The sequence below is a fragment of the Enterobacter cloacae complex sp. 402C9 genome (assembly GCF_050030745.1).
GTDB classification, from domain to species: domain Bacteria; phylum Pseudomonadota; class Gammaproteobacteria; order Enterobacterales; family Enterobacteriaceae; genus Enterobacter; species Enterobacter intestinihominis.
This window is the reverse complement of the sequence record NZ_JBLGUW010000001.1, coordinates 1,382,810-1,440,480: the sequence shown is the minus strand read 5'-3', so window position 1 is coordinate 1,440,480 and position 57,671 is coordinate 1,382,810. Positions and strand designations below refer to the sequence as shown.

The 57,671-nt window shown below is 55.0% G+C and carries 52 protein-coding genes, 5 tRNA genes and 1 pseudogene (1 of these 58 cut by a window edge); 18 read left to right on the top strand and 40 right to left on the bottom strand.

Features of this window, described 5'->3' with window-relative positions; translation table 11 throughout:
- Positions 1–109: 109 nt before the first annotated feature.
- Positions 110–862: a 2,3-diphosphoglycerate-dependent phosphoglycerate mutase gene (gene gpmA, locus ACQG1K_RS06865; protein WP_003858562.1), complete on the top strand. Its 753-nt coding sequence runs from the start codon at positions 110–112 to the stop codon at positions 860–862.
- A 61-nt stretch (positions 863–923) separates the two neighbouring features.
- Here the strand turns inward: gpmA and aroG are convergent, their stop codons facing one another.
- Positions 924–1,976, bottom strand: a complete 1,053-nt coding sequence (gene aroG, locus ACQG1K_RS06860; RefSeq protein ID WP_367075642.1) for a 3-deoxy-7-phosphoheptulonate synthase AroG — start codon at positions 1,974–1,976, stop codon at positions 924–926.
- A gap of 304 nt (positions 1,977–2,280) precedes the next feature.
- Here aroG and ACQG1K_RS06855 point away from each other — a divergent pair, with 304 nt between their 5' ends.
- Positions 2,281–2,640, top strand: a complete 360-nt coding sequence (locus tag ACQG1K_RS06855) for a protein YbgS (protein ID WP_022647477.1) — start codon at positions 2,281–2,283, stop codon at positions 2,638–2,640.
- Positions 2,641–2,739: 99 nt separating this feature from the next.
- Entirely contained in the window at positions 2,740–3,678 is a 939-nt protein-coding gene (gene zitB / locus ACQG1K_RS06850; protein WP_022647476.1) for a CDF family zinc transporter ZitB, read from the top strand.
- Here the strand turns inward: zitB and pnuC are convergent.
- The 20 genes and pseudogenes from pnuC to mngA form a co-directional block, all read right to left on the bottom strand.
- Positions 3,675–4,394, bottom strand: a complete 720-nt coding sequence (gene pnuC, locus ACQG1K_RS06845) for a nicotinamide riboside transporter PnuC (RefSeq protein WP_022647475.1) — start codon at positions 4,392–4,394, stop codon at positions 3,675–3,677. The genes zitB and pnuC overlap by 4 nt on opposite strands.
- 22 nt (positions 4,395–4,416) lie before the next feature.
- Positions 4,417–5,460 carry a quinolinate synthase NadA gene (gene nadA, locus ACQG1K_RS06840; RefSeq protein WP_367075645.1) on the bottom strand — a complete coding sequence of 348 codons (1,044 nt, stop codon included), beginning with the start codon at positions 5,458–5,460 and terminating at the stop codon, positions 4,417–4,419.
- Between the two features lie 330 nt (positions 5,461–5,790).
- Positions 5,791–5,866: transfer RNA gene (locus tag ACQG1K_RS06835), tRNA-Lys, on the bottom strand.
- 31 nt (positions 5,867–5,897) lie between these two features.
- Positions 5,898–5,973 (bottom strand) — tRNA-Lys (locus ACQG1K_RS06830).
- A 41-nt stretch (positions 5,974–6,014) separates the two neighbouring features.
- Positions 6,015–6,090, bottom strand: a tRNA-Lys gene (locus ACQG1K_RS06825).
- A gap of 3 nt (positions 6,091–6,093) precedes the next feature.
- A tRNA-Val gene (locus tag ACQG1K_RS06820) sits at positions 6,094–6,169 on the bottom strand.
- 27 nt (positions 6,170–6,196) lie between these two features.
- Positions 6,197–6,272, bottom strand: a tRNA-Lys gene (locus tag ACQG1K_RS06815).
- A 161-nt stretch (positions 6,273–6,433) separates the two neighbouring features.
- Complete coding sequence (gene cpoB, locus ACQG1K_RS06810; protein WP_045308831.1) at positions 6,434–7,222, bottom strand: cell division protein CpoB; 789 nt, start codon at positions 7,220–7,222, stop codon at positions 6,434–6,436.
- Between the two features lie 9 nt (positions 7,223–7,231).
- Positions 7,232–7,753, bottom strand: coding sequence for a peptidoglycan-associated lipoprotein Pal (pal, locus tag ACQG1K_RS06805; protein ID WP_003858578.1), 522 nt, complete (start codon positions 7,751–7,753; stop codon positions 7,232–7,234).
- 34 nt (positions 7,754–7,787) lie between these two features.
- Positions 7,788–9,080: a Tol-Pal system beta propeller repeat protein TolB gene (tolB, locus tag ACQG1K_RS06800; protein WP_022647472.1), complete on the bottom strand. Its 1,293-nt coding sequence runs from the start codon at positions 9,078–9,080 to the stop codon at positions 7,788–7,790.
- Positions 9,081–9,209: 129 nt separating this feature from the next.
- Positions 9,210–10,463: a cell envelope integrity protein TolA gene (gene tolA, locus ACQG1K_RS06795; protein WP_023299616.1), complete on the bottom strand. Its 1,254-nt coding sequence runs from the start codon at positions 10,461–10,463 to the stop codon at positions 9,210–9,212.
- Between the two features lie 28 nt (positions 10,464–10,491).
- Positions 10,492–10,920 (bottom strand): colicin uptake protein TolR, encoded by a 429-nt coding sequence (gene tolR / locus ACQG1K_RS06790; RefSeq protein WP_003858589.1) that lies wholly within the window; start codon positions 10,918–10,920, stop codon positions 10,492–10,494.
- A 3-nt stretch (positions 10,921–10,923) separates the two neighbouring features.
- Entirely contained in the window at positions 10,924–11,616 is a 693-nt protein-coding gene (tolQ, locus tag ACQG1K_RS06785) for a Tol-Pal system protein TolQ (RefSeq protein ID WP_022647470.1), read from the bottom strand.
- On the bottom strand, positions 11,613–12,017 hold the full coding sequence (ybgC, locus tag ACQG1K_RS06780; protein ID WP_003858593.1) for a tol-pal system-associated acyl-CoA thioesterase: 405 nt from the start codon (positions 12,015–12,017) through the stop codon (positions 11,613–11,615). The genes tolQ and ybgC overlap by 4 nt, the downstream gene beginning before the upstream one ends.
- Before the next feature lie 148 nt (positions 12,018–12,165).
- Positions 12,166–12,456, bottom strand: coding sequence for a cyd operon protein YbgE (gene ybgE / locus ACQG1K_RS06775; protein WP_003858596.1), 291 nt, complete (start codon positions 12,454–12,456; stop codon positions 12,166–12,168).
- Positions 12,456–12,569, bottom strand: a complete 114-nt coding sequence (gene cydX / locus ACQG1K_RS06770; RefSeq protein ID WP_014169181.1) for a cytochrome bd-I oxidase subunit CydX — start codon at positions 12,567–12,569, stop codon at positions 12,456–12,458. Before cydX ends, ybgE begins: the two co-directional genes overlap by 1 nt.
- A 14-nt stretch (positions 12,570–12,583) precedes the next feature.
- Positions 12,584–13,723, bottom strand: a complete 1,140-nt coding sequence (gene cydB, locus ACQG1K_RS06765) for a cytochrome d ubiquinol oxidase subunit II (protein ID WP_022647469.1) — start codon at positions 13,721–13,723, stop codon at positions 12,584–12,586.
- Between the two features lie 15 nt (positions 13,724–13,738).
- Entirely contained in the window at positions 13,739–15,307 is a 1,569-nt protein-coding gene (gene cydA, locus ACQG1K_RS06760) for a cytochrome ubiquinol oxidase subunit I (protein ID WP_023299615.1), read from the bottom strand.
- Positions 15,308–15,987: 680 nt separating this feature from the next.
- Positions 15,988–18,624, bottom strand: coding sequence for a mannosylglycerate hydrolase (gene mngB, locus ACQG1K_RS06755; protein ID WP_367075650.1), 2,637 nt, complete (start codon positions 18,622–18,624; stop codon positions 15,988–15,990).
- 23 nt (positions 18,625–18,647) lie between these two features.
- A pseudogene (mngA, locus tag ACQG1K_RS06750) lies at positions 18,648–20,564 on the bottom strand (PTS 2-O-a-mannosyl-D-glycerate transporter subunit IIABC).
- A 171-nt stretch (positions 20,565–20,735) separates the two neighbouring features.
- Between mngA and ACQG1K_RS06745 the strand changes: the two are divergent.
- A complete protein-coding gene (locus ACQG1K_RS06745; RefSeq protein ID WP_367075652.1) occupies positions 20,736–21,452 on the top strand; it encodes a GntR family transcriptional regulator in 717 nt (238 codons plus the stop codon).
- Positions 21,453–21,538: 86 nt separating this feature from the next.
- On the opposite strand, the gene sucD is transcribed toward ACQG1K_RS06745, so the two are convergent.
- The 8 genes from sucD to sdhC form a co-directional block, all read right to left on the bottom strand.
- Entirely contained in the window at positions 21,539–22,408 is an 870-nt protein-coding gene (gene sucD / locus ACQG1K_RS06740) for a succinate--CoA ligase subunit alpha (RefSeq protein ID WP_006809578.1), read from the bottom strand.
- Entirely contained in the window at positions 22,408–23,574 is a 1,167-nt protein-coding gene (gene sucC / locus ACQG1K_RS06735) for an ADP-forming succinate--CoA ligase subunit beta (protein WP_022647464.1), read from the bottom strand. Before sucC ends, sucD begins: the two co-directional genes overlap by 1 nt.
- A 96-nt stretch (positions 23,575–23,670) precedes the next feature.
- A complete protein-coding gene (gene odhB, locus ACQG1K_RS06730; protein WP_023299612.1) occupies positions 23,671–24,897 on the bottom strand; it encodes a 2-oxoglutarate dehydrogenase complex dihydrolipoyllysine-residue succinyltransferase in 1,227 nt (408 codons plus the stop codon).
- Between the two features lie 14 nt (positions 24,898–24,911).
- Positions 24,912–27,719, bottom strand: a complete 2,808-nt coding sequence (gene sucA / locus ACQG1K_RS06725) for a 2-oxoglutarate dehydrogenase E1 component (RefSeq protein WP_022647462.1) — start codon at positions 27,717–27,719, stop codon at positions 24,912–24,914.
- 238 nt (positions 27,720–27,957) lie between these two features.
- Positions 27,958–28,674 (bottom strand): succinate dehydrogenase iron-sulfur subunit, encoded by a 717-nt coding sequence (locus ACQG1K_RS06720; RefSeq protein WP_022647461.1) that lies wholly within the window; start codon positions 28,672–28,674, stop codon positions 27,958–27,960.
- Between the two features lie 15 nt (positions 28,675–28,689).
- Positions 28,690–30,456 (bottom strand): succinate dehydrogenase flavoprotein subunit, encoded by a 1,767-nt coding sequence (sdhA, locus tag ACQG1K_RS06715; RefSeq protein ID WP_003858619.1) that lies wholly within the window; start codon positions 30,454–30,456, stop codon positions 28,690–28,692.
- Complete coding sequence (gene sdhD / locus ACQG1K_RS06710) at positions 30,456–30,803, bottom strand: succinate dehydrogenase membrane anchor subunit (protein ID WP_003858621.1); 348 nt, start codon at positions 30,801–30,803, stop codon at positions 30,456–30,458. Before sdhD ends, sdhA begins: the two co-directional genes overlap by 1 nt.
- Positions 30,797–31,201: a succinate dehydrogenase cytochrome b556 subunit gene (gene sdhC / locus ACQG1K_RS06705; protein ID WP_026080740.1), complete on the bottom strand. Its 405-nt coding sequence runs from the start codon at positions 31,199–31,201 to the stop codon at positions 30,797–30,799. Before sdhC ends, sdhD begins: the two co-directional genes overlap by 7 nt.
- A gap of 639 nt (positions 31,202–31,840) precedes the next feature.
- Here sdhC and ACQG1K_RS06700 point away from each other — a divergent pair.
- Positions 31,841–33,124, top strand: a complete 1,284-nt coding sequence (locus ACQG1K_RS06700; protein WP_006809584.1) for a citrate synthase — start codon at positions 31,841–31,843, stop codon at positions 33,122–33,124.
- A gap of 84 nt (positions 33,125–33,208) precedes the next feature.
- On the opposite strand, the gene nei is transcribed toward ACQG1K_RS06700, so the two are convergent.
- The 7 genes from nei to ACQG1K_RS06665 all read right to left on the bottom strand — a co-directional run bounded on the left by nei (position 33,209) and on the right by ACQG1K_RS06665 (position 39,313).
- On the bottom strand, positions 33,209–34,000 hold the full coding sequence (nei, locus tag ACQG1K_RS06695; RefSeq protein ID WP_333028785.1) for an endonuclease VIII: 792 nt from the start codon (positions 33,998–34,000) through the stop codon (positions 33,209–33,211).
- Between the two features lie 18 nt (positions 34,001–34,018).
- Positions 34,019–34,759, bottom strand: coding sequence for a 5-oxoprolinase subunit PxpA (pxpA, locus tag ACQG1K_RS06690; protein WP_058645943.1), 741 nt, complete (start codon positions 34,757–34,759; stop codon positions 34,019–34,021).
- The gene (gene pxpC, locus ACQG1K_RS06685) at positions 34,746–35,678 is read right to left on the bottom strand and encodes a 5-oxoprolinase subunit PxpC (RefSeq protein WP_022647458.1); all 933 of its coding nucleotides are present in this window, start codon (positions 35,676–35,678) and stop codon (positions 34,746–34,748) included. The genes pxpA and pxpC overlap by 14 nt, the downstream gene beginning before the upstream one ends.
- Positions 35,672–36,328, bottom strand: coding sequence for a 5-oxoprolinase subunit PxpB (gene pxpB / locus ACQG1K_RS06680; protein ID WP_022647457.1), 657 nt, complete (start codon positions 36,326–36,328; stop codon positions 35,672–35,674). Before pxpB ends, pxpC begins: the two co-directional genes overlap by 7 nt.
- 14 nt (positions 36,329–36,342) lie before the next feature.
- Positions 36,343–37,086, bottom strand: coding sequence for a type 2 GTP cyclohydrolase I (locus ACQG1K_RS06675; RefSeq protein ID WP_032621831.1), 744 nt, complete (start codon positions 37,084–37,086; stop codon positions 36,343–36,345).
- Positions 37,087–37,096: 10 nt separating this feature from the next.
- A complete protein-coding gene (gene phrB, locus ACQG1K_RS06670) occupies positions 37,097–38,509 on the bottom strand; it encodes a deoxyribodipyrimidine photo-lyase (RefSeq protein WP_367075658.1) in 1,413 nt (470 codons plus the stop codon).
- A gap of 597 nt (positions 38,510–39,106) precedes the next feature.
- Entirely contained in the window at positions 39,107–39,313 is a 207-nt protein-coding gene (locus tag ACQG1K_RS06665; RefSeq protein WP_014069366.1) for a YbfA family protein, read from the bottom strand.
- Positions 39,314–39,623: 310 nt separating this feature from the next.
- Between ACQG1K_RS06665 and kdpF the strand changes: the two genes are divergently transcribed.
- The 9 genes from kdpF to potE all read left to right on the top strand — a co-directional run bounded on the left by kdpF (position 39,624) and on the right by potE (position 51,556).
- Positions 39,624–39,713 (top strand): K(+)-transporting ATPase subunit F, encoded by a 90-nt coding sequence (gene kdpF / locus ACQG1K_RS06660; RefSeq protein WP_003858638.1) that lies wholly within the window; start codon positions 39,624–39,626, stop codon positions 39,711–39,713.
- Positions 39,713–41,392 (top strand): potassium-transporting ATPase subunit KdpA, encoded by a 1,680-nt coding sequence (gene kdpA, locus ACQG1K_RS06655; protein ID WP_333028789.1) that lies wholly within the window; start codon positions 39,713–39,715, stop codon positions 41,390–41,392. The genes kdpF and kdpA overlap by 1 nt, the downstream gene beginning before the upstream one ends.
- Before the next feature lie 18 nt (positions 41,393–41,410).
- Positions 41,411–43,459 (top strand): potassium-transporting ATPase subunit KdpB, encoded by a 2,049-nt coding sequence (gene kdpB / locus ACQG1K_RS06650; protein ID WP_023299606.1) that lies wholly within the window; start codon positions 41,411–41,413, stop codon positions 43,457–43,459.
- A 12-nt stretch (positions 43,460–43,471) separates the two neighbouring features.
- Positions 43,472–44,047 carry a potassium-transporting ATPase subunit KdpC gene (gene kdpC, locus ACQG1K_RS06645; RefSeq protein WP_022647452.1) on the top strand — a complete coding sequence of 192 codons (576 nt, stop codon included), beginning with the start codon at positions 43,472–43,474 and terminating at the stop codon, positions 44,045–44,047.
- Positions 44,048–46,735 (top strand): two-component system sensor histidine kinase KdpD, encoded by a 2,688-nt coding sequence (gene kdpD, locus ACQG1K_RS06640; protein WP_023299605.1) that lies wholly within the window; start codon positions 44,048–44,050, stop codon positions 46,733–46,735. It abuts the gene before it with no gap.
- A complete protein-coding gene (kdpE, locus tag ACQG1K_RS06635) occupies positions 46,732–47,409 on the top strand; it encodes a two-component system response regulator KdpE (RefSeq protein ID WP_022647450.1) in 678 nt (225 codons plus the stop codon). Before kdpD ends, kdpE begins: the two co-directional genes overlap by 4 nt.
- 278 nt (positions 47,410–47,687) lie before the next feature.
- Complete coding sequence (gene speFL / locus ACQG1K_RS06630; protein WP_003858645.1) at positions 47,688–47,792, top strand: leader peptide SpeFL; 105 nt, start codon at positions 47,688–47,690, stop codon at positions 47,790–47,792.
- A 255-nt stretch (positions 47,793–48,047) separates the two neighbouring features.
- On the top strand, positions 48,048–50,246 hold the full coding sequence (speF, locus tag ACQG1K_RS06625) for an ornithine decarboxylase SpeF (RefSeq protein ID WP_023299604.1): 2,199 nt from the start codon (positions 48,048–48,050) through the stop codon (positions 50,244–50,246).
- A complete protein-coding gene (gene potE / locus ACQG1K_RS06620) occupies positions 50,243–51,556 on the top strand; it encodes a putrescine-ornithine antiporter (RefSeq protein ID WP_022647448.1) in 1,314 nt (437 codons plus the stop codon). Before speF ends, potE begins: the two co-directional genes overlap by 4 nt.
- A 110-nt stretch (positions 51,557–51,666) precedes the next feature.
- On the opposite strand, the gene pgm is transcribed toward potE, so the two are convergent.
- Positions 51,667–53,307, bottom strand: a complete 1,641-nt coding sequence (gene pgm / locus ACQG1K_RS06615) for a phosphoglucomutase (alpha-D-glucose-1,6-bisphosphate-dependent) (RefSeq protein WP_023305695.1) — start codon at positions 53,305–53,307, stop codon at positions 51,667–51,669.
- Positions 53,308–53,331: 24 nt separating this feature from the next.
- The gene (gene seqA / locus ACQG1K_RS06610) at positions 53,332–53,877 is read right to left on the bottom strand and encodes a replication initiation negative regulator SeqA (RefSeq protein ID WP_003858650.1); all 546 of its coding nucleotides are present in this window, start codon (positions 53,875–53,877) and stop codon (positions 53,332–53,334) included.
- 183 nt (positions 53,878–54,060) lie between these two features.
- Between seqA and ybfF the strand changes: the two genes are divergently transcribed.
- The 4 genes from ybfF (at position 54,061) to fur (ending at position 56,674) form a co-directional block, all read left to right on the top strand.
- Positions 54,061–54,834, top strand: a complete 774-nt coding sequence (ybfF, locus tag ACQG1K_RS06605) for an esterase (protein WP_022647446.1) — start codon at positions 54,061–54,063, stop codon at positions 54,832–54,834.
- 128 nt (positions 54,835–54,962) lie between these two features.
- Entirely contained in the window at positions 54,963–55,250 is a 288-nt protein-coding gene (ybfE, locus tag ACQG1K_RS06600; protein WP_003858652.1) for a LexA regulated protein, read from the top strand.
- A gap of 155 nt (positions 55,251–55,405) precedes the next feature.
- Complete coding sequence (gene fldA, locus ACQG1K_RS06595; protein WP_003858653.1) at positions 55,406–55,936, top strand: flavodoxin FldA; 531 nt, start codon at positions 55,406–55,408, stop codon at positions 55,934–55,936.
- 291 nt (positions 55,937–56,227) lie between these two features.
- Complete coding sequence (gene fur / locus ACQG1K_RS06590) at positions 56,228–56,674, top strand: ferric iron uptake transcriptional regulator (protein ID WP_003858655.1); 447 nt, start codon at positions 56,228–56,230, stop codon at positions 56,672–56,674.
- Positions 56,675–56,767: 93 nt separating this feature from the next.
- Here the strand turns inward: fur and chiQ are convergent, their stop codons facing one another.
- Both chiQ and chiP read right to left on the bottom strand, forming a co-directional pair.
- Positions 56,768–57,094: a ChiQ/YbfN family lipoprotein gene (gene chiQ, locus ACQG1K_RS06585; RefSeq protein ID WP_023299602.1), complete on the bottom strand. Its 327-nt coding sequence runs from the start codon at positions 57,092–57,094 to the stop codon at positions 56,768–56,770.
- Positions 57,095–57,141: 47 nt separating this feature from the next.
- Positions 57,142–57,671, bottom strand: partial view of a chitoporin ChiP gene (gene chiP / locus ACQG1K_RS06580; RefSeq protein WP_367075664.1) — the final stretch only. 868 nt of this gene lie beyond the right edge of the window; 530 of the gene's 1,398 nt are visible here — the last part of the coding sequence; its start codon lies beyond the right edge, outside the window — the gene reads right to left on this strand; its stop codon occupies positions 57,142–57,144.

Here is a 57,671-nt window from a genome sequence, read left to right as displayed (position 1 = left end):
TTACACTCTCGAACTATTTTCGCTATGGTTAGGGTTAAGCGTTGCTGCTGGCACAGTCACGGCAATATAATGAGAATTGTTATCATTCAAAATGCTTGAGGAGTAAGAAATGGCTAATACTAAGCTTGTCCTGGTGCGCCACGGCGAAAGCCAGTGGAACAACGAAAACCGCTTCACCGGTTGGTATGACGTTGATCTGTCCGAGAAAGGCGTGAGCGAAGCAAAAGCGGCAGGTAAACTGCTGAAAGAAGAAGGCTTCACCTTTGACTTTGCTTACACCTCTGTGCTGAAACGTGCCATCCATACCCTGTGGAACATCCTGGACGAGCTGGATCAGGCCTGGCTGCCGGTTGAGAAATCCTGGAAACTGAACGAGCGTCACTACGGTGCGCTGCAAGGTCTGAACAAAGCAGAAACCGCAGAAAAATACGGTGACGAGCAGGTTAAGCAGTGGCGTCGTGGTTTTGCGGTCACGCCTCCAGAGCTGAGCAAAGATGACGAGCGCTACCCGGGCCACGATCCGCGTTACGCGAAGCTGACTGAGGCTGAACTGCCGCAGACCGAAAGCCTGGCGCTGACCATCGACCGCGTTGTGCCTTACTGGAACGAAACCATTCTGCCACGCCTGAAAAGCGGCGAGCGCGTCATTATCGCTGCTCACGGTAACTCCCTGCGTGCGCTGGTGAAATACCTGGACAACATGGGTGAAGATGAAATCCTTGAGCTGAACATCCCTACCGGCGTGCCGCTGGTGTACGAGTTCGACGAAAACTTCAAGCCAGTTAAACATTACTACCTGGGTAACGCCGACGAAATCGCTGCAAAAGCGGCGGCCGTGGCGAACCAGGGTAAAGCGAAGTAATTTTCGCCGGACATAAAAAAAGCGTGGAGCAATCCACGCTTTTTTATTGCCCGCGATAAACTTAACCGCGACGCGCTTTTACCGCATCCGCCAGCTGACGCAGGATCGCATCGGTATCATCCCAGCCAATGCAGGCATCCGTCACGCTCTTACCGTAGACCAGCGGCTCGCTGCCCTCCAGATTCTGATTGCCTTCCACCAGATGGCTCTCAATCATCACCCCAATCACTGCGCGTTCACCGTTGGCGATTTGCTGACAAACGTCAGCACCAACTTCCATCTGCTTTTTGAACTGTTTGCTTGAGTTCGCATGGCTGAAATCGATCATGATCTGCGGCGCCAGTCCCGCTTTCTCCAGACCCGCCTTCACTTCCGCCACGTGTTTTGCGCTGTAGTTAGGCTCTTTACCGCCGCGCAGAATGATATGGCAATCGCCATTACCGCTGGTATTCACGATAGCCGAGTGGCCCCACTTAGTCACCGACAGGAAGCAGTGCGGCGCGCCAGCCGCATTGATGGCATCAATAGCGACTTTGATGGTGCCATCAGTGCCGTTTTTGAAACCCACCGGGCATGACAGGCCAGACGCCAGCTCACGGTGAACCTGCGATTCAGTCGTACGCGCACCAATAGCGCCCCAGCTCATCAGGTCAGCCAGATACTGCGGGGTGATCATATCGAGGAATTCTCCGGCAGCAGGCAGCCCGCTGTCGTTAATCTCCAGCAGCAGCTTACGCGCAATACGCAGGCCGTCGTTGATCTGGAAACTGTTGTCCATGTGCGGATCGTTGATCAACCCTTTCCAGCCCACGGTGGTACGCGGTTTTTCGAAATAAACGCGCATCACAATTTCCAGTTCGCCCTTCAGCTCTTCGCGCAGGGTGAGCAGACGTAATGCGTACTCTTTGGCCGCAGCAGGATCGTGAATGGAGCACGGTCCGATGACCACCAGAAGACGATCGTCGCTACCTTTCAGGATCTTGTGGATCGCCTTGCGGGCATGAGACACCGTGTTGGCGGCATTTTCGGTGGCGGGGAATTTTTCAAGGAGCGCTACGGGAGGTAATAACTCATTGATCTCTTTAATGCGTAAATCGTCGTTCTGATAATTCATCTTCTTTCCGGCTCTGCCATATCTTTAGTAATGAAAGCAATGCTTTCAATCTAACTTGTCGGTCACGAAGTGTAAACGGGCTTTTACACTTCGCGCAGATAATTCCTGGAATTCGCCTAAAATACGCAACAAAATAGCGAAAAATGAGATCTCGCCTAAGCTTTTTACTTGTAACGACTGTTTTTAAATATTTATACGCGATTCCATCCTGACATAATTCAGGAATCTGGGATCTTTCGCCACTGAACAAGATGCACTGTTGGAGAATGTTATCCAGCGTAACGATAAGAACAGGAGCACCATGATGAAAATGACGAAACTGACTACGCTTTTCCTGACGGCAACCCTTACCCTGGCAAGCGGTAGCGTACTGGCAGCCGATACAGGCTCCTCCGGCAGCAACGGCGACGCGAATGCCGCTGCCGAAGCGGGCCAGGTTGCGCCGGATGCAAAACAGAATATCGCGCCAAATAATGTTGATAACAGTAATATCAACACGGGCAATACCAACACCGGCGGTACGAATACCGGCACGATGAACCATGACGGTATGAGCACTGACGAAGTTCACAAAAACTCAATGTGTAAAGACGGGAAATGCCCGGACCCGAATGACAAAGTGGGCAGCGATGCCAATACCAAAACGGACGGTACTACCCAGTAACCTTCCGTAAGGTAAAAGAGGGAGAGCGAATGCTCTCCTTTTTTATTTAAGCTCTTAAAAACGCTACACTAAAAATAATAATAAATCAGGAACGATACCATGGCGCACTCCCACTCCCATTCCCACTCCACTGGCGATGAAAATGCCAAACGGCTTCTGCTGGCTTTTGGCGTCACTGCCACCTTTATGATTATTGAGGTGACAGGCGGACTGATCTCCGGATCGCTGGCGCTGCTGGCCGATGCCGGGCATATGCTGACCGACGCTGCAGCGCTCCTGTTTGCTCTGCTGGCCGTGCAGTTTGCCCGTCGCCCTCCCAATGCCCGCCACACCTTTGGCTGGCTCAGACTCACCACACTTGCTGCGTTCGTGAATGCGATTGCACTGGTGGTTATTACCATTCTTATCGTCTGGGAGGCGTTTCAGCGCTTTCGTCATCCACAACCGGTAGCCGGAACGACGATGATGGTGATTGCTATTGCCGGGTTGGTCGCCAATATTCTGGCATTCTGGATATTGCACCGAGGCAGCAGCGAAAAAAATCTGAACGTACGGGCCGCGGCGCTTCACGTGCTGGGCGATCTGCTGGGTTCCGTAGGTGCCATCGTCGCCGCGCTGATCATTATGGGTACGGGCTGGACCCCCATCGACCCGATTCTTTCCGTGCTGGTATCGTGCCTTGTATTACGCAGTGCCTGGCGGCTGTTGAAAGAGAGCGTGAATGAACTGCTGGAAGGCGCTCCCACGTCGCTGGATATTGGCGAGCTAAAACGCAATCTGTGTCGTTCCATTCCTGAAGTCCGTAACGTTCACCACGTTCACGTTTGGCTGGTGGGTGAGAAACCGCTTATGACGCTGCACGTTCAGGTTATTCCGCCCCACGATCACGATGCGTTGCTTGAACGTATTCGGCACTTCCTTGAGCATCACTACGAAATTGCGCACTCCACCATCCAGATGGAGTATCAGCCCTGTAACGGGCCAGACTGTCACCTGAACGAGGCGCAGTCCGGCCACTCACACGAGCATCACCATTAGCGGGAAAGCGCACGAGAGCCACGCTCACGCGCGCTGTTGATCCACATGCGGCTACCGTTCAGGGCAATGACGGTCAGCAGCATATACTCCAGCGACATGGCATAAACGCCCTGACGGGCAAAAATCACCACGCTAATCACGTTGATGACCACCCACAGCAGCCAGTTTTCAACGTATTTACGGGTCATCAGGATCATTGCGGCAATCGACAGCACCATCATGCAGGAATCCCAGAACGGGAAGGCATCAGGCTGAAGCTCAGGCATCGTCACGTTTAATCCCAGACCCGACATGACCGAGACCGCCACGCGCGTCAGGAAGGCAAATACCGGGTCAATAAAGACGGTCATAAAGCCGATTGCCACCACGCAGGCCGCGAGCCAGGCAATGGCTTTTGGCAACGGCAGCCAGCGGATTTGCAGCTCCGCCTCCTGCTGACTGTTTTGCCGCGACCAGGCGTACCAGCCATAGATATTGGCCGCGAAGAAGAACAGCTGCAGAAGCAGGCTGGCGTAGAGCTGGATCTGGAAGAAGATGATCGCAAACAGCGTGACGTTTATCAGCCCGAACGCATAGTTACTGATCTTCTCAAGGCTGGCCAGCCAGATACAGAGTAAACCGGCCAGCGTACCTACCGCTTCAATCCACGACAGGTCATAGCCGCCCGCACCAATCGGGATATGAACCAGGATATTCTGTGTGCTAAAAAAATCCATTTTTTCTCCGGGGCGTAATAAGTTAAGTACGTAGTGTAGCCGCAAAATCCAGCATACGGTGAAGCGGAATTAACGCGCCTTCGCGCAGGCCGGCGTCTACGTGGATCTCATGCGCTGCGCCACCGATCTCCAGCCCCTCCGCTATCGCCTTAAGTCCATTCATCGCCATCCACGGGCAGTGCGCGCAGCTTCGACAGGTCGCCCCTTCTCCGGCGGTTGGCGCTTCGAGCAGCTCTTTTTCTGGTACGGCCTGCTGCATTTTATAGAAGATACCGCGATCGGTCGCCACGATGAGCTGCTTGTGCGGCAGGGTTTTTGCCGCGTTTATCAACTGGCTGGTTGAGCCGACGGCGTCCGCCATCTCAACAATCGACTGCGGCGACTCCGGATGCACCAGAATTGCGGCCTGCGGGTATAAGCGTTTCATCCTGGTCAGTGCCTGGGTCTTAAACTCGTCGTGAACGATACAGGCGCCCTGCCAGCACAGTACATCCGCACCGGTCTGTTTTTGTACGTAGTTTCCCAGGTGACGATCGGGCGCCCAGATGATTTTCTCCCCCAGGCTGTCCAGATGTTCAATCAGCTCAACGGCAATACTGGACGTTACTACCCAGTCTGCCCGGGCTTTCACCGCCGCAGACGTATTGGCATAGACCACCACGGTACGGTCAGGGTGGGCATCACAGAAGGCGGTGAACTCATCAATCGGGCAACCGAGGTCAAGGGAACATTCGGCATTTAGCGTAGGCATCAGAATCGTTTTTTCCGGGCTGAGGATTTTTGCCGTTTCACCCATAAAACGAACCCCCGCGACCAGCAGCGTGGAGGCTGAATGCTTAGCACCGAAACGCGCCATCTCCAGGGAGTCTGAGATACAGCCACCCGTCTCTTCCGCCAGCTGCTGAATTTCCGGGTCGGTGTAGTAATGCGCCACCATCACCGCATCACGCTCTTTAAGGAGGCGCTTGATTTTTTCACGATAGAACTGCTTCTCATCCCGGCTTAGCGGAGCTGGCTTCGGCGGGAAGGGATAGATTGCGGTTTCGGGATCAAACATCACACTCATTATGGCTTCTCGTTTTACTGGCTTAACAATATTGCCTTTGTTTTGCATGAGATAACAAAAATGAGGCAATGGTGTTTTATATACTAAACAAGATAGCGAATTTGAGGGGGAATGTCATCGGGAATTGATGCCGGTAGCATTTGTCGGCTGGTGGCTTCGCCTTACCCGACCAACAAGGCACTGGCGAACGACAGATAGCAAAAAGGCGCCTTTAGGGCGCCTTTCTACACTGGTGGGTCGTGCAGGATGATTCGGCTTCGCCTCGCCCATCGGGCCGTTGCTAAAGCAACGTTATCCTTCACGTGTAGTATCTGAGTAAGACATTAAAATTGGTGGGTCGTGCAGGATTCGAACCTGCGACCAATTGATTAAAAGTCAACTGCTCTACCAACTGAGCTAACGACCCCTTACGGGATGTACTTCAAATCTATTCAGGCTGGTGGGTCGTGCAGGATTCGAACCTGCGACCAATTGATTAAAAGTCAACTGCTCTACCAACTGAGCTAACGACCCATTCGGGTGTTACCTGAATTATCACTCGGAACCAATAAAATTGGTGGGTCGTGCAGGATTCGAACCTGCGACCAATTGATTAAAAGTCAACTGCTCTACCAACTGAGCTAACGACCCGAGTGGTGGGTGATGACGGGCTCGAACCGCCGACCCCCTCCGTGTAAAGGAGATGCTCTACCAACTGAGCTAATCACCCACTCTGTACTGCCGGAACTGCTTTAAGTGGTGGGTCGTGCAGGATTCGAACCTGCGACCAATTGATTAAAAGTCAACTGCTCTACCAACTGAGCTAACGACCCACTTTTGCGCTGCTTTCACGTTGTTTGATATCCCGTGGCAACGGCGGCATATATTACTGATTTAAGAATTCTGCGCAACAAAAATTTCGATGAAGATCACTTAACTGCTTAGGAATCATGCTGCACGACCAGAAATAACGCGATTTCTGGTCATGCGATAATCAACCCATCGAACTCAAACGTTTTTGCGCTTGTTTGGCGCCGTCTGTACCCGGGAATTTCGCAACCACCTGCTGATAAACCGCTTTGGCTTTTGCAGTGTCGCCTTTGTCCTGCATGATCACGCCGACTTTATACATCGCATCCGGCGCTTTCGGTGATTTCGGGTAATTTTTCACCACAGAGGCAAAATAAAACGCCGCATCATCCTTTTTACCCTTGTTGTAATTCAACTGACCCAGCCAGTAGTTCGCATTTGGCTGGTAAGTAGAATCAGGGTACTTCTTAACGAAGTTCTGAAACGCAACGATAGCATCGTCCTGGCGCGATTTGTCCTGTACCAGGGCAATGGCCGCGTTATAGTCCGTATTCGCGTCACCGCTCTGTACAGGCGCACCTGACGACGGGGAGGCATCTGCCGCAGGTGCAGGCGTCGCCGCACCGCTTTGATCGCCTGCTGCTGGCTGTGCTGCTGCTCCGCCACTGTTCAGGCTATCCATCTGCAACAAAATTTGCTTCTGGCGCTCCACAACCTGATTAAGCTGATACTGGCTCTCCTGAATCTGACCACGAAGGGAATCAATATCATTCTGGTTATCGGAAAGCTGCTGCTGGAGTTGAGTTAAAAGTTGGCTGTGAGCGTTAGAAATACGCTCGAGTTGTGTAACCCGGTCTTCTACCGAGCCTGAGCCGACACTACTGATTGGTGCCTGAGCAAAAGCGGCCCAGGGGGCCGCTATTCCAACCAGTAACGACAGACTCATCAGATGATGTCTGAAGTTACTGCTCATGCAATTCTCTTAGTAAACGAGTACGGCACGACGGTTTTTGGAGTAAGCCGCTTCGTCGTGACCCAGTACTGCTGGTTTTTCTTTACCGTAAGAAACGATGGAGATCTGGTCAGCAGAAACGCCTTTACCCTGCAGGTACATTTTAACAGCGTTCGCACGACGTTCACCCAGGGAGATGTTGTACTCTGGAGTACCACGTTCGTCCGCGTGACCTTCTACGGTGACTTTGTAAGACGGGTTGCTACGCAGGAAGTTTGCGTGCGCATCCAGCATTGCAGCGAAGTCAGAACGGATGTCGTATTTATCCAGATCGAAGTAAACGATGTTGTTCTGCTGCAGCTGCTGCATCTGAAGACGCGCTTGCTCTTCAGAAGACATATTGCCATTGCCGTTAGCGTCCATACCGGTGCCGGCACCCATCATGCCTTCGCCGCTCTGGTCATTGCTTGCATTCTTGTTAGAAGAACACGCTGCGATTGCCATAACAGGCAGAGCGATCATCAGCCCCTTCAGCACTTTGTTCAGTTGCATTTCTAAGATTCCTTTAGTAATCAATTAATTATTATTACAGATACGGCGACCAGGCAGGTGATTTTACCTGTCCATCAGTTGCCGGAAGACGCGCTTTGAAACGCCCATCTGTAGAAACCAGATTCAGCACGGATCCCATCCCCTGAGAAGAGCTGTAGATTACCATGGTGCCGTTAGGTGCCAGACTTGGCGTTTCATCCAGGAACGTTGACGACAGTATTTGTACGCCTCCCGTTACCAGATCTTGTTTGGCAATGTGCTGCTGACCACCCGCAGTGCTGACCATTACCATTGTTTTACCATCGGCACTGACGTCAGCATCCTGGTTCTGAGAACCTTCCCAGGTAATACGCTGCGCTGCTCCGCCGTTGATATTCACTTTATAAACTTGTGGACGACCTGCCTGGTCGGACGTAAAGGCCAGATTCTGGCTGTCCGGGAACCAGGTTGGTTCAGTGTTATTGCTACGACCATCCGTGACCTGACGGATCTGACCAGAACCAATATCCATTACGTACAGGTTCAGGCTACCGGTTTTAGACAGTGCAAACGCCAGTTTGGTACCGTCCGGAGAGAACGCAGGTGCACCGTTGTGACGTGGGAATGACGCAACCTGACGAACAGCACCGTTAGAGAGCGTCTGGATGACCAGCGCGGAGCGGCCGCTTTCGAAGGTCACATACGCCAGCTTAGAGCCGTCCGGAGACCATGCCGGAGACATCAGCGGCTGCGGTGAACGGTGTACGGTGAACTGGTTGTAACCATCGTAGTCAGAGACGCGCAGCTCATAAGGGAACTGGCCGCCGTTGGTCTGTACCACGTACGCGATACGGGTACGGAACGCACCTTTAATACCGGTCAGCTTCTCAAACACTTCGTCACTCGCCGTGTGGCCTGCGTAACGCAGCCACTGCTTGTTCACTTTATAGGTGTTTTGAGCCAGAACGGTACCCGGCGCACCGCCGGTATCCACCAGCTGATAAGCGACGTTATAGCCGCCGTCTGGTGCAGGCGTAACCTGACCGACAACTACCGCATCAATACCCAGCGCAGACCATGCAGCAGGCTGAACGTCCTGCGCAGTACCCGGCTGCTGAGGCAGGCGGGAACGATCTAATGGGTTAAATTTACCGCTGTTACGCAGGTCAGCTGCAACAATGCCGCCAATATCTTCAGGCGCAGCGCCCGGGCCTGCCCACTGGAACGGAACGACACCAATCGGACGCGCCGAGTCCACCCCCTGGGTGATCTCGATACGTACTTCTGCGTGCAGTACAGCTGCCCACAGCATTAAAAAACTAACTGCTACACGTAATGCCTGCTTCATCATATCTCCCTTATCTGGGTAACCTTACCCACGATAATTTAGCAGAATGTTAACAAACCCAAATAGACAAAACTACTTATCCTGTTTACGACCATAGACTGTTTTTCATACTTCCGTTAGAAGAGTTGATTACAGCTTAAAGTCCAGTTTGGCATCTTTTATCCTTTCATAAACAGCCTCGCTAGGCGGTTTAGGAATGTTCGCCGATCTGGCTGCGGCCAGCGCAGCCTGACAGAGCGCAGGATCGCCCCCTTCAGACGTCACGCTTTTCAACCTGCCGTCTGGCGCAAGATTGATGTGCAGTACGCATTGCTTGCCCTGATACAGGCCTGCATCAAAGAGTCGGCTCTGAATCGCAACCTGGATCTGTTTGGCATAAGCACTGATATCTGCACCTGTTGCCCCACCGTTGGCTCCGGAGGTACCGCTGTCTTTTGACGGCTGTCCATTTCCTTTCGCCCCACCGCCCGTTTTCGGTGCATTCTTACCGGAACTCAGGTCGCCCAGCAGATCGTCAACTCCTGCGGCTGCGGCAGCTTTCTCAGCGGCAGCGGCCTTTTTAGCAGCGGCTTTTTCGGCTGCTGCTTTCTTATCGGCAGCGGCTTTCTCAGCTGCAGCTTTTTTATCAGCAGCGGCTTTTTCCGCAGCGGCGGCTTTTTCTGCCGCAGCTTTCTCAGCGGCAGCCGCTTTCTTCGCCGCTTCGGCGGCCGCTTTTTTCTCTGCTTCCTGGGCGGCTTTCTTCGCGGCTTCTGCTTCGGCTTTCTTCTGTGCGTCAGCAGCGGCTTTTTTCGCGGCTTCGGCTTCCGCTTTCTTCTTCGCATCAGCAGCGGCTTTCTTCGCGGCTTCTGCTTCGGCCTTCTTCTGCGCGTCAGCAGCGGCTTTTTTCGCTGCTTCTGCGGCTACTTTCGCCTGAGCATCTGCCTGCGCCTTAGCGTCTGCTGCGGCTTTGGCTGCCGCCTCCTCCGCCTGCTTCTGCTGTTCCTGCGCTTTCTTCGCTGCGGCTTCAGCCTGTTTCTGCTGCTCCGCCTGCTCTTTCGCGGCTTCCTGCGCCTGCAAACGCTCTTTCTCAAGCTGCTTCAAACGTTCCTGCTCGGCGGCCTGCTTTTCACGCAGCTCTTCCGCCTGCTGTTGCGCCTGTTTTTCACGCTGCTCTTCAGCGCGTTTTGCGCTCGCCTGCTGCTGTTGCTGACGATTATAGTTCTGCACTACCGCACCGGGATCTACCATGACGGCGTCGATGGATGAGCCTCCACCACCGCCCGATGCATCAATGTGCTCATCGAACGAACTCCAGATCAGCGCTGCAAAAAGAATCACGTGCAGCACTGCGGAGACGATTATCGCTCGCTTAAGCTTGTCGTTCTGTTCGGTTGCCTTTGACACTATCGGTTCCCAAAAACTACGCAGATGATCAAATAGGCTGAGTCATTAAGCCAACTGACTTAACGCCCGCGCTATGTAGCAAGTTCAGCGCTTTGATAATTTCATCATATGGTACGTCTTTCGCACCACCGATTAAGAAGACCGTCTTCGGATTTGACTCCAGGCGTCGTTGCGCTTCAGCAATAACCTGCTCTGGGGGGAGCTGATCCATACGATCCTTCTCGACCACCACGCTGTACTGCCCTACGCCGGAAACCTCAATGATGACCGGAGGATCGTCATTGGTGCTTACCGCCTGTGATTCTGTCGCATCCGGCAGATCAACTTCTACGCTCTGGGTGATGATGGGGGCTGTCGCCATAAAGATCAGCAGCAGCACCAGCAGCACGTCCAGTAACGGAACGATATTGATTTCGGACTTGAGCTCGCGACGACCTCGTCCACGCGATCTGGCCATGGTTTACCCCTTGTTGCTCTCGGTGCTGGTAAACGCCTGACGATGCAGAATCGCGGTGAACTCTTCCATAAAGTTGTCGTAGTTCAGTTCCAGTTTATTCACGCGCTGGTTCAGACGGTTGTACGCCATTACCGCCGGAATTGCCGCGAACAGACCGATTGCGGTCGCGATCAGTGCTTCTGCAATACCCGGTGCCACCATCTGCAAGGTTGCCTGCTTCACCGCCCCCAGGGCGATAAAGGCGTGCATGATCCCCCACACCGTACCAAACAGGCCGATATACGGGCTGATGGAGCCAACGGTACCGAGGAAAGGAATATGCGTTTCAAGATTTTCCAGTTCGCGATTCATGGAAATGCGCATCGCACGCGACGCACCTTCTACCACGGCTTCCGGCGCATGGTTGTTAGCACGGTGTAAGCGAGCGAACTCTTTGAAACCACTATAAAAAATTTGTTCGGAGCCTGAAAGGTTATCACGGCGTCCCTGGCTTTCCTGATAGAGACGAGAAAGCTCTATACCCGACCAGAACTTATCTTCAAACGCTTCGGCTTCGCGGCCAGCGGCATTGAGGATACGCGTTCTCTGGATGATGATGGCCCAGGATGCGATTGAAAAACCAATCAAAATCAACATGATAAGTTTAACCAGAAGGCTTGCCTTCAGGAACAAATCAAGGATATTCATGTCAGTCACTGCTTAAACTCCGCGACAATAGACTTAGGAAGCGCACGAGGCTTCATTATGGTTGGATCAACACAGACAATCAGGACTTCAGCTGAGTTCAGTACCGTGTTCTCTGCATTGACTATCCGCTGCGTGAAAACCAGTGAAGTTCCGCGCATTGATGTAATTTCTGTTTGGACTTCGAGCATATCGTCGAGTCTGGCAGGCGCAAAATACTCAAGCGTCATCTTGCGTACCACGAAGGCAACTCGCTCAGCCAACAGCACCTGTTGACTAAAGTGATGATGGCGCAGCATCTCTGTGCGTGCCCGTTCATAAAAAGCAACGTAGCTGGCGTGGTAGACCACACCACCGGCATCGGTATCTTCGTAATAGACACGTACCGGCCATCGAAACAGCGTTGTATTCACTTTACATCCCGGTAATACAAGAAAAGTTGGAGCTTTCAAACTTCGCTACTATACGCGCGGGAATGATGGTTTGGAATGGGGGAAAGTAAACGGAGAGTAAATTTTTATGGGCTCGGGTAAGCCCATATCATTAACGGACATTTCTTATTCAGAAGAAGAAGAAAATCAAACCGGCGAGAAGAACCAGATCGGCAATCAGCGGGCAGAAGATGCCCTGCCAGTGAAGCGCTTTCGGACGAAAGCCGACACCGTGAATCACACCTGCACACACCGCCCACATAATCAGGAAGCCGTGCCAGATCTCAAGCTCGCTGGTTTTAGCCGCGAAGCGCGACGGGTCCCAGAAGATACAGCCCGCCAGCAGTAATGCCATAATGAGGGAAAGCGCCCGCAGGGGGCGCTTGTCCATTACCGCATATAACGTTGCGATAATATTCATTAGTGCTTATCTTCACCTGCTTTAGACGCTTCTACATGCTCAAGCGCCAGGGCAGTGATGACACCAAATGCACAGGCAAGAAGCGTCCCTAAAATCCATGCGAAATACCACATATTCAGCTCCTTACTTAATACATAGAGTGGGTGTTGCTTTCGATATGTTCTTTAGTGATGCGACCGAACATTTTCCAGTAACACCAGGCGGTGTAGAGCAGGATAATCGGCACGAACACGCAAGCAACGTACGTCATCAGGTTCAACGTCAACTGGCTGGACGTTGCATCCCACATGGTCAGGCTAGCATTCATCATGGTGCTGGATGGCATCACGAATGGGAACATAGCAATACCTGCCGTCAGGATAATGCACGCCAGCGTCAGGGAAGAGAACACGAACGCCATAGCGCCTTTCTCCAGACGAGACATTAACACTGTCAGCAGTGGCAGCAGCACACCCAGAGCAGGGATAGCCCATAGCGCAGGCATATTGTTGAAGTTCACCAGCCATGCGCCAGCCTGACGCGCCACCTCTTTGGTCAGCGGGTTAGACGGTGCGGTATGGTTAATGGCGGAGGTCACCACGTAGCCATCAATACCGTACACGACCCACACGCCTGCCAGCGCGAAGCAGACCAGCGTCACCAGCGCCGCCACCTGAGCGGTCGCACGGGAACGCAGGTGCAGTTCACCCACGGTACGCATCTGGAGATAGGTTGCGCCCTGGGTGATGATCATCGCCACGCTCACCACGCCAGCCAGCAGACCAAACGGATTCAGCAGCTGGAAGAAGTTACCGGTGTAGAACAGACGCATATATTCGTCGACGTGGAACGGTACGCCCTGTAACAGGTTACCGAACGCCACACCAATGACCAGCGGTGGAACGAAGCTACCAATGAAGATGCCCCAGTCCCACATGTTACGCCAGCGGGTGTCTTCAATCTTGGAGCGGTAGTCAAAACCTACCGGACGGAAGAATAAAGAGGCCAGCACCAGAATCATCGCCACATAGAAGCCGGAGAACGCAGCCGCGTAAACCATCGGCCAGGCAGCGAACAGCGCGCCGCCTGCGGTGATCAGCCACACCTGGTTACCGTCCCAGTGCGGGGCGATGGAGTTGATCATGATTCGACGCTCGGTGTCATTACGACCGAGGAAACGGGTGAGCATGCCCACGCCCATATCGAAACCATCGGTGACCGCAAAACCAATCAGCAGAACGCCGATCAACAGCCACCAGATAAAACGCAATACTTCATAATCGATCATTTGATGACTCCTGTCTTAGCGTGCCGGCTGAGTAGTCGTAACAGACTGCTCGTAGTGGTAGCGACCGGTTTTCAGGCTGCTTGGGCCAAGGCGCGCGAACTTGAACATCAGGAACAGTTCAGCCACCAGGAACAGGGTGTACAGACCGCAAATCAGCAGCATGGAGAAGATCAGGTCGCCTGCGGTCAGGGAGGAGTTCGCTACCGCTGTTGGCAGCACCTCACCGATCGCCCATGGCTGACGGCCATATTCCGCAACAAACCAGCCGGACTCGATAGCAATCCATGGCAGTGGGATACCGTACAGCGCGGTGCGCAGCAGCCATTTTTTCTCACCGATACGGTTACGAATGACTGACCAGAACGAGGCCGCGATGATCAGCAGCATGATAATGCCGCAACCCACCATGATGCGGAACGCGAAGTACAGCGGCGCAACGCGTGGAATAGAGTCTTTGGTTGCCATCTGAATCTGCGCTTCCGTCGCGTCGGAGACGTTCGGGGTATAGCGTTTCAGCAGCAGACCGTAACCGAGGTCTTTCTTCACGTCGTTAAATTGATCGCGAACGGCCTGGTCGGTAGAGCCGGCGCGCAGCTGTTCCAGCAGCGAGTAGGCTTTCATCCCGTTACGGATACGCTCTTCATGCTGCACCATCAGATCTTTCAGGCCAGTCACCTGTTTGTCGACGGAGCGCGTGGCGATAATACCCAGAGCGTAAGGAATTTGAATGGCGAAGCGGTTTTCCTGCGCGTCCTGGTCAGGCACGCCGAACAGGGTAAACGCTGCCGGTGCCGGCTGGGTTTCCCATTCAGCTTCAATTGCGGCGAGTTTGGTTTTCTGCACGTCACCCATTTCGTAACCGGATTCATCACCCAGAACAATAACGGACAGAATCGCGGCCATACCGAAGCTTGCTGCGATAGCGAAAGAACGCTTGGCGAACGCGAAGTCACGGCCGCGCAGCATATAGTAGGAGCTGATGCCCAGCACGAACATCGCGCCGCACACATAGCCAGACGCCACGGTGTGCACGAATTTAACCTGGGCAACCGGGTTCAGGACTAGCTCAGCGAAGCTGACCATCTCCATACGCATGGTTTCGAAGTTGAAATCAGATGCGATTGGGTTTTGCATCCAGCCGTTCGCCACCAGGATCCACAGTGCGGACAAGTTGGAGCCTAATGCCACCAGCCAGGTTACCGCCATATGCTGGACTTTACCCAGACGGTCCCAACCGAAGAAGAACAGACCTACAAAGGTGGATTCGAGGAAGAAGGCCATCAGACCTTCAATGGCCAGCGGCGCACCGAAAATATCCCCTACATAGTGGGAATAGTAAGACCAGTTTGTCCCGAACTGGAACTCCATGGTCAGACCGGTTGCCACGCCCAGCGCAAAGTTGATACCAAACAACTTGCCCCAGAACTTGGTCATATCTTTATAAATCTGTTTGCCGGAGAGGACGTAAACCGTTTCCATGATGGCCAGCAGGAACGCCATACCGAGCGTCAGCGGCACAAAAAGGAAGTGGTACATCGCGGTCAAGGCAAACTGTAAGCGCGACAGTTCGACTACGTCTAACATTATGACTCCTTGCTCATCGCATGAAGACTCCGAGAGTGAACCCCGTTAGATAAGGATCCACACGCATGCCCCAATACAAAGTTATCTGCTTCCCTTCTTCGTTGCTTATTCTCTACAGGAGGAAAAAGCAATGATGAAAGGTTACAAATACGTTAAGAAAAAACCAAATTGATCCCGTAAATATAATACGCTGCAAAACCCTTACAATAAACAGGTTTTTATTCGAACAGATTTACGTTTTTCGACGGCGATCAATTTATAGCAAAATTACCACTTTTCGGCCATTTTGATCGGGAACAATTTAACGCCTTTTGGAGCCTTTTTCCAAGGATTAAACATTGATTTAAATCAATAACAGCCGGTACTGTTAATGATGTTTCTTTGTGACATGGATAGTAAAAACCTTGTTAATAACATGTATATTTAAAGGCATTAATGGTTATAAAAGCCAGAAGATAATATAAACAGTTGTGATTTTTATTAACGCGTGTGAAAAAAGACCTTTTTGCAGGGAGAGAAACATATAATGTTATCCGCTTCACAGTATTTTTCTTTCGTTTTACTACCCGCCTAAAAGATTACATTTCATTCACCTTCACTAATCTTAAAATTAACACCCTTTAGTGACTATTTGATGAAATAAAGGCCGCAGGGTTGCGGCCTTGATATTGTTCTTGAGATTACCTTTCAATTTTTATGCTGAAGGTCCGTGACTGGCCTGGCCGGAAAGGCCCCGTAATGGCTGAGCCCTCCTCCCCTTGCGCTTTGCACACCTCATTCATGTCCGTTTCGCAACAGGCCTGGACCTCACGGTTCACAGACAAAGCCACGTCACAGGAGCGGGTCTCCGAAGGGTTGTACAGACGAAGAATCATCTCGTCACGATCCTCCGCTTTTTTCAGCGCACTGAGTACACATCCGTTAGGCGCCAGCGTTAGCAGGCTATAGCTACAGGGTGTGGTGAAAGAGGCACGGTTAAGCTTCATCGCATCCCACGGAATTTTGTTATAACAGTGCACTGGCGTTAACCACGACTTCGCCTGCTGCGCAACGCCAGCACTGACGGGCGTACCATTAAAACTGAACAGGCTAAAGCGACAGGTTAACTGACCCCGCATCTGCGAATCAGGCACCGGCATTTTGATCCCGGACGGTCTGCCAGGGCGCAGAAGTAAGTCTTCCTTCCCAAGCAACCCGACGCCGCGAAGCAACGTCAGGGCAAACGTGTTTTGACGCTCACCTGTTACTTCAAATTCGCGTAACCCTTCGGTAAATAGCGCCATCCCGTTACGCCGTTCCTGGAGCACCGCGTAGTTGAGCAGATTCCACACCGGCAGCGGCGCTTCCTTCCATCCCTCCTCCTGCCAGTTTGCCATCGCTTCATCCTGTACAGGGCGCGTCAGCGAACCAAACTGGGTATCGGCTAAGACCGTCTCTGTGGTGAATGGTGTCGGGATCAGCACCCGCACACGGTGGTCATCCGCGTGATTTCCGAGACGTGCCTCGACGTCGATACGTCGGCTGTTATGGCTGAGCGTGACCGTGAGTTCTGCCTCAAGCGTTCCCGTCTGCTGACGCGCAGAACGTTCAGCGAGATCCGCTGGCACCGCCATTCGATGGCGGATCACCGCCCTGCTCTGCCAGGCCTCGTGGATCACCTCAACCTCATGTTCGCCCTGCGCGGAAGAGAGTCTCCACTCTTCCCGTGAAGGCGAGTAGTCGTACTCATCGCCATCATCCGAGCTCTCTTCAATTTCCAGCGCGCGGTCATAGATAAGCCCGGACGCTTTATCGAGCAGACGCAAAGTACCGTCCTCGTTTAACGTTACTTCCCAGAAAGCATTTTCCAGTAACGCCTCCGGCGATTTATCTGGCGTCTGCAGTTTGCCGGCCACGTGCGGCTCGATATAGAGCGTGCGGTAACCCATAGATGGCAGGATCTGTTTGAGCTGGATGTCAAACTCCATGAAGGGATCGTAGTTGCCGTAATGCACTATCTGCCGGTCAATCAGCCCGGGGTCTATCTCACGCGCGCTGCGGAGATAATAAGGGATTTCATTTCCCTTTTCGTCCAACAGGCGGAACTGGCTGGCGCGCAGACGTATCGTGGTGTTAATCACTTCCTCACGCGGCCAGGGCGTGAGGTTAAACATCACCAGTTTGTCTTCCTCGCTCTGCGGCATGTTGTCGACAATCTTGCGCATATAGAAGCACGTCAGGTTATCGGCCATGTCTTCCGCCAGCTCAAAGCGTGACATCACCTCGCGATGCACTTTATCGCTGCAGCAGCAGCCGATACTGTCGTGGGCGTGATTCTTGAGGATCTCTTTCCACATTTTTTCCAGCAAGCCGTGGTGATAGTCAAAGCCCAGCGTCCAGGCAAGCGTAGCCAGCGGCTCAAGGACGTTGACGATTTTATTCTCTATCCGGGCGTGGGCGATTTTGATGTCCATCCGCGTGGAGCCGATCGTCCGGTGCACCCGCATATATTTACCGTCAATAAATTCCCCTTTCAGCGTCGCCAGTTCATCGCGGTGCGCATCGATATGGTCAAACACCTCCTCGAAGCGGCTCATCACAAACTGACGCTGCGGGTAGATTTTGCGCAGCTTATCCATCACCGCAAATATGTTCTGCTGGAGCGGCATCTGATCATGGCCGTTAGGCAGCAAAATTTCTTTCGTCACGGAGGCTTTTTCGAGCACCTCGAAGTAGTTGTCGAGCCGTTTGCGCAGTCCGGCTTCATCCTCCGGTAAGTACTTACCAATCGCGTAGCCCAGCGGCAGTACCTGTGCCGTCACTTCGCTGCCGTCCTGGCTTTGCCAGAGAAATTCGGTTTTATCGGTACCGTGCCGCTCGGAACAGCCGCGCCAGAACATGGTGCGCGTGATGCCAAAACCGTTGTAAATGTGTGGCAGCTGGGAAGACATGCCGAAGGAGTCCGGCAGATAGCCAATTTTCATCGGCTCACCAAAGGCCAGACAGTCGCGCATGCCGTACATCAGATTGCGCACAATCGACTCGCCGGAGACAAGGGTGGTGTCCGTCTGGGTATACCACGGCCCGATAATCAGCTTCCCGGCCGCCACCAGCGCCTTCACGCGTGGCCTGTTTTCCGGTTTCACGGCAAAATAATCTTCCAGCACCGCCGTCTGGCCGTCGAGAACGTAGTATTTATACTCTGCGTCCTGCTCAAGACGGGTGAGGATCTCTTCCATATTATTGACCAGAAGAATACGTGACGCTTCGGTGGTGAAGTACCACTCCCGGTCCCAGTGCATATGTGGCGTGATATGAACGCGAGATACAGCTTTCATCTTCGTTTCCTGTCAGTGCGTGTTTAGGATGGTATGTCTTCAGTCACGTAGGTACCGCTCTTCACGGCCTGGCGTCGCCAGAGCAGTAAAATGAGCGTAGAGATTGCGGCGCCCACCAGCGCGGCGCCAAACCAGCCGGCAGCGGCTATCACGCCGCCCAGCCCGGCATCATGCAGTAAGAAGAGAGAGAAAATGCCCGCGCCCGGGGTGGAGAGCCCAATACCCATCGCTCCGACAATCGCTCCGGTCGCCATTGACCCCAGAACAAATGAGCCGATGACTCGCAACGGATCCTCGATAGCCATCGGAATTGCCCCTTCGGTGATGCCCGCCAGCCCCAGCAGCCAGGTGGATTTGCTGGTCTCAATTTCGAACTGTTTAAACAGATTCGGAGCCAGCATCGTTGATGCCGTCACGGTAAAGGCCGAAACCATTTTGACGGAGGCGAAGATCGCATAAGGCCCGTATACGCCGTTGGCCATCGCGCCCAGACAGAACGCGTAAGAGGCTTTGTTGACCGGACCGCCCAGATCGAACGAGCACATAAAGCCCAGGATCGCCCCCAGCAGCAGCGCGTTCGCGCCGGAGAGACCATTAAGCCAGGCAGTCAGAGCGTTATTGATTCAGGCCACCGGTTCGCCGATCACAAACAGCATCAGGCTGCCTGCGCCCAGTACGCCAATCACCGGATAGAGATAAAAGGTCAGAAAGCCGTTGTAGCGGCTACTCAGCCGGATGTGGTTTTTCACCCAGCGCATCAGGTAGCCCGCAATCAGCCCGCCGACGATGGCCCCCAGAAAGCCGGAGCCGATCATATTGGCGGCAAGGCCCGCCGCAAAGCCCGGCGTAAGCGCAGGTTTATCCGCCAGCGAGTAAGCGGTATAGGCCGCCAGAACAGGGACCATCAGAATGCCGAGCATCCCACCGCCCAGTTTGCGGTACATCCACAGCCACGAGTTTTCCTGATCGAACAGGTGCTGCAAGCCCAGGATTTGCGCCAGGAGTACCGACACGGCCAGCACCGTGCCGCCAGCGACGATCAGCGGCACCGCAAAGGAGATACCGCTGAGCAGCGCTTGCTTGAGTTCGGTTTTAACGGACTTTTTCGCGTCCGTGTCGACGTGCGCAGGACGCGCATCGGATACAGGCTGTAGCGCCAGCGCACGCTCAATGAGCGCTTCCGCATGGCGCAAGGGTTCCGCGACGGGCACGGAAATGGCGGGGATCCCCTGAAAACGCTCACGCTCTTTGATCGCCACTTCCGCCGCGAAGATACACGCTTTTGCCTCCTGCAAATGCTGCGCGGTTATGCGCCCCTCAATACCGTTTGCCCCCTGCTTTTCGACCACTACATTGACGCCGAGCTTACGTCCCGCTTTTTCGAGATATTCCGCTGCCATGTAGGTATGGGCGATCCCGGCCGGACAGGCGGTAACGCAGACGATCGTCGGGGCATTCTCTGCGACGGCGGTTTCTTGCGCCTCAGGCGCCGTTTCCAGCGCAGCAAGCACCGCTTCCGCGCTGGTCGCCGTCATCACGTGCGCCCTGAGATCGTCATCCGCCAGGCGGGACGTCAGTTCCGTCAGCACCTGAATATGCGTTGATCCCGCTTGTGCGGGAGGAATGGCGAGCAAAAAAATCAGCTCGACCTCCTCCGGTCCGTCCACGCCTTCCCAGACCAGCGGCTCGCGCAGTGTTGCCACGGCAAAAGCCGCTTCCTTTACTGCCGCTGATTTACCATGGGGTACGGCCAGCCCCTCGCCCAGCGCCGTCGGGCCAAGCGATTCGCGATGGAAAACCTCTGCCAGAAACGTATCGGCGTCGGCTATTTTGCCCAACGCTACCAGCCGCGTCGCAAGCTGACGGATTGCCTCATCACGGCTGGTAAACTGCGCCTGCATGCAGACAGCACGGGGGTCGGTCAGAGTCGTCAGGTTCATAAGATCCTCACCTATCCAAAGTTATTGTCTGGGGAGGATTGTGGCAGACTGGATAATACATTTATGTGATCATTTTCACTAACAACGATATTTGTATTTAATTTGTATTATTTACAAATCAGTCACTGAAGGCATAATTCCCCTAAAAAGGTATTAAAAAGGCGTAACACAATGGGCAATAAACCGATGTACCGGCAGATCGCCGATGCGTTCCGCGAGAAGATTAACGCCGGGGAATTAAAACCCGGAGACGCGCTGCCGACGGAATCCAGCCTTCAGGAGGCATTTAACGTTAGCCGTGTCACCGTGCGGCAGGCTTTGAAGCTGCTCGCCGACGAGCAGATCATCGAAAGCATTCAGGGCAGCGGCTCGTATGTAAAAGAGGAGCGGGTGAATTACGATATTTATCAGCTTACCGGCTTTTACGAAAAACTGGCGGATCGCAACGTTGATACGCACAGCGACGTCAGCGTCTTCGAAGTGGTGAAAGCCGATGAGCGGCTCGCGGCAAAACTGGCGCTCAATCCGGATGATAAGGTCTGGCACGTCAAGCGCGTACGCTTCATCAGGGAAAAGCCGGTGAATCTGGAAGAGACATGGATGCCGCTGGCGATGTTCCCCGACCTCACCTGGGAAGTGATGGAACAGTCGAAATACCATTACATTGAGCAGGTCAAAAAGCTGTTTATCGATCGCAGCGAGCAGGAGCTGGTGCCAGTCATGCCATCGGACGAGGCGATTGCCGCCCTGGCGCTCGATCCGGCAAAACCAATTCTTGAAAAAGTTTCCCGCGGCTTCCTTAAAGACGGCCAGGTATTTGAATACAGTCGCAACGTGTTTAACACCGACGACTATAAATTCACTCTGGTGGCTAAACGCAGGCAATAAAAAAAGGCCGCTTTACAGCGGCCAACCATGTCGAAACGGACATTTTTTTATACTTCAACGCGCCCCATTCGGGGAGCAGAGAGGACTTACTTAATGATGGATTTCAGTGCTTCACCGATATCCGCCAGGCTGCGAACGGTTTTCACGCCTGCGGCTTCCAGTGCTGCGAATTTCTCATCAGCCGTACCTTTACCGCCAGCGATAATCGCACCCGCGTGACCCATACGTTTGCCTTTCGGCGCGGTCACACCCGCGATGTAACCCACCACCGGCTTGGTCACATGATCTTTGATGTAAGCAGCCGCTTCTTCTTCCGCGCTACCACCGATCTCACCGATCATCACGATCGCTTCGGTCTGTGGATCTTCCTGGAACAGCTTAAGGATGTCGATGAAGTTAGAGCCTGGGATCGGGTCACCGCCGATGCCCACGCAGGTGGACTGGCCGAAGCCGTAATCGGTGGTCTGCTTAACTGCTTCATAGGTCAGGGTACCGGAACGGGACACGATGCCCACTTTGCCCGGTTTGTGAATGTGGCCCGGCATGATGCCGATTTTGCATTCGCCCGGGGTGATAACGCCTGGGCAGTTCGGGCCGATCATGCGCACGCCTGCTTCGTCCAGCTTCACCTTCACGGTCAGCATATCCAGCGTCGGGATACCTTCGGTGATGGTGATGATCAGCTTAATGCCTGCGTCGATCGCTTCCAGAATAGAGTCTTTGCAGAACGGCGCTGGAACGTAGATCACGGTCGCGGTTGCGCCCGTCGCTTCTACTGCTTCACGCACGGTGTTGAACACCGGCAGGCCCAGGTGCGTGGTGCCGCCTTTACCTGGCGTTACGCCGCCAACCATCTGCGTACCGTAGGCAATCGCCTGTTCGGAGTGGAAAGTCCCCTGGCTACCGGTGAAGCCCTGGCAGATAACCTTGGTATCTTTATTAATTAAAACGGACATTATTTCCCCTCCACTGCGGCAACAACCTGCTGAGCTGCATCCGTCAGACTTTTCGCTGCAATAATATTCAGGCCGCTGTCAGCCAGTTTTTTCGCGCCGAGTTCAGCGTTATTCCCTTCCAGACGTACAACAACCGGAACGTTAACGCCCACTTCTCCTACCGCGCCGATGATACCGTCGGCGATCAGGTCGCAACGTACGATACCGCCGAAGATGTTCACCAGAACCGCTTTTACGTTGCTGTCAGAGAGAATGATTTTGAACGCTTCGGTTACGCGCTCTTTGGTTGCGCCACCGCCCACGTCGAGGAAGTTCGCTGGCTCACCGCCGTGCAGCTTAACGATGTCCATGGTGCCCATTGCCAGGCCCGCACCGTTAACCATGCAGCCGATGTTGCCATCCAGCGCCACGTAGTTCAGCTCCCACTGGGCAGCCTGCGCTTCACGCGGATCTTCCTGAGACTGGTCGCGCATTTCGCGCAGATCCGCCTGGCGGAACAGCGCGTTGCCGTCAGCGCCCAGCTTGCCGTCGAGGCAGATCAGGTCGCCCTGGGTGGTGATCACCAGCGGGTTGATCTCGATCAGCGCCAGATCGCGCTCCAGGAAGATGGTCGCCAGCCCCATGAAGATCTTGGTGAACTGCTGAACCAGCTTGCCTTCCAGACCCAGTTTGAACGCCAGCTCACGTCCCTGGTAAGGCATTGGGCCCGCCAGCGGATCGATTGCCACTTTGTGGATCAGGTGCGGGGTTTCTTCCGCCACTTTTTCGATTTCCACGCCGCCTTCGGTAGATGCCATGAACACCACGCGACGGGAGCTACGGTCTACGACTGCGCCTAGGTACAATTCTTTCGCGATGTCGGTTGCCGCTTCAACCAGGATCTGGTTGACCGGCTGGCCATTCGCATCTGTCTGGTAGGTTACCAGACGCTTGCCGAGCCAATGCTCAGCAAACGCACGGATCTCTTCTTTGCTCTTAACAACCTTCACACCGCCCGCTTTACCACGGCCACCAGCGTGAACCTGACATTTAACTACCCACGGGCCGGAACCGATTTTAGATGCGGCTTCTTCTGCTTCACGCGGGGTAGTACAGGCATAACCCACCGGAGCCGGTAAGCCTGACCTGGCAAACAGCTGTTTGGCCTGATATTCATGTAAGTTCATGTGTTCTATCCATCCTTCAGGGTAATCGTTATCTTCAAACCTGTAGACCGGCGCTACGCTTATCCGGCCTACAGGGCAGGTGATGCTAAATAGTTACTAAACGTCCAGCAGCAGACGCGTTGGATCTTCCAGCAGCTCTTTAATGGCAACCAGGAAGCCTACGGACTCGCGGCCGTCGATCAGGCGGTGATCGTATGAGAGCGCCAGGTACATCATCGGCAGGATCTCAACTTTACCGTCTACCGCCATTGGACGATCTTTAATGGCGTGCATACCCAGGATCGCGCTCTGCGGCGGGTTGATGATCGGGGTAGACATCAGCGAGCCGAACACGCCACCGTTGGTAATGGTGAAGTTACCGCCAGTCAGGTCTTCAACGGTCAGCTTGCCGTCGCGGCCTTTCACGGCCAGCTCTTTGATTTTCTTCTCAATGTCAGCCATACCCAGGGTGTCCACATCACGCAGAACCGGGGTGACCAGGCCGCGTGGGGTAGAAACCGCCATGCTGACGTCGAAGTAGTTGTGGTAAACCACGTCATCGCCATCGATAGACGCGTTCACTTCCGGGTAGCGTTTCAGCGCTTCAACTACCGCTTTCACGTAGAAGGACATGAAGCCCAGACGGATACCGTGACGTTTTTCAAACGCGTCACCGTACTGCTTGCGCAGGTCCATGATTGGCTTCATGTTGACTTCGTTGAAGGTGGTCAGCATCGCGGTGGAGTTTTTCGCTTCCAGCAGACGCTCGGCCACGCGCTTGCGAAGGCGGGTCATCGGCACGCGTTTTTCGCTACGTGCGCCCAGAGCTGGCTGTGCCGCTGGTGCTGCCGCAGGGGCTTTCGCTTCCGCTTTCGCCTCTGAAGGCGCTTTTGCCAGATGCTTGTCGATATCTTCGCGAGTCAGACGGCCACCCACGCCGGTACCTTTGATGGCTGCCGGATCGAGGCTGTGCTCAGCCAGCAGGCGACGGATCGCCGGGCTGAGCGCGTCATTAGTTTGCTCTTCCAGAGACGCCTGCTGGCGCTGGGCTGGGGTAGACGCTTTCTCTTCAGATTTCGCGCTGGACTCTTTGCCCGCGCTGTTGCCTTCACGCAGGCGACCCAGGATCTGGCGAGAAGTCACGGTCGTACCTTCGTCTTCCAGGACTGCATCCAGAATGCCATCCGCTGAAGCCGGTACTTCCAGTACCACTTTGTCAGTTTCGATTTCTACCAGCACTTCGTCACGGGTTACCGCGTCGCCTGGTTTTTTGTGCCAGGTGGCGACGGTTGCATCTGCTACGGACTCAGGCAGGTCGGGAACAAGAATATCTACGCTACTCATTATGTATCCTTTAATTAATCGACGTTCAGCGCGTCATTGACCAGATCTTGTTGCTGCTTCTGGTGAACGGACATATACCCTACCGCCGGAGAGGCGGAGGCCGGGCGACCTGCATAACGCAGGGCAGACCCAAATGGAATCACTTCACGGAAATGATGCTGGCTGCAATACCATGCGCCCTGGTTGAGCGGCTCTTCCTGGCACCAGACAAAATCATGAACGTGAGCGTACTGTTTCAGCACTTCCTGCATCGCCTGATGCGGGAACGGATAAAGCTGCTCGATACGCACGATGGCGACATCTTTCTGATCGTTCTTACGGCGCTGTTCCAGCAGGTCGTAATAAACCTTACCAGAACACATTACGACACGCTTAACGGCCTGCGGATCCAGCTCGTCAATTTCACCGATGGCTGGCAGGAAGGTGCCGTTAGCCAGTTCATCCAGGCTCGAAACCGCCAGCGGATGACGCAGCAGGGATTTTGGCGACATGACCACCAGCGGACGGCGCATACCGCGCAGCGCCTGACGACGCAGCATGTGGTACACCTGAGCCGGGGTGGACGGCACGCAGACCTGCATGTTCTGCTCGGCGCAGAGTTGCAGATAACGCTCCAGACGCGCGGAGGAGTGCTCCGGCCCTTGTCCTTCATAGCCGTGCGGCAGCAACATCACCAGACCACACATACGGCCCCACTTCTGCTCACCGGAGGAGATGAACTGGTCGATGACGACCTGCGCACCGTTGGCGAAGTCACCGAACTGCGCTTCCCAGATAGTCAGGGTGCGGGGTTCTGCGGTGGCGTAGCCGTATTCGAAGGCCAGAACCGCTTCTTCTGACAGCACGGAGTCCCAGACCTTGAACTGGCCCTGACCGTTATGCACGTGCTGAAGCGGAGTATAGGTTGAACCGTTAGACTGGTTGTGTACAACCGCATGACGGTGGAAGAAGGTGCCACGACCCGCATCTTCACCGGACAGACGAACCGGAATACCTTCGTCAACCAGCGTCGCATAGGCCAGCGTTTCCGCGCCGCCCCAGTCGAACAGCTTTTCACCCGCCGCCATGGCCTGGCGGTCGCCATAGATCTTGGCCACGCGGGATTGCATCTCGATCGCTTCCGGCACGGTGCTGATGCGTTTAGCCAGCTCCTGCAAACGCTTCATCTCAACCTTGTTCGGGTAGCTCTCGTCCCACTCGTGGTTGAGGTACGGCGACCAGGTAAAGGAGTGCATGTTCATTGGGCGCAGCTCTTTGACCACGCATTCACCTGCGTCCAGCGCGTCGCGATAAAGATTGACCATTTCGGTCGCATCTTCCAGCGTCGCCACTTTTTCGCTTTCCAGCTTGTCAGCATAGATTTTACGCGGCGTCGGGTGTTTTTTGATTTTCTGGTACATCAGCGGCTGGGTTGCACTTGGCTCATCCGCTTCGTTGTGGCCGTGACGGCGGTAGCAGAAGAGGTCAATGAACACGTCGCGCTTAAAGGTGTTACGGAAGTCCAGCGCCAGACGGGTAACGAAAGCAACGGCTTCCGGGTCATCCGCGTTTACGTGGAAGATTGGCGCCTGAACCATTTTACCGATGTCGGTGCAGTACGGGGTAGAACGCGCATCCAGCGGGTTAGAGGTGGTGAAGCCCACCTGATTGTTGATTACGATGCGAACGGTACCGCCCACTTCATAACCACGCGCTTTCGACATGTTCAGGGTTTCCTGAACCACGCCCTGCCCTGTGACTGCCGCATCACCGTGAATGGTGATTGGCAGCACTTTATTGCTGCTCGGCTCGTCCAGACGATCCAGACGCGCACGCACGGAACCGATAACCACCGGGCTGACGATTTCCAGGTGCGACGGGTTAAACGCCAGCGCCAGGTGAACCTGACCGCCCTCGGTTTCGATATCCGACGAGAAGCCCATGTGGTACTTCACGTCACCGGTGCCGAGGTGCTCTTTATGTTTACCCGCAAATTCGTCGAACAGATCCTGCGGTTTTTTACCCAGCACGTTAACCAGCACGTTCAGACGGCCACGGTGCGCCATGCCCAGCACCACTTCGCGCGTGCCGCTCTTACCGGCATGACGAATCAGCTCTTTCAGCATCGGGACTAACGCATCGCCGCCCTCCAGTGAGAAGCGTTTTGCGCCCGGGAATTTCGCGCCCAGATAGCGCTCAAGGCCTTCGGCTGCCGTCAGTTCGCTCAGGAAACGTTTTTTCTCGTCTGCTGAGAAATTCGCGTGACCCGCCACGGATTCGATACGCTGCTGGATCCAGCGTTTCTCTTCGGTGGAGGTAATGTGCATATATTCCGCGCCGATGGAGCCGCAGTAGGTTTGCTTGAGCGCATCAATCAGATCGCCCAGCTTCATCGTGTCTTTGCCGATGGCAAAGGAACCTACGTTAAAGCTTTCCTGGAAATCGGCCTCGGTCAGATCGTGATAAGCCGGATCGAGATCCGCTACACGTTCCTGCTGCCACAGTCCCAGCGGATCGAGATTCGCATGCTGGTGACCACGGAAGCGATAAGCGTTGATAAGCTGCAGGACTTTTACCTGCTTCGCATTGGTGTCAGGGTCGGAAATCGCAGAAGAGTAACGTGAGGCATCCTTCGCCAGACGACGGAAATAATCACGTGTTTTTGAATGGAATTGATCCGGTTTGACCCCTGTACCAGGCAACTGCTGGAACATGGAACGCCAGTTTGCGTCCACTGAGTCAGGATCGGTTAAGAAGTCTTCATAGAGCTGTTCTATCCAGCTCTGGTTTGAACCAGAGAGGTAAGAAGAGTCCAGCCAGGCTTTCATTGCGCCGTTCTGCATCGTGATCCCTTAAGCATTTTTATGCTTACTTTCGCCGTAGAAACTACCACGCACACCACGTGTACGTGCCGGGGTTCACCTGCGAGCTCTTTTCATTTGGCCCGCGAAGGAACCTTTAGAAACTGTCTAAACTTCAGGGCAGTTTTTAAAGGTTTCTGCAATTTGCCCGGTGGCGCTACGCTTACCGGGCCTACTGTTACGTAGGCCGGATAAGCGCAGCGCCATCCGGCGTTGTTACTTACGCACTGCGCTGCAACAACATCGACTTAATATGGCCGATGGCGCGCGTCGGGTTCAGCCCCTTAGGACACACACTGACGCAGTTCATGATGCTATGGCAGCGGAATACGCTGAAAGCGTCACTTAACCCTTCCAGACGATTCTCGGTTTCGGTATCGCGGCTGTCGATCAGGAAGCGATAGGCAGCCAGCAGACCCGCAGGGCCGATAAATTTATCCGGGTTCCACCAGAATGACGGGCATGACGTTGAACAGCATGCACAGAGAATACACTCGTACAACCCATCGAGTTTTTCACGCTGCTCAGGCGACTGTAAGTGCTCGCGAGCGGGTGGATTTTGCCCATTATTCAATAAGTAAGGCTTAATCTTCTCATATTGTGCATAGAATTGCCCCATGTCCACCACCAAATCACGCACGACCGGCAGGCCAGGCAGAGGACGGATGACAATTTTCTGGCCTGCACGCTGTAGCGCTGAAATTGGCGTGATACAGGCCAGACCGTTTTTGCCGTTCATGTTTACACCGTCAGAGCCACATACCCCTTCACGGCAGGAGCGGCGGAACGACAGCGTAGGATCTTTTTCTTTCAGCTGGATTAAAGCATCCAGCAGCATCATGTCACGACCTTCTTCCGCTTCGAGGGTGTAATCCTGCATACGCGGAGCATCGTCTACATCCGGGTTATAACGATAAACTGAGAATTCGAGTTTCATTATCCTGTCTCCGCATTAGTAAGTACGAATCTTCGGCGGGAACGCCGGACGCAGTTTCGGTTCCATGTTAACGCTACGACGCGTCATGGTTTCCGACTCTGGCAGATACAGGGAATGGCACAGCCAGTTTTCGTCATCACGATCCGGGAAGTCGAAGCGGCTATGGGCGCCACGGCTTTCGGTACGGAAGTTTGCCGACATCGCGGTCGCGAACGCGGTTTCCATCAGGTTATCCAGCTCCAGGCACTCAACGCGCTGGGTGTTGAACTCGCTCGAAGTATCGTCCAGACGGGCATTCTTCAGACGCTCGCGGATCGCTTTCAGCTGCTCCAGCCCTTTGGCCATCGCGTCACCTTCACGGAATACCGAGAAGTTGTGCTGCATACACTCTTGCAGCGCTTTACGGATTTCAACCGGATCTTCGCCGTTACGGTTGCCGTTCCAGCGGTTGAGGCGCTCAAGAGAGGCATCAATTTCGTCGTCGGTCGCATCACGCAACGCGCCCTGCTCGGCAATAGATTCCTGGAGATGCAGCCCCACCGCACGGCCAAATACCACCAGGTCCAGCAGGGAGTTGCCGCCCAGACGGTTTGCGCCGTGCACGGATACGCAGGCAATTTCGCCTACCGCGAACAGACCAGGGATGACCACGTCTTCACCCTGCTCGTTCACGGTCAGCGCCTGACCGGTCACTTTGGTCGGAATACCGCCCATCATGTAGTGACAGGTTGGGATAACCGGAATCGGCTCTTTCACCGGGTCGACGTGGGCGAAGGTGCGGGACAGTTCCAGAATGCCCGGCAGACGGGATTCCAGCACTTCTTTACCCAGATGGTCGAGTTTCAGCTTCGCGTGCGGGCCCCAAGGGCCGTCGCAGCCGCGGCCTTCACGGATTTCGATCATGATGGAACGCGCCACCACGTCACGGCCCGCCAGGTCTTTCGCATTCGGGGCATAACGCTCCATGAAGCGCTCGCCATGTTTGTTCAGCAGATAGCCACCTTCACCACGGCAGCCTTCTGTCACCAGCACGCCCGCACCGGCGATACCGGTTGGGTGGAACTGCCACATCTCCATGTCCTGCACCGGCACGCCAGCGCGGATAGCCATCCCAACGCCGTCACCGGTGTTGATGTGGGCGTTGGTAGTGGACTGATAGATACGGCCTGCGCCGCCGGTGGCCAGCACGGTTGCGCGCGCTTTGAAATAGACCACTTCACCGGTTTCAATGCACAGTGCGGTACAACCCACCACCGCGCCATCGGCGTTTTTCACCAGATCCAACGCATACCACTCGGAGAAGATGGTGGTGTGGTTTTTCAGGTTTTGCTGATAAAGGGTATGCAGCAAAGCGTGACCGGTACGGTCAGCCGCTGCTGCGGTACGTGCCGCCTGTTCGCCGCCGAAGTTTTTCGACTGGCCGCCAAACGGACGCTGATAGATGGTGCCATTTTCCAGACGGGAGAACGGCAGCCCCATGTGGTCCAGCTCCAGAATCGCTTCCGGGCCGGTTTTACACATATATTCGATGGCATCCTGGTCGCCGATGTAGTCGGAACCTTTTACCGTATCGTACATGTGCCATTCCCAGTTATCTTCATGGGAATTACCCAGCGCAACGGTGATACCACCCTGCGCAGACACAGTGTGGGAACGGGTCGGGAATACTTTAGAGAGCAGCGCACAGGTCTGGCCGCTCTGGGAAATTTGCAGTGCGGCACGCATACCTGCGCCACCCGCACCAATCACAACAGCATCAAATTCTCTGACTGGCAGTTTCATTACACACCCCACACCACAACAAATCCATAAATGACGTAAACCAGCAGAGCAACGACAATAATCAGTTGCAGCGGAAGGCGAATCGCCAGCGGTTTAACGTAATCGGTCAACACCTGCCACATGCCAATCCAGGCATGAATAAGGATGGAGAACAGGGCCAGCAGGGTGAACACTTTGGTGAAGGCCGATCCGAAGAAACCACTCCAGATTTCCCACGTCAGTGTGCCGCTAGTGGCGAAGAAACCGATCATATAGATGATGTAGAGCGTGAGGACGATGGCGGTAGCGCGGACCAGGATGAAGTCATGTACGCCGTTGCGTCCTAATGCGGAGGCGTTGCTTACCATACGAGAACTCCTGCGAGAAGTGAAAGCACGACAGTGATCACAAATGAAATGTTAGCGGTACGTTTACCGGCCTCGAACGTCTCTTCCAGGTAGCCAAAGTCCATCAGCATATGGCGAACGCCGCCAACCACGTGATAGGCCAGCGCGGTCAGAATGCCCCACATGATAAATTTCACGAAGAAGCTGTTCATGATGGCTGAGGCCTGGAGGAATCCTTCAGGAGATGAGAGGCTGGTTCCCAGTAACCACAGCAAGATACCAACCGCCACAAACGTAATCACACCAGAAACACGGTGCAGAATGGACGCTATTGCTGTTACAGGGAATCGGATCGTTTTGAGATCCAGATTGACAGGTCTTTGTTTTTTCACATTTCTTATCATGAATAACGCCCACATGCTGTTCTTATTGTTTCCTTCCTCCGGACTGCGATGCGGGTCAGACAGCGTTCCTTTTCTATAACTGCGCGTCATGCAAAACATTGCTTCCAAATGCTAAAACGACACGTTACAACGCTGGGTGGCTCGGGATTGCAGGGTGTTCCGGAGACCTGGCGGCAGTATAGGCCGTTCACAAAATCATTACAATTAACCTACATACAGTTTGTTGGGTTTTCTCTGGAACAGTGATCGGGGTCACGATAACAACATCTTTTTAATTTTTAATCATCTGATTTGACAAATGTTAAACAATATTGTTACAAACGTCATCAGAAAAGGCATATAATGCGCAAAAGTTATGAGGTCTCTCTTTCACCTGACAAATAGTTATGTAACAGTGTGATGGTATTGACCGAAGTTATCAGGACAGTTATTAGTGATATACAGGTTTGAATAATTCGGACTGCAAAAACGCTGATTTGCTGTTGTTTCACTGATATTTCATTCGTTTACCTGCAAGGCGCCATAGCTCTGTACCCTGGTTTCTCCTCGTGAGCTGAGCGGTAAGCCAAATAACAATCTGGTAACGATGATTAACAGCTGAAAGCAAATCCGGTAAAGCGCAGTCTTAAGCATAAGGCGCTAAGGAGACCGTAAATGGCTGATACAAAGGCAAAACTCACCCTAAATGGTGATGATGCTATTGAACTGGATGTGCTAAAAGGCACGCTCGGTCAGGATGTTATTGATATCCGTACGCTGGGTTCCAAAGGGGTATTCACCTTTGACCCTGGATTCACCTCTACCGCATCTTGCGAATCCAAAATCACCTACATTGACGGTGACGAAGGTATCCTGCTCCATCGCGGCTTCCCCATCGATCAGTTAGCCACCGAATCCAACTATCTGGAAGTGTGCTACATCCTGCTGAACGGCGAAAAACCGACGCAGGCCCAGTACGATGAATTTAAAACCACCGTGACCCGTCACACCATGATCCATGAGCAGATTACCCGTCTGTTCCATGCGTTCCGTCGTGACTCTCATCCGATGGCGGTCATGTGCGGTATTACCGGTGCGCTGGCGGCGTTCTACCACGATTCTCTGGACGTGAATAACCCACGTCACCGTGATATCGCGGCGTTCCGTCTGCTGTCCAAAATGCCTACCATGGCGGCGATGTGTTACAAATACTCTATCGGTCAGCCGTTTGTGTATCCACGCAACGACCTCTCCTACGCGGGTAACTTCCTGCGCATGATGTTCTCCACGCCGTGTGAAGAGTACGAAGTGAACCCGGTGCTGGAACGCGCGATGGACCGTATTCTGATCCTGCACGCTGACCACGAACAGAACGCCTCGACCTCTACCGTCCGTACCGCGGGCTCATCCGGCGCGAACCCGTTCGCCTGTATCGCTGCGGGTATCGCCTCCCTGTGGGGACCGGCGCACGGCGGCGCGAACGAAGCAGCACTGAAGATGCTGGAAGAGATCAGCTCCGTTGAGCACATTCCTGAGTTCGTGCGCCGCGCGAAAGACAAGAATGACTCCTTCCGTCTGATGGGCTTCGGTCACCGTGTTTACAAAAACTACGACCCGCGCGCGACCGTTATGCGTGAGACCTGCCACGAAGTGCTGAAAGAGCTGGGCACCAAAGATGATCTGCTGGAAGTGGCGATGGAGCTGGAACACATCGCGCTGAACGACCCGTACTTCATCGAGAAGAAACTCTACCCGAACGTCGATTTCTACTCCGGTATCATCCTGAAAGCGATGGGCATTCCGTCTTCCATGTTCACCGTGATCTTTGCCATGGCGCGTACCGTAGGCTGGATTGCGCACTGGAACGAAATGCACAGCGAAGGCATGAAAATCGCCCGTCCTCGTCAGCTGTATACCGGCTACGAGCAGCGTGACTTTAAGTCTGATATTAAGCGCTAAAAAACACGCCCGGCGGCGCTTCGCTTGCCGGGCCTACAAGTGCGAGATGTAGGCCGGGTAAGGCGTAGCCACCACCCGGCTTTTTTACATCTGGCACCCAGGACACCAGTAAAACGGCCTGGAAGAGATCGTCGCCTTCTCAATCACCCCGCCGCACCGCTCACACTTTTTACCTGCCCGATGAAACACCTTGAAGCGGAACAGCGCCCCGTGATGCTTGTTCTCATCCACCACGCCGCGCGTGTTGTACGACAGCCGTGGAATATCCAGTAACGCGTACGACAGCGCCTCCAGCTGTTCATCGCTCAGCTGCGACGCTTTGCGCTGCGGCGCCAGCCCCACTTCCCAGAGGATCTCCACCCGCAGGTAGTTTCCCAGCCCCGCCAGAAATGCCTGATCGAGCAACAGCCCGGAAAACTGCCGGTTGCGGAATGTGGCGGATAACAACCGGGCTTTCACATCGCTTGCCGTCAGACGCATGTCGAGCACGTCCGGCCCGACCCGCTGTAAGAACGGGTGCGTGAGCAACTGCTCCGGCGTTAACATTTCGATATCAGAGGCGCTGTAAAGCAGGATCGCCTTATCCGCCGTTTGTAGCCGCACGCGTAGCACGCGGGTCGTTTGCGGCTGCTCGTCCGCCTTTACCACCCGCCAGACGCCGTAAAGCTGATTGTGGCTATATAACGTCAGGTTATGGGAAAAGTGGGTGAGTAACGCTTTGCCGCGCGTTTCAATGTGGGTCACCGTCTGTCCCACCAGCTCTGTTTCAAACGGTTTGAGTTGAGGAAAGGCAAACCAGACGTGTGTCAGAGTTTTGCCCTTTATCGCCGCCTCCAGGCTATCCGCCGCGCGGCGGATCTCCGGACCTTCTGGCATGTTATTGTCCTTTCATGATTATTCTGCGCTGACAACAATGCCCTCTTCCGAGAACGCCGCCCGCAGGCGTCGCGCAAACTGGAGCGCATGCTCGCCGTCACCGTGTAAGCACACCGTATCAGCCTGAACGTTTGCCGTTGTACCCTCCGTTGAGGTTACTCGCCCGAAGCGCACCATCTCCAGCGTCTGCGCCAGCGCTTTACCTTCGTCGGTGATCAGCGCACCGGCCTGCGTACGCGGAACCAGGCTACCGTCCGGCAGGTATCCCCGATCGGCAAACACTTCCTGCCGCGTAGTCAGCCCCAGCCGTTCGCCGGCACGGATAAGCTCGCTGCCCGCCAGGCCAACCAGAATCAGACGCGGATTGCAGTCCCGTACCGCGCGGGCAATGGCGTCTGCCAGCGCCGGATCTTTCGCTGCCTGGTTATAGAGCATGCCGTGCGGCTTGACGTGACGCAACACGCCCTTCTCAGCGCGCACTATCGCCTCCAGGGCGCCGATCTGGTAGAGCATTTGCGCGTAAACCGTCTCAGGCGGCAGATCCATCGCCGTGCGACCAAAGTTTTCCCGGTCCGGAAAGCTGGGGTGAGCGCCTATCGCCACGCCGTTTTTCACGGCATTGCGCACGCTCGCCAGCATGGTCTGCGCATCGCCGGCATGAAACCCACAGGCGATATTCACCGAGGAGACCAGCGTCATCAGCGCCGCATCGGCGCTGCTGCCCTCCCCCAGATCGGCGTTTAAATCAATCTTTACCATCGAGCCTCCACGCCAGCTGTTCGAGATAACGCTGCTGATCCTGACGGGCTTTCAGCGCCTCCTCCAGCGAACACTGCACAAAATGAATTGGCTGACCGAGAGGAATTTGCGCCAGATGGTAGCGATCCGCTTCGATAATGCAGGCAATACGCGGATATCCTCCCGTGGTTTGCGCATCGTTCATCAGTACGATAGGCTGGCCGTTGCCCGGCACCTGAATCACCCCCGGCAACAGACCATGGGAAAGCAGCTCACGGTCAGTCGTGCGGGTCAGCGGCTGGCCCTGAAGCCGGTAACCCATGCGGTTACTCTGCGGGCTGATCTTCCATGGCGAGCGCCAGAAAGACTCTTTTGAGGCCTCATCGAACTCATGATATTCCGGCCCCGGCAGGGCGCGGATCAGGTTCCCCCACAACAGCTGCTTCACGCCCTGCGTGGTGGTGAAATGGCGCGCTGATGGCTTAATCGCCAGGCGATCGCCGTCGCGCAGCAGCCGTCCTTCATGTCCGCCCATTCCCGCTTTCTGGTCGGTGCTGGATGAGCCCAGCACCTCCGGCACGTCGATACCTCCCGCCACCGCAAGATAGCTGCGCACGCCGTGCAGAGGACGCTTGAGCGTCAGACGCTGTCCGGCTTTCGCCCGCAGGCGCCAGCCGGTCCACACCGCTTTGCCGTCCAGCGTCGCGTCACAGCCCGCGCCGGTTAAGGCAAACCAGGTTTCCTGACCAAACTCAATCACGCACTGACCCAGCGTAATTTCTAACGCCGCCGTGCTGCCGGCGTTGCCTACCAGCAGGTTGGCAATCTCCAGCGAGGGACGATCAAGCGCACCGCAGTAGCTCACGCCCGACTGACGCAGGCCAAAGCGCCCGGCATCCTGTACCGAGGTGTAAAGCCCTGCGCGAATAAGCGTTAACATATCCCCTCCTTTTGCGGGATAAAGCGCAGGGTATCCCCCGGACGCAGGAGTATGGGCGCGTCCTGGCCTGGTTCAAATAACGGCGTGGACGTGTGCCCGATAAGCTGCCAGCCTCCCGGCGAGGCGAGCGGATAAATTCCCGTTTGCTCGCCACCAATCGCCACGCTGCCCGCCGGTACGCTCAGGCGCGGCTCAGCCCGGCGCGGCGTATGCAACTGGGGCGATAACCCGCCCAGATAGGGGAAACCCGGCTGAAATCCCAAAAACCAGACGACATAGTCGACTGAGCTATGCAACTCCACAACCTGCTTCTCCGTTAATCCACAGTGTTCGGCCACGACGCCAAGGTCGGGGCCTCCCTTGCCGCCATAGACAACCGGGATCTCAATCGTCCGCGATTCCGGCTCCAGCGCCTCGCTCTCCTCCCACCAGCGTTGCAGGCGCTCAATGGCATCCAGCGCCCCCGTGTGCGGATCACGCAGCACCACGGTGATATTATTCATACCCGGAATAGCTTCAACCACGCCAGGTAGCTCGGGCAGTCGTTGAGCCAGACGCCAGATACGCTTTTGCGTGGCAAGCGTCACCGGAGGCTCAAGTTCCAGAACCACTGCGGTTTCACCCAGAAGATAACAACGCGCTCGCTGCACTTAACTACCTCTCATCAGGCCGGATTAGGGATATCAATAAACGTCACATCCAGATCGGTATTTTCCGTCAGCCACTCGCTGAGGGCGCGGATGCCGCCACGCTCGGTGGCGTGATGGCCTGCCGCGTAAAAATGCAGGCCTTGTTCACGGGCAGAGTGAATGGTCTGCTCGGAAACCTCGCCGGTAATGAAGGCGTCGACACCGAAACGCGCCGCGCTATCAATAAAGCCCTGGCCGCCGCCGGTGCACCATGCCACGCGCTTCACGGTATCCGGCCCGGTGTCGCCGCACCACAGCGGACGACGCCCCAGGCGTGCTTCGATCCACGATGCCAGCTCCAGACCCGGAACCGGCATCGACAGTTCACCCCACGGCACCAGGGGTTCAATTTCGCCCATCACGGTTATCCCCAGCAGTTGCGCAAGCTGAACGTTATTCCCCAGTTCAGGATGCGCATCGAGCGGCAGGTGATAGCCGTACAGGTTGATGTCATTCGTCAGCAGCGTTTTGAGACGGTTGCGCTTCATGCCGCGAATAATCGGTGATTCGTTTTTCCAGAAATAACCGTGATGGACAATCACCGCGTCGGCTTCCTGACGCACAGCCTCATCCAGCAGCGCCTGGCTTGCCGTTACGCCGGTGATGATTTTTTGCACCGTCTCGCGACCCTCCACCTGCAAGCCATTCGGACCGTAGTCGCTAAACGAGGCCGTGTTGAGTTTTTCGTTAATCAGGCGTTCCAGTTCACTGTTTTTCATCATCATTCTCTCAAACTTTTCGGGCGGTTTCGTACGCCGCCAGCGTGGCGACACGCGTCTGTTTATGGTCGACAATGGGACGGGGATAGTTCAGGGAAACACGCTGTTTATCCGCCCATGCCCAGGGTTCATGAATGGCTTTGGCGGGGACATCCTTAAGTTCAGGCAGCCAGCGACGGATAAACTCGCCGTCGACGTCAAATCGTTGTCCCTGCGTGGTCGGATTAAAGATCCGAAAATAGGGAGCCGCATCCGTGCCGGTGGAGGCCGCCCACTGCCAGCCGCCGTTATTTGCCGCCAGATCGCCATCGATCAGCTGAGAGATAAAATAACGCTCTCCGGTTCGCCAGTCGATAAGCAGATCCTTTACCAGGAAGCTGGCGGTAATCATACGCAGACGGTTATGCATCCACCCGGTTTCATTGAGCTGCCGCATAGCCGCATCAACAATCGGGAAGCCGGTGAGCCCATGCTGCCATGCCTTCAGCAGCTTCTCATTCGACTGCCACTGTACCTTATCGGTCCAACGAATGAAGGGGCGATGTTTACATAAATCAGGATGATACGTCATCAGATGGCGATAAAACTCACGCCAGATCAGTTCGTTCAGCCACACTGCGCCCGCCCCCCCGTCTAACGCCTGAGGCTGTTCCGCCAGTAGCCGATGTAAACACTGGCGCGGGGAGAGCGCGCCCAGCGCTAAACAGGCCGACAGGCGGCTGGTGCCTTCAATCGCTGGAAAATCCCGCCGCGCCTCGTAATCCGCCGCCCCCTGCGCGCAGAACTGACGCAACCGGGCGATAGCCGCTTTCTCGCTGGCGGGGAATACCGTTTCATCAAACGACTGCTGGGGATAATTCAGCCTGATGTCCTGCAGATCCGTTATCGTTTCCCCTCTTATGGCCGGGGCGGGAACGCATTCTGGCAGCCCCTCTTTCAGGCGTTTGATAAAAGCATTTTTAAACGGCGTGAAAACTTTATACATTTCGTGACTGCCGGTCATCACGCTGCCCGGTGCGAGCATCACGCTGTCATCAAAGCCTTCACAGACCACGCCCGTAAGGTTTTTCTCCAGCTGACGATCCCGCTGCTGCTCGTTAAATTCATACTGGTAGTTGTAAAAAAGACGCGTTACCGCGTGCTGCTTACAGATTGCCTGCACCATCTCAAGCTGTGCGGCAAAATCATGGGCCTCTTTATAGATCAGCGGAATGCCTTTTTCGGCCAGTGAATGTTGCAGGTCATTCAGATACGCGCTGAGTAATGCCGCTTGCCGGGGCGCCATGTCATGCTGCTGCCACTGTTCAGGCGTGGCGATAAACAGGGCCAGCACATTCGCGTCTTTAGCGCGGCAGGCGGCCGCGAGAGCGAAGTTGTCGTGAATGCGTAAATCCGCGCGAAACCAAACCAGATGGGTGGGCATAAAACTCCAGGCAATTGTCCATTATGTCCGTAAGGGCATGCCGTAAAAGGAAAAAGGCACGCATTGAACTACTTTGCCATGAAGTGTAGACGGGATGAAATAAAAAAGGCCGCCCGAGGCGGCCTTAACGCTACTTGTCCTGCGCTATCGGGGTAAAGGCAATAAACACATCCGGTTTATCACTCTTTACAACGAGTGCGCTGGCGACAATGAACGCGATGCATAAATAGCGTTTCACTATGCGGTCCCTGCTGCTAACCGCTCCACCTATCACCACCGGTGATAAATCGGTGGACACAAGCCCGGGTAGGCGGGCTGCTTTACGGCTATGGATACACCTTTCCAGGACCGATGCCCATTTGCGAGATGGCGGAAAGGGACGTGGCATCATAATTAACACCAACGCCAAAAGTAAGTTATTTCAGTAAAATTAGGAATTTATAAAGGTGAAGTGGATTGCGAACTTTTTAAAGAAGGGTATGATAAAAATCCCGGGTAGGGGCTGCAAGATTACCCAACGGACCGCGAATCCCGAGGGACAAAAAAACCGCCACTTTGCTGTAGGCGGTTTTTTTATGGCTACGATGTCACACCGTATCAGTAGAAATCGCAGGTTGCTTTCTCGGCCTGATCCATCCACACCGGCTTTTCGCTGGTTTTCGCCCAGACGCGGTGCAAATAGCTGTAAAAACGTGCGCGATCTTTCCAGAACAGCATCACCGGCAGGGCCAGCACGCCAGCCACTACGGCGAAAGTGCGACGCATGAACACGATATGAGCCGGATACTCTTTATAAAGATCCATATTTTTCTCCCCTGTAGTTGGCCGGAAACCTTCTCCGGAAAATGTGAAATCTGTGACCTGGTTAAAATAATACCGCTTTGTTTGTAATTTTACTACTCATCCGACCACTTATTTTCATCCATTTCGTGAATATTTACATTCACGCCTGTAATTAAGTTACAAAAAAGTTAACAGTTTACTTAACAATAGTTAAATTGTGGTCTTTCCCATTTTTATACTTTTTTTACACCTGCCCTTCTGATTTTTGCGAAATCTTTGCGCCACAAATCCTACCGTTTGTACAACAACAAAAGTCACCCGGAGGTGGAGTGTGAGTGCAGGTCTGATTGCCGGCATCGTGCTGGTGTTCCTGTTATTGGGTTATCTGATTTATGCCCTGATTAATGCGGAGGCATTCTGATGGCTGCTCAGGCGTTTTTGCTTATTGCCAGCTTTTTACTGCTGCTGTTTGTGCTCGCCAGGCCGCTGGGAACAGCGCTGGCGCGGCTGATAAACAACGTGCCACTGCCGGGTACGCGAAAAATTGAAAACGTGCTCTGGCGCATTTCAGGTATCAGCGACCGCGAAATGAGCTGGGGCCAGTACCTGATGGCGATACTGCTTCTGAATATCGTGGGGCTTATTGCCCTCTTTACGCTGCTCATGCTCCAGGGCAATTTGCCGTTGAATCCGCAGCAGTTACCAGGTTTATCCTGGCATCTGGCGCTGAACACGGCGGTCAGCTTTGTCACCAATACCAACTGGCAGTCTTACGCCGGTGAAACCACGCTCAGCTACTTCAGCCAGATGGCCGGGTTAACCGTGCAAAACTTTCTGTCTGCAGCCAGCGGTATCGCGGTGATCTTCGCCCTGACGCGCGCGTTTGCCCGTCAGAATGTCAGCACGCTCGGCAACGCGTGGGTTGATGTCACGCGCATCACCCTTTGGATCCTGGTGCCTGTTGCGCTGATTATTGCCCTGTTCTTTATACAGCAAGGCACTCTGCAAAACCTGCTGCCTTATACCCCTTACACCTCGCTTGAAGGGGCCAGGGAACTCCTGCCAATGGGGCCAGTGGCGTCGCAGGAAGCAATCAAGATGCTGGGCACCAACGGGGGCGGCTTCTTCAACGCCAACTCATCGCATCCGTTTGAAAACCCAACGGCATTAACCAATTTTGTACAGATGCTGGCGATCTTCCTGATCCCCGCCGCGCTCTGCTTCGCCTTTGGCGATGTGGTTAACGATCGCCGCCAGGGCCGTACGCTGCTGTGGGCCATGTCGTTAATCTTCGTGGTCTGCGTTGCACTGGTGATGTGGGCCGAATGGAACGGCAACAGCCATTTCATGCAGCTGGGGGCTAACAGCAATATCAACCTGGAAGGCAAAGAGAGCCGCTTCGGCATTCTTGCCAGCAGCCTCTATGCGGTGGTCACCACGGCGGCCTCCTGCGGGGCGGTGAACGCCATGCACGACTCTTTCACCGCGCTTGGCGGCATGATCCCGATGTGGCTGATGCAGATTGGCGAGGTAGTCTTCGGTGGGGTCGGTTCGGGGCTGTACGGCATGCTGTTGTTCGTTCTGCTCGCCGTGTTTATCGCCGGGCTGATGATCGGCCGCACGCCGGAGTATCTCGGCAAAAAAATCGACGTCCGCGAAATGAAATTAACCGCGCTGGCAATCCTGGTCACCCCCGCCCTTGTGCTGCTCGGTACCGCGCTGGCGCTGATGACCGACGCCGGGCGCAGCGGCATCTTTAACCCGGGCATTCACGGCTTTAGCGAAGTGCTTTACGCCGTTTCGTCTGCCGCAAACAACAACGGCAGCGCCTTTGCAGGGTTGAGTGCCAACTCACCGTTCTGGAACTGTCTGCTGGCGTTCTGCATGTTCTTCGGTCGTTTCGGCGTGATTATTCCCGTCATGGCGATCGCCGGAACACTGGTGAATAAGAAGATCCAGCCGACCACTACCGGTACGTTACCGACTCACGGCGCGCTGTTCGTCGGCCTGCTGATTGGCACCGTTCTGCTGGTAGGTGCCTTGACCTTTATCCCCGCCCTCGCGTTAGGCCCGGTTGCGGAATATCTCTCTTTACGCTGATTTTGCGGAGAATTTGTCATGAGTCGTAAACAACTGGCCCTGCTCGAACCAACCTTAGTTCGTCAGGCCCTCATGGATGCGGTAAAAAAACTGAGCCCGCGCGTGCAGTGGCACAACCCGGTGATGTTTATTGTCTGGACTGGAAGTTTACTCACCACCGCACTGGCGATTGCCATGGGAACGGGACACCTTTCAGGAAATGCAACCTTTACCGGCGCCATCAGCCTGTGGCTGTGGTTTACCGTGCTGTTCGCCAACTTTGCCGAAGCGCTGGCGGAAGGCCGCAGTAAGGCGCAGGCCAACAGTCTGAAAGGGGTCAAAAAAACCGCCTTTGCGCGCAAATTACGCGAACCTAAATACGGCGCGCAGATGGACCACGTTCCGGCGGATGAACTGCGCAAAGGTGACGTGGTGCTGGTGGAAGCCGGGGACATCATCCCCTGCGACGGGGAGGTAGTTGAGGGTGGCGCGTCGGTAGACGAAAGTGCCATTACCGGGGAATCCGCGCCCGTGATCCGTGAGTCGGGCGGAGATTTCGCCTCAGTTACCGGCGGAACGCGCATTCTTTCCGACTGGCTGGTGATCCAGTGCAGCGTTAACCCGGGCGAAACCTTTCTCGACCGGATGATCGCCATGGTGGAAGGCGCACAGCGTCGTAAAACGCCGAACGAGATCGCCCTGACCATTCTGCTGGTGGCGCTCACCATTGTGTTCCTGCTGGCAACGGCGACCCTGTGGCCCTTCTCCGCCTACGGCGGTACAGCGGTCAGCATCACCGTACTGATCGCCCTGCTGGTCTGTCTGATCCCCACCACTATCGGCGGCCTGCTTTCCGCGATTGGCGTGGCGGGGATGAGCCGTATGCTGGGCGCGAACGTCATCGCCACCAGCGGACGCGCCGTTGAAGCGGCGGGTGACGTAGACGTACTGCTGCTGGATAAAACCGGGACCATCACCCTGGGTAATCGTCAGGCCTCTGACTTTTTACCTGCTCCCGGCGTGGATGAAAAAACGCTGGCCGACGCGGCGCAGCTTTCTTCGCTGGCCGATGAGACGCCGGAAGGTCGCAGTATCGTGATCCTCGCCAAGCAGCGCTTTAACCTGCGCCAGCGCGACGTACAAAGCCTGCACGCCACGTTCGTGCCCTTTACGGCGCAAACCCGCATGAGTGGAATTAACATTCAGGACCGGATGATCCGTAAAGGGTCCGTTGATGCCATTCGCCGTCATATTGAAGCCAATAATGGACATTTCCCTCCGGAAGTCGACCACCTGGTGGAAAGCGTGGCGCGTCAGGGGGCAACCCCGCTGGTGGTGGCGGAAGGTGCAAGCGTTCTGGGGGTTATCGCCCTGAAGGATATCGTTAAAGGCGGTATAAAAGAGCGTTTCGCCCAGATGCGTAAGATGGGCATTAAAACGGTGATGATCACCGGGGATAACCGTCTGACTGCGGCGGCCATTGCCGCCGAAGCGGGCGTGGATGATTTCCTTTCCGAAGCGACACCGGAAGCGAAGCTGGCACTCATTCGCCAGTATCAGGCGGAAGGTCGTCTGGTGGCGATGACCGGCGACGGCACCAACGACGCCCCGGCGCTGGCGCAGGCCGACGTGGCGGTGGCGATGAACTCCGGTACCCAGGCGGCAAAAGAGGCGGGCAACATGGTGGATCTCGACTCGAACCCGACCAAGCTGATCGAAGTGGTGCATATCGGGAAGCAGATGCTGATGACGCGCGGCTCGCTGACCACGTTCAGTATCGCCAACGACGTGGCGAAGTATTTCGCCATTATCCCGGCGGCCTTTGCGGCAACCTATCCGCAGCTGAATGCCCTGAATGTGATGCACCTGCACTCTCCAGCCTCGGCCATTTTGAGCGCGGTGATCTTCAACGCGCTGATTATTGTCTTTCTTATTCCTCTGGCGCTGAAAGGGGTGAGCTATAAGCCACTGACGGCCGCCGCCATGCTGCGCCGTAACCTGTGGATTTACGGTCTGGGTGGGCTGGTGGTGCCCTTTATTGGGATCAAGGTTATCGACATGTTGTTAACGCTGTTCGGGCTGGTTTAAAAGGTGAATCTCATGACGATGTTACGTCCCGCTATACTGTTGTTTATTCTGCTGTCTCTGATTACCGGCGGGCTTTACCCGCTGATGACAACCGCGCTGGGCCAGTGGTGGTTTGAGGACCAGGCCAACGGCTCGCTGATTATCCAGAACGGTGAAAACCGCGGCTCGCGTCTGATTGGGCAAAACTTTACGGACCCGCGCTACTTCCAGGGACGCCCTTCCGCCACTGCGGAAAGCCCGTATAATCCAATGGCCTCCGGCGGCAGCAATCTGGCTGGCAGTAATCCTGACCTGGACAAAGCCGTTGCTGAACGCGTTGCCGCCCTGCGCGCCGCGAATCCGCAGGCCAGCCGTGAGGTGCCGGTTGAGCTGGTCACCGCCTCCGCGAGCGGGCTGGATTACAGCCTGACGCCGGACGCAGCGGCGTGGCAGATCCCACGCGTGGCCGCCGCCCGTCAGCTGACCGTCGAGCAGGTGAGCCAGCTGGTTGCAGAACATACGCAAAAGCCGCTGGTCAGCTTCATCGGCATGCCGGTAGTGAACATTGTTGAGCTGAATCTGGCGCTGGATGCGCTAAGGAAGAACTAAATGACCGAAGAGCCCATGCGCCCGGATCCGGACAGGCTGCTTGAACAAACGGCTGAAGCCCACCGCGGCAAGCTGAAAATTTTCTTCGGCGCCTGCGCGGGCGTCGGGAAAACCTTCGCCATGCTGACGGAAGCCCAGCGGCTTCGGGCGCAGGGGCTTGATATTCTCATCGGCGTGGTGGAAACCCACGGTCGCAAAGAGACGGCGGCGCTGCTGACGGGGCTGGCGACGCAGCCGCCCCAGCGTATCAGCCATCGCGGTCGGCTGGTGACGGAGTTCGATCTTGATGCCGCCCTCGCCCGCCGCCCCGCGCTGATCCTGATGGACGAACTGGCGCACAGCAACGCGCCTGGCTCACGCCACCCGAAGCGCTGGCAGGATGTTGAGGAGCTGCTTGAAGCCGGCATCGACGTCTTCACCACGGTGAATGTTCAGCATCTGGAAAGCCTGAACGACGTGGTAAGCGGGGTAACCGGTATCCAGGTGCGCGAAACCGTCCCCGATCCGTTTTTTGATTCTGCCGATGAAGTCGTACTGGTTGACCTGCCGCCGGACGATCTGCGCCAGCGCCTGCACGAAGGCAAGGTGTATATTGCCGGCCAGGCCGAACGCGCCATCGAACATTTTTTCCGCAAAGGAAACCTGATTGCCCTGCGCGAGCTGGCCCTGCGCCGCACCGCCGATCGCGTGGATGACCAGATGCGCGCCTGGCGAGACCTGCAGGGGCGGGAGCGCGTCTGGCACACGCGTGACGCCATTCTGTTATGCATTGGTCACGGCAGCGGCAATGAAAAACTGGTCCGCACCGCCGCCCGGCTTGCGGCGAAGTTTGGCAGCGTCTGGCACGCGGTGTATGTCGAAACGCCACAGCTTCACGGCCTGCCGGAAAATCAGCGTCGCGCCATTTTGAGCGCGCTGCGGCTGGCGCAGGAGCTGGGTGCCGAAACCGCAACCCTGTCCGATCCGCAGGAAGATAAAGCCATTCTGCGCTACGCGCGCGAGCATAACCTGGGCAAGATTGTCATTGGACGTCGCCAGCATCGCCGCTGGTTTAGCCGCGAATCTTTTGCCGACAGGCTGGCACGCCGCGCGCCGGATCTGGATTTAGTCATCGTCGCGCTGGATGACAAGCCCGCCCCCCTGCCCGGCCGTACGCCGGACGCACGCACCTTTGGCGATAAATGGCGCGTCCAGATCCGGGGCTGCCTGGTGGCCGTGGTCCTTTGCGCCCTGATTACGGTGATTGCCAGCCAGTGGCTAATCGCCTTCGATGCCGCCAATCTGGTCATGATTTATCTGCTGGGCGTCGTTGTGGTCGCGCTCTTTTATGGCCGCTGGCCGTCGGTGCTGGCAACGGTGATCAACGTCATCAGCTTCGACCTCTTTTTTATCGCTCCGCGCGGGACGCTTGCTGTCTCGGACGTGCAGTACATTCTGACCTTTGCCGTGATGCTTACCGTCGGGCTGGTGATCGGGAATCTGACGGCAGGCGTGCGCTACCAGGCACGCATTGCCCGCTATCGCGAGCAGCGCACCCGCCATCTGTATGAGATGTCAAAATCGCTGGCGGTCGGCCGCACGCAGCAGGATATCGTCCAGACCAGCGAGCAGTTTATCCGTTCGACCTTTCATGCCAGTAACCTGATTTTGCTCCCCGACGAGCAGGGGCGCCTTCGCCCGCTGACCTCCCCTTCGGGGATGACGCCCTGGGATGAAGCGATTGCCCGCTGGAGCTTTGATAAGGGTTTACCTGCCGGTGCCGGCACCGACACTCTGCCCGGGGTGCCTTACCAGATCCTGCCGCTGCGCAGCGCGGATAAAAATCACGGGCTGGTCATCGTCGAGCCGTCTAACCTGCGTCAGCTGATGATCCCCGAGCAGCAGCGCCTGCTGGAAACCTTCACCCTGCTGGTCGCCAGCGCCCTTGAACGGCTGGCGCTCACCGCCAGCGAAGAGCAGGCACGGCTGGCAAGCGAGCGCGAAAGTATTCGCAATTCGCTGCTGGCAGCGCTGTCTCACGATTTGCGCACCCCGCTTACCGTGCTGTTTGGCCAGTCCGAAATTCTGACGCTGGATCTGGCGGCGGAAGGATCAAAACATGCGATGCAGGCCAGCGAAATTCGTCAGCACGTGCTAAATACCACGCGTCTGGTGAACAACCTGCTGGACATGGCGCGCATTCAGTCCGGCGGGTTTAACCTCAAAAAAGAGTGGCTCACCCTTGAGGAGGTTGTCGGCAGTGCGCTGAAGATGCTGGAGCCGGGTCTCGGCGGGCGCCATATCGAGCTGGACATGCCGGAACCCCTGACGTTAATCCATGTGGATGGCCCGCTGTTTGAGCGCGTGCTGATTAATCTTCTGGAAAATGCCGCTAAATACGCCGGGGCAAAGGCCCGGCTGGGGATTGCTGCCAGGGTGGATAAACGTGTGCTGCGGCTCGATGTCTGGGATACCGGGCCGGGTATTCCGGCCGGCCAGGAGCGCGCCATATTCGAAAAATTTGCGCGCGGTAATAAGGAATCTGCCATTCCGGGCGTCGGGCTGGGGCTGGCGATCTGCCAGGCGATTGTTGACGTGCATGGCGGCACCATTTCCGCAGAGAACCGCCCGGAAGGTGGGGCACGCTTTTGTGTTACACTTCCTCTTGAAACTCCACCAGAACTTGATGAATTACCAGAGGATTTGTGATTAACGTTCTGATTGTTGAAGATGAGCTCGCTATCAGCCGATTTCTGCGTACCGCGCTGGAAGGCGACGGTTTGCGCGTTCATGAAGCCGGAACGCTTCAACGGGGGTTAATTGAAGCCGCCACCCGCAAGCCAGATCTGGTGATCCTGGATCTGGGACTCCCGGATGGCGACGGCATCGATTTTATTCGTGAGGTGCGTCAGTGGAGCCAGATGCCCATTCTGGTGCTCTCTGCCCGCACCGAAGAGACGGATAAAATCGCCGCGCTGGATGCCGGAGCGGATGATTATCTGATCAAACCGTTTGGCATTGGCGAGTTACAGGCCCGGCTGCGTGTGGCGCTGCGTCGACACAGTGCCACCACTCCTTCTGAACCGGTGTACGTCTTTGGCGATATCCGCGTCGATCTTGCCGCCCGCCGCATCGTGCGAGGGGAAGAAGAGATCCACCTTACGCCTATCGAGTTTCGTCTGCTGGCCGTGTTGCTCAGTAACCACGGAAAAGTGTTAACGCAGCGACAGCTGTTAAGCCAGGTCTGGGGACCGAATGCTGTCGAACATAGTCACTATTTACGCATTTATATGGGACACCTTCGCCAGAAACTTGAAGCCGATCCCGCGCGTCCTCGTCATTTATTAACAGAAACCGGTATCGGATATCGGTTTATGATCTGAATAAGTATTCACTTTAATTTTAAATAAAGAACACACCAGCCTGAATATAGCCATGAAAATAACGACGAGATTATTTTCATGCCTATATTCGCCCTCGCTAAACATAATTAGAACACCAATTTAACACCAAACCAACAAAACAGCATTTTGATCTGCGTTATTCACTCAAAACGACTAATTATTTCTGAAATGATCGGTTATTGGTGATCTATTTCACAGTTAATCCCTTTTTCCTGGATAAAATGACCGTGCTTTCAATTACTGAAAGGAAAATGAACATGGAAAACAATAATCGTTTAATGCCCCATATAAGGCGGACAACACATATCATGATGTTTGCCCACCGAAACTGTTTTGACTTTCATCTCTTTAACGCCCGGTAGTCCTTCGACTTCTGGCGCATCTGCTTACAGGTTATCCTGAAAAATGCTATTTTACAGGCTGTTGCCTGTGAACACCTGCGCTCATTCCTTGTGATTCAGATTCTCCGCAACCGGGCGGACTGAATTCTACTCAGCAAAAAAGCAATTAACTGATTTCGTATCAGCGGACGCGCTTTGCTTTTTTTTCCGGAAAAAATCGATTTCTTTACCGCAAGAAGTCGAGGGACCCATATTGCCTGAAATAAAGAGATAAAGATGAAAACGTTAAAAATTGCCGTCAGCCGTGCCTGCCCTGAATGCTTTACCACTTCGCGCGAGATCGTGGATATCACCGCATCGGATTATATTGATGTGGCAGCCGTGGTTCTGGCCGTCAGTGATATTTTCAATGGCGCCATAGAAGAAATAGAAGCCACGGGATTCGGTATTCCGGTGTTTATTGCCACGCATAAAGAAGAAAGGGTTCCAGCTGAATTTTTGTCGCGTATTCACGGCGTTTTTGAGTATTCCGACACCAGCAATGCGTACTACGGACGCCAGCTTGAAGCGGCTGCGCAGAAGTACGAAACCCAGCTCCGTCCGCCGTTCTTCCGCGCGCTGGTCGATTACGTCCAGCAGGGGAACAGCGCGTTTGACTGCCCCGGACATCAGGGAGGTCAGTTCTTCCGCCGCCATCCGGCCGGAAACCAGTTTGTCGATTTCTTTGGCGAAACGCTTTTCCGCGCAGATCTGTGCAATGCCGACGTGGCAATGGGCGATCTGCTGATCCATGAAGGTGCGCCATGCATCGCCCAACAGCATGCGGCAAAAGTCTTTAATGCGGATAAAACCTACTTCGTGCTGAACGGCACCTCCTCTTCCAATAAGGTGGTGCTCAATGCCCTGCTCACGCCAGGCGATCTGGTGCTGTTCGATCGCAATAACCATAAATCTAACCACCACGGGGCGCTGTTACAGGCGGGAGCGACGCCGGTGTATCTGGAAACAGCGCGCAACCCGTACGGGTTTATCGGCGGTATTGACGCACACTGTTTCGACGAGAGTTACCTGCGGGAACTGGTGTCAGAGGTCGCGTCTGGTCGCGCGCGGGATGAACGTCCCTTCCGTCTGGCAGTGATCCAGCTGGGCACCTACGACGGTACTATTTATAACGCCCGTCAGGTGGTGGATAAGATTGGTCACCTGTGCGATTACATCCTGTTTGACTCCGCCTGGGTGGGTTACGAGCAGTTTATCCCGATGATGGCCGACTGCTCGCCGCTGCTGCTGGAGCTGAACGAAAACGATCCGGGCATTCTGGTTACCCAATCGGTGCATAAGCAGCAGGCGGGCTTCTCGCAAACCTCGCAAATCCATAAGAAGGACAGCCACATAAAAGGCCAGCCGCGCTATGTTCCGCATAAGCGCCTCAACAACGCCTTTATGATGCACGCCTCCACCAGCCCGTTTTATCCGCTATTTGCCGCCCTGGATATCAACGCCCGCATGCACGAGGGGCAAAGTGGGCGCAACATGTGGATGGACTGCGTGGTGACGGGTATCGAAGCGCGAAAACTGATCCTTCAGAACTGTCAGTTTATTCGCCCGTTCGTGCCGGAGACGGTGGATGGCCGTCCGTGGGAAAGCTGGGATACGGCGGAGATCGCCACCGATCTGCGCTTCTTCCATTTCGTTCCGGGCGAACGCTGGCACGCCTTTGAGGGATATGCCGAGCATCAGTATTTTATCGATCCCTGCAAACTGCTGCTGACCACGCCAGGCATCAACGCCCGCACCGGCGAGTATGATGATTTCGGCGTGCCCGCCACCATCCTCGCCAACTTCCTGCGTGAAAACGGCATCGTGCCGGAAAAATGCGACCTCAATTCCATTCTGTTCCTGCTCACCCCGGCGGAGGACATGGGCAAATTGCAGCAGCTCGTCGCCCAGCTGGTGCGCTTCGAAAAACTGCTCCAGAGCGATGTGCCGCTGAAAGAGGTTCTGCCCTCTCTTTATAAGCAACATCCGGAACGTTATGCGGATTATTCCCTGCGTCAGATTTGTCAGGAGATGCACGACCTCTACGCCCGCCATAACGTGAAGCAGTTGCAGAAAGAGATGTTCCGCAAGTCTCACTTCCCGCGCGTCATGATGAACCCGCAGGAGGCGAACTATGCCTATCTGCGCGGTGAGGTCGAGCTGGTGTCACTGCGCGACGCGGAAGGCCGTATTGCCGCGGAAGGCGCGCTGCCTTACCCACCGGGGGTGTTGTGCGTGGTTCCGGGGGAAGTCTGGGGCGGTTCCGTGCTGCGCTATTTCGCCGCGCTGGAAGACGGGATCAATCTGCTGCCGGGCTTTGCGCCGGAGTTACAGGGGGTTTACGTCGAGGAGTGTGACGGGCGCAAACAGGTGCGCTGCTACGTCATTAAACAACCCGCCGCTCAGCCGTCTCTGCTGAAAGGAGAAAAATTATGAGTAAGTCCAACAAGATGGGCGTGGTACAACTCACTATCCTCACCATGGTGAATATGATGGGGTCCGGGATCATCATGCTGCCCACTAAGCTCGCTGAAGTGGGGACGATTTCGATTATCTCCTGGCTGGTAACGGCAGTCGGCTCAATGGCGCTGGCGTGGGCGTTTGCCAAGTGCGGGATGTTCAGCCGTAAGTCTGGCGGCATGGGCGGCTATGCCGAATATGCGTTTGGTAAGTCCGGTAACTTCATGGCCAACTATACCTACGGGGTGTCGCTGCTGATCGCCAACGTGGCGATTGCCATCTCCGCAGTGGGTTACGGTACGGAGCTGTTTGGCGCGACGCTGACCCCGGTGCAGATTGGGCTGGCGACCATCGGCGTGCTGTGGATCTGCACCGTCGCCAACTTTGGCGGCGCGCGCATCACCGGACAACTCAGCAGCATCACCGTCTGGGGCGTGATCATTCCGGTAGTCGGTCTGTGCATCATCGGCTGGTTCTGGTTCAGCCCGACGCTGTACGCCAATTCCTGGAACCCGCACCACGTGCCGTTCTTTACCGCCGTGGGATCGTCCATCGCCATGACGCTATGGGCTTTCCTCGGGCTGGAGTCAGCCTGTGCGAATGCGGAAGTGGTGGAAAACCCGGAAAAGAACGTGCCGATCGCGGTACTCGGCGGGACGCTGGGGGCGGCGGTGATCTATATCGTCTCAACCAACGTGATTGCGGGAATTGTGCCCAACATGGATCTCGCCAACTCCACGGCGCCGTTCGGGCTGGCGTTTGCGCAGATGTTTACGCCAGAGGTAGGGAAAGTGATCATGGGTCTGATGGTGATGTCCTGCTGCGGCTCGCTGCTGGGCTGGCAGTTCACCATCGCCCAGGTATTCAAATCCTCCGCTGACGAAGGTTATTTCCCGAAAATCTTCTCCCGCGTCACCAAAGCGGATGCGCCGGTACAGGGTATGCTGGCGATTGTGATTTTCCAGAGCGGTTTGTCGCTGATGACCATCAGCCCGTCACTGAACAGCCAGTTTAATGTACTGGTCAACCTGGCGGTGGTGACGAACATCATACCGTACATTCTGTCGATGGCGGCACTGGTGATTATTCAGAAGGTGGCGAAGGTGGATCCGCGCAAAGCCCGGGCGGCCAATATCGTGGCGCTGATTGGGGCGATTTACAGCTTCTATGCGCTCTACTCGTCCGGTCAGGAGGCGATGCTGTATGGCGCGATGGTGACCTTTATGGGCTGGACGCTGTACGGTCTGGTATCGCCGAGATTTGAACTGAAGAATAAGCATAGTTAAAAAAGAAGCCCGGTGGCACTAACGCTTACCGGGCCTACGAGATCAATGTTTTCTCCCTCTCCCTGTGGGAGAGGGCCGGGGTGAGGGCATCAGCCCGCACCAGACACCATTTACGCGTTTTTCAGCACTTCGCTGACAATCTCTACCGCTTCTTTCTCAATCTGCTGGCGGTGCTCAGCGCCGAGGAAGCTTTCGCAATAGATTTTGTACGCATCTTCCGTACCGGATGGACGCGCGGCGAACCAGCCGTTTTCGGTCATCACTTTCAGGCCGCCGATGGATGCGCCGTTACCCGGTGCCGCCGTCAGACGCGCGGTGATCGGGTCACCTGCCAGGGTGCTTGCGCTGACCATCTCCGGAGAGAGTTTGGACAGAGCGGCTTTCTGAGCAGAGGTCGCGCCAGCCTGAATACGGTTATAGCTTGGCGCACCAAAGCGTGCTGCCAGGTCGTTGTAATGTTCCTGCGGGTTCTTACCGGTAACCGCGGTGATTTCCGCCGCCAGCAGGCACATGATGATGCCGTCTTTATCGGTTGACCATGGGGTGCCGTCGAAGCGCAGGAAGGATGCCCCCGCGCTCTCTTCACCACCAAAGCCGAAGCTGCCGTCGTGCAGACCGTCAACAAACCACTTGAAGCCCACCGGCACTTCCACCAGCTTGCGGCCCAGCGCATCGACCACACGGTCAATCATGGCGGAAGAGACCAGCGTTTTACCCACCGCAACCTCTTTGCCCCACTGCGGACGATGCTGGAAGAGATAATTGATCGCAACAGCCAGGTAGTGGTTAGGGTTCATCAGCCCAGCCGGGGTGACGATACCGTGGCGGTCGTAGTCCGGGTCGTTGGCAAACGCCAGGTCGAACTTGTCGCGCAGCGCCAGCAGGCCAGCCATTGCGCATTCGGAGGAGCAGTCCATACGGATCGCGCCGTCTTTGTCCAGGTGCATAAAGCGGAAGGTCTGATCGACGTGATCGTTCACGATGGTCAGATCCAGCTTGTAGTGCTCGGCAATGCGTTTCCAGTATTCAATACCGGAGCCGCCCAGCGGATCCACGCCCAGCTTCAGACCGGCTTTCTGGATAGCGGCCATATCGACGATATCCGCCAGCCCTTCCACGAACGGCTGCACCAGATCCTGCTCTTTCACGTGGCCGGACGCCATGGCTTCATCCAGCGAGATGCGCTTCACGCCGTTCAGACCGTTGGCCAGTAACGCGTTGGCGCGATCTTCCACCACTTTCGTGACGTTGGTATCCGCCGGGCCACCGTTAGGTGGGTTGTACTTGATGCCGCCATCTTCCGGTGGGTTGTGGGACGGGGTGATCACAATACCGTCCGCCTGCGCGCCACCTTTTTTGTTATGTACCAGAATAGCGTTAGAAACCGCAGGCGTTGGCGTGAAACCGTTGTTCTCCTGAACAATCACGTCTACGCCGTTTGCCGCCAGTACTTCCAGCACGGAGATAAAGGCAGGTTCAGACAGGGCGTGGGTATCTTTCCCAACATAGCACGGACCGGTGACGCCATTTTTGGCGCGCTCTTCCGCGATGGCCTGAGCAATGGCCAGAATGTGCGGTTCGTTAAAGCTGTGGCGCGCCGCGCTGCCGCGGTGGCCAGATGTACCAAACTTCACTGCGTGTTCTGCGTTGCCCACCACCGGCTTCAGCACGTAGTACTGCGCGGTCAGTTGAGCGACGTTAATCAAATCGCGTTGTTGTGCAGGTTGTCCTGCACGGCTGTGATTTGCCATTGCCTGGTCCTTCTGATGCAAGGGTTAAATTGTACCGCAAACCTTTTCGATCAATTCCGCCGGGAACTGCATGGACTGCATGATATGTTCGATCATGCTGCACTTGCGGCCCGTATTGGTATTGGTGATCACCCAGTATGGCGTACCGGGAACATGTTTGGGTTTGGTTTGGTTGCCATTTTGCAGCAGGGTCTGCTCGTCACCTGCGAAGTAAACGCGCGTGCGACCGTGCAGCGACTCTGTCGCTTCTGCAAATGCGTTGTTATCCAGTGAGTAAAGTGTAGACAGCACCAGCATAAAGCGGTTAACCGCCTTTTTCTGCTCTGCATATTCATCAGACAGCAGCAACTCGCGCATCGCGCGCACTTTGTCTTTTGCCGGCATGACGGCAGGTTTTACTTGTGCAACAACGCTCGGCTGAGACACGACATCTTTAGTGACAGGAGTGGGCTGTGAGGCGGCGGAAATTTTAAGCATGCGCCGTAAAATGTCGGACGCGCTCTCCCCAATATGCCGCGTCTGGCTGGCAATATACTGATAGAGTTCGTCATCAACTTCGATTGTTTTCATCTTAATCCAGTGCGATATCTTATCTGAATACAAGTCGTTGAGATTATAAGGTCTAATCCCAACAGCGGATAGCGTCAAACCAGGTTGGCGGCAAAAGTCAGATTAAACTGGATCCTTGCCCCCGGGCGGCAGAATGGTCAACATGATACCCTAACCTGACAAACCTAAAAAAAGAACTTTGCCATGAAATTGAATACCCGAGCGCAAACTGCACAATCGCCGAACAATAATTCTCCCATCGTACTGGTTCACGGCCTGTTTGGTAGCCTGGATAACCTGGGCGTGCTGGCGCGCGATTTAGTGACCGATCACGAGATCCTCCAGGTTGATATGCGCAATCACGGTCTTTCAGGGCGCTCTGAGGAGATGACCTACGCAGCCATGGCGCAGGATCTGCGGGACACCCTCGATGCGAATAATATCCAGAAAGCGACGCTCATCGGGCATTCAATGGGCGGTAAAGCGGTGATGGCGCTCACTGCGCTGGCCCCTGAGCGAATTTCCGGTCTGGTGGTCATTGACGTTGCGCCCGTCAATTACGACGTTCGCCGTCACGATGAGATTTTCGCTGCGATCAATGCTGTGACAGAGTCAGGCGTCTCCACACGCCAGCAGGCGGCAGCCGTTATGCGCGAGCATCTCGATGAAGAAGGCGTGGTCCAGTTCCTGCTGAAATCCTTTGTTGACGGACAATGGCGCTTTAACGTCCCGGTACTGTGGGATCAGTATTCGCATATTGTGGGGTGGGAAAATGTCCCCGCCTGGCCGCACCCTACCCTCTTTATTCGCGGCGGCAACTCCCCTTACGTCACTGACGCGTATCGTGACACGCTGCTGGCGCAATTTCCGCAGGCTCGCGCTCACGTCATCGCCGGTGCCGGGCACTGGGTCCACGCGGAAAAACCGGATGCGGTCCTGCGCGCCATTCGCCGCTATCTTACTGATACAGCGAATTGATTAAAAAGCCAGCGACCGGAAGACGACGGGCTTCCAGTCGTTGGCGTGTGGATATGGGTGATGTATGATGGCGCGCTTATCGCCCGGGCATTAGCAGGGCGGCGTGTTTCCCCCGAAGTCTCAGAATCATGGCCAAAGAACAAACGGACCGTACGACACTAGATCTGTTCGCGAATGAGCGTCGACCGGGACGACCGAAAACGAATCCGCTTTCGCGCGATGAACAGCTGCGTATCAATAAACGCAACCAGCTTAAACGCGATAAAAATCGTGGGCTTAAGCGTGTCGAACTCAAGCTGAATGCCGATGCCGTCGATGCGCTTAACGAGTTAGCTGACGCGCGCAACATCAGCCGCAGCGAACTGATCGAAGAGATGCTGATCGCCCAGCTTGAGACGTTACGCGGCAAGGCGTGAGTCAGAAAATCCCCAATATTACCTTTTTCATGTAGCACAGAGTGCAGTCCTGCGTGATAGCTGTTTCCGCAGGGTTGCCTGTTCTGCTATTATTGCCCTTATCCGTGGACAATTTGCGCCACCATACCATTAAGTTTCAAGAGGTTATTTTACTCATGGCAATCATCGGCATTTTCTTTGGCAGTGATACCGGCAATACTGAAAATATCGCAAAAAACATTCAAAAACAGCTCGGTAAAGACGTTGCTGATGTGCATGACATCGCCAAGAGCAGCAAAGAAGATCTCGAGGGCTATGACATCCTGCTGCTGGGCATTCCGACCTGGTACTACGGTGAAGCACAGTGTGACTGGGACGATTTCTTCCCGACGCTGGAAGAAGTCGACTTCAACGGCAAGCTGGTTGCCCTGTTTGGCTGTGGCGATCAGGAAGACTACGCTGAGTATTTCTGTGATGCGCTGGGCACTATTCGTGACATCATTGAGCCGCGCGGTGCGGCGATTGTTGGTCACTGGCCAACAGCGGGTTACCACTTCGAAGCTTCCAAAGGTCTGGCAGATGACGATCACTTCGTTGGCCTTGCCATTGATGAAGACCGTCAGCCAGAGCTGACCGCAGAGCGTGTAGAAAAATGGGTTAAGCAGGTTCGTGAAGAACTGAACCTGGACGATATCCTTAACGCCTGATATCCCTGCGGCGCAACTCCGGTTGCGCCCGTTGTCCAGGTAAAACCGATTAAATTAATTGCTACAAACTTTTAACTTTTTCGTCCAGACCTGTACAATATCCCCCTGGTAAAAAGTGGGTGCCATCGAACAAGTTTGTTGGTGATACCACGTTTTTATAAGCATACTTTGCTTGAGACTTGCAGTTTTCATTTAGCCATGGCAGTTCTATAATGAGACGCATTATCCCAAGTGCATTTTCTGTCACTTCTTCTTTTGAAGTGAATCGTTTAGCAACAGGACAGATTCCGCATGACTGACAACAATACCGCATTAAAGAAAGCTGGCCTGAAAGTAACGCTTCCTCGGTTAAAAATCCTTGAAGTGCTTCAGGGGCCAGACAATCACCATGTCAGTGCGGAAGACCTTTATAAGCGTCTTATCGATATGGGTGAAGAGATTGGGCTGGCAACCGTCTATCGTGTGCTGAACCAGTTTGATGACGCGGGCATTGTTACTCGTCATAATTTCGAAGGCGGTAAATCCGTGTTCGAGCTGACTCAGCAGCACCACCACGATCACCTGATCTGCCTCGACTGTGGCAAGGTCATTGAATTTAGCGATGATTCCATTGAATCACGCCAGCGTGAAATCGCCGCCCGTCATGGCATCCGCCTGACCAACCACAGCCTGTACCTGTACGGTCACTGTGCTGAAGGGGATTGCCGCGAAAATGAACATGCGCACGACGCAAAATAAGTCAGTGTTCATACTCTGAGCCAGCCGTGAGGTTGGCTTTTTTTTTGCCTGGAAAAAGCCCGGTAAGCGCAGCGCCACCGGGCGTAAAGCAACTTATTTATTGTTATTGCGAATCTCGTCCCAAATCTTATCGCAACGCTTCGCCACTTCCTGATCGTTACCGGTTTTACGCGCCTGAATACAGGCCTGGTAATCCATCACGCGAACGTTTTCCTGCGTGGCGAATTGCTCATGGGCTTTGTCTTTTTTTAGCTCGTTCAGCACGCTTTGACAGGCTTCAATCTTCTCAGGTGAACCTTGTGCGGTATTGATGCACGCGCTGTAGGCCTCTTTAAGACGGGAGTCTTCTTTCGGCGCCTGATCCTGCGCACACGCCACCAGCCCGAATGCCAGCAGCGCAACGATTACCCTTTTTTTCATCATGTTCAGTCTCCATAACGGCGGGACACAGCTCGCCGCAGCATTCATCAGAAGATGGTAAATGGCGCAATGACCATGAATTTCACGTCGCGCTCATCCTGGAAGATGTTGCCGTAACCGCCCGCGTAGCTCGGGATATCGGAGTGGTTGTCATACTGGGTGAAGTGCAGTTTGAACATCGTGCCTTTCGCACGCCCCTCCTGCAGGGTGTAAATCGCATCCAGACTGTATGAAGACTCTTTCAGACGGTAGTTCGGATCGTAGTAGGCGTCTGGCGTAGCCATATCCGCTGGCTTCGCGTCCCAGGCGTACGCGTAGGACGCGCCCACTGCCCAGCCAGGCAGGTTCCAGTTCTTCAGGTCATACATTGCGCCGAAGAAGACTGCCTTTTCGCCGTCGGCGTTGAAGTCAGAGCGGTTATCCCACCAGATATCCAGACGACCGTTGGAAGAGGCGTAGGTTGGCGTCATACGTTGCAGGAAATAGCCCTGCTGCCCTTCTGCCTTGACCCATGTACCCTCCAGACGCAAATCAACCTGACCCACTTTGTAGCCGAAGGTTAGCGCCTGTAACCACG

Coding starts and splice junctions, on each gene's coding strand:
- gpmA (WP_003858562.1), top strand. CDS start 110: ATGGCTAATACTAAGCTTGTCCTGGTGCGCCACGGCGAAAGCCAGTGG.
- aroG (WP_367075642.1), bottom strand. CDS start 1,976: ATGAATTATCAGAACGACGATTTACGCATTAAAGAGATCAATGAGTTA.
- ACQG1K_RS06855 (WP_022647477.1), top strand. CDS start 2,281: ATGAAAATGACGAAACTGACTACGCTTTTCCTGACGGCAACCCTTACC.
- zitB (WP_022647476.1), top strand. CDS start 2,740: ATGGCGCACTCCCACTCCCATTCCCACTCCACTGGCGATGAAAATGCC.
- pnuC (WP_022647475.1), bottom strand. CDS start 4,394: ATGGATTTTTTTAGCACACAGAATATCCTGGTTCATATCCCGATTGGT.
- nadA (WP_367075645.1), bottom strand. CDS start 5,460: ATGAGTGTGATGTTTGATCCCGAAACCGCAATCTATCCCTTCCCGCCG.
- cpoB (WP_045308831.1), bottom strand. CDS start 7,222: ATGAGCAGTAACTTCAGACATCATCTGATGAGTCTGTCGTTACTGGTT.
- pal (WP_003858578.1), bottom strand. CDS start 7,753: ATGCAACTGAACAAAGTGCTGAAGGGGCTGATGATCGCTCTGCCTGTT.
- tolB (WP_022647472.1), bottom strand. CDS start 9,080: ATGAAGCAGGCATTACGTGTAGCAGTTAGTTTTTTAATGCTGTGGGCA.
- tolR (WP_003858589.1), bottom strand. CDS start 10,920: ATGGCCAGATCGCGTGGACGAGGTCGTCGCGAGCTCAAGTCCGAAATC.
- ybgE (WP_003858596.1), bottom strand. CDS start 12,456: ATGAATATTATCGCAACGTTATATGCGGTAATGGACAAGCGCCCCCTG.
- cydX (WP_014169181.1), bottom strand. CDS start 12,569: ATGTGGTATTTCGCATGGATTTTAGGGACGCTTCTTGCCTGTGCATTT.
- cydB (WP_022647469.1), bottom strand. CDS start 13,723: ATGATCGATTATGAAGTATTGCGTTTTATCTGGTGGCTGTTGATCGGC.
- cydA (WP_023299615.1), bottom strand. CDS start 15,307: ATGTTAGACGTAGTCGAACTGTCGCGCTTACAGTTTGCCTTGACCGCG.
- mngB (WP_367075650.1), bottom strand. CDS start 18,624: ATGAAAGCTGTATCTCGCGTTCATATCACGCCACATATGCACTGGGAC.
- ACQG1K_RS06745 (WP_367075652.1), top strand. CDS start 20,736: ATGGGCAATAAACCGATGTACCGGCAGATCGCCGATGCGTTCCGCGAG.
- sucD (WP_006809578.1), bottom strand. CDS start 22,408: ATGTCCGTTTTAATTAATAAAGATACCAAGGTTATCTGCCAGGGCTTC.
- sucC (WP_022647464.1), bottom strand. CDS start 23,574: ATGAACTTACATGAATATCAGGCCAAACAGCTGTTTGCCAGGTCAGGC.
- odhB (WP_023299612.1), bottom strand. CDS start 24,897: ATGAGTAGCGTAGATATTCTTGTTCCCGACCTGCCTGAGTCCGTAGCA.
- sucA (WP_022647462.1), bottom strand. CDS start 27,719: ATGCAGAACGGCGCAATGAAAGCCTGGCTGGACTCTTCTTACCTCTCT.
- ACQG1K_RS06720 (WP_022647461.1), bottom strand. CDS start 28,674: ATGAAACTCGAATTCTCAGTTTATCGTTATAACCCGGATGTAGACGAT.
- sdhA (WP_003858619.1), bottom strand. CDS start 30,456: ATGAAACTGCCAGTCAGAGAATTTGATGCTGTTGTGATTGGTGCGGGT.
- sdhD (WP_003858621.1), bottom strand. CDS start 30,803: ATGGTAAGCAACGCCTCCGCATTAGGACGCAACGGCGTACATGACTTC.
- sdhC (WP_026080740.1), bottom strand. CDS start 31,201: ATGTGGGCGTTATTCATGATAAGAAATGTGAAAAAACAAAGACCTGTC.
- ACQG1K_RS06700 (WP_006809584.1), top strand. CDS start 31,841: ATGGCTGATACAAAGGCAAAACTCACCCTAAATGGTGATGATGCTATT.
- nei (WP_333028785.1), bottom strand. CDS start 34,000: ATGCCAGAAGGTCCGGAGATCCGCCGCGCGGCGGATAGCCTGGAGGCG.
- pxpA (WP_058645943.1), bottom strand. CDS start 34,759: ATGGTAAAGATTGATTTAAACGCCGATCTGGGGGAGGGCAGCAGCGCC.
- pxpC (WP_022647458.1), bottom strand. CDS start 35,678: ATGTTAACGCTTATTCGCGCAGGGCTTTACACCTCGGTACAGGATGCC.
- ACQG1K_RS06675 (WP_032621831.1), bottom strand. CDS start 37,086: ATGAAAAACAGTGAACTGGAACGCCTGATTAACGAAAAACTCAACACG.
- phrB (WP_367075658.1), bottom strand. CDS start 38,509: ATGCCCACCCATCTGGTTTGGTTTCGCGCGGATTTACGCATTCACGAC.
- ACQG1K_RS06665 (WP_014069366.1), bottom strand. CDS start 39,313: ATGGATCTTTATAAAGAGTATCCGGCTCATATCGTGTTCATGCGTCGC.
- kdpA (WP_333028789.1), top strand. CDS start 39,713: ATGGCTGCTCAGGCGTTTTTGCTTATTGCCAGCTTTTTACTGCTGCTG.
- kdpB (WP_023299606.1), top strand. CDS start 41,411: ATGAGTCGTAAACAACTGGCCCTGCTCGAACCAACCTTAGTTCGTCAG.
- kdpC (WP_022647452.1), top strand. CDS start 43,472: ATGACGATGTTACGTCCCGCTATACTGTTGTTTATTCTGCTGTCTCTG.
- kdpD (WP_023299605.1), top strand. CDS start 44,048: ATGACCGAAGAGCCCATGCGCCCGGATCCGGACAGGCTGCTTGAACAA.
- speFL (WP_003858645.1), top strand. CDS start 47,688: ATGGAAAACAATAATCGTTTAATGCCCCATATAAGGCGGACAACACAT.
- speF (WP_023299604.1), top strand. CDS start 48,048: ATGAAAACGTTAAAAATTGCCGTCAGCCGTGCCTGCCCTGAATGCTTT.
- potE (WP_022647448.1), top strand. CDS start 50,243: ATGAGTAAGTCCAACAAGATGGGCGTGGTACAACTCACTATCCTCACC.
- pgm (WP_023305695.1), bottom strand. CDS start 53,307: ATGGCAAATCACAGCCGTGCAGGACAACCTGCACAACAACGCGATTTG.
- seqA (WP_003858650.1), bottom strand. CDS start 53,877: ATGAAAACAATCGAAGTTGATGACGAACTCTATCAGTATATTGCCAGC.
- ybfF (WP_022647446.1), top strand. CDS start 54,061: ATGAAATTGAATACCCGAGCGCAAACTGCACAATCGCCGAACAATAAT.
- ybfE (WP_003858652.1), top strand. CDS start 54,963: ATGGCCAAAGAACAAACGGACCGTACGACACTAGATCTGTTCGCGAAT.
- fldA (WP_003858653.1), top strand. CDS start 55,406: ATGGCAATCATCGGCATTTTCTTTGGCAGTGATACCGGCAATACTGAA.
- fur (WP_003858655.1), top strand. CDS start 56,228: ATGACTGACAACAATACCGCATTAAAGAAAGCTGGCCTGAAAGTAACG.
- chiQ (WP_023299602.1), bottom strand. CDS start 57,094: ATGAAAAAAAGGGTAATCGTTGCGCTGCTGGCATTCGGGCTGGTGGCG.